Source organism: Sphingobium jiangsuense, assembly GCF_014196495.1.
Classification (GTDB): Bacteria; Pseudomonadota; Alphaproteobacteria; order Sphingomonadales; family Sphingomonadaceae; genus Sphingobium; species Sphingobium jiangsuense.
Genome location: NZ_JACIDT010000010.1, coordinates 115,344 through 169,321 on the forward strand (window position 1 = coordinate 115,344; position 53,978 = coordinate 169,321).

General features: G+C 64.0%; 61 protein-coding genes (1 of these 61 only partly in view). 29 read left to right on the forward strand and 32 right to left on the reverse strand.

Annotation, left to right across the window (positions count from 1 at the left end; all coding sequences use genetic code 11):
* Both dnaG and GGR43_RS14475 read right to left on the reverse strand, forming a co-directional pair.
* Positions 1 to 1,566, reverse strand: partial view of a DNA primase gene (gene dnaG, locus GGR43_RS14470; protein WP_188072697.1) — the 5' portion only. It extends 306 nt beyond the left edge of the window; the window shows 1,566 of its 1,872 coding nt (coding positions 1–1,566); the start codon lies at positions 1,564 to 1,566; its stop codon lies beyond the left edge, outside the window.
* 196 nt (positions 1,567 to 1,762) lie between these two features.
* Entirely contained in the window at positions 1,763 to 2,215 is a 453-nt protein-coding gene (locus tag GGR43_RS14475) for a GatB/YqeY domain-containing protein (RefSeq protein WP_188072698.1), read from the reverse strand.
* A gap of 176 nt (positions 2,216 to 2,391) precedes the next feature.
* Between GGR43_RS14475 and carA the strand changes: the two genes are divergently transcribed.
* The 4 genes from carA to GGR43_RS14495 all read left to right on the forward strand — a co-directional run bounded on the left by carA (position 2,392) and on the right by GGR43_RS14495 (position 8,177).
* Positions 2,392 to 3,555: a glutamine-hydrolyzing carbamoyl-phosphate synthase small subunit gene (carA, locus tag GGR43_RS14480; RefSeq protein ID WP_188072699.1), complete on the forward strand. Its 1,164-nt coding sequence runs from the start codon at positions 2,392 to 2,394 to the stop codon at positions 3,553 to 3,555.
* Position 3,556: 1 nt separating this feature from the next.
* Positions 3,557 to 6,883, forward strand: a complete 3,327-nt coding sequence (gene carB / locus GGR43_RS14485; protein WP_188072700.1) for a carbamoyl-phosphate synthase large subunit — start codon at positions 3,557 to 3,559, stop codon at positions 6,881 to 6,883.
* A gap of 88 nt (positions 6,884 to 6,971) precedes the next feature.
* Positions 6,972 to 7,448: a transcription elongation factor GreA gene (gene greA, locus GGR43_RS14490; RefSeq protein WP_188072701.1), complete on the forward strand. Its 477-nt coding sequence runs from the start codon at positions 6,972 to 6,974 to the stop codon at positions 7,446 to 7,448.
* A 33-nt stretch (positions 7,449 to 7,481) separates the two neighbouring features.
* Complete coding sequence (locus tag GGR43_RS14495) at positions 7,482 to 8,177, forward strand: rhomboid family intramembrane serine protease (protein WP_188072702.1); 696 nt, start codon at positions 7,482 to 7,484, stop codon at positions 8,175 to 8,177.
* 153 nt (positions 8,178 to 8,330) lie between these two features.
* On the opposite strand, the gene GGR43_RS14500 is transcribed toward GGR43_RS14495, so the two are convergent.
* The 5 genes from GGR43_RS14500 to GGR43_RS14520 all read right to left on the reverse strand — a co-directional run bounded on the left by GGR43_RS14500 (position 8,331) and on the right by GGR43_RS14520 (position 10,891).
* A complete protein-coding gene (locus tag GGR43_RS14500; protein ID WP_188072703.1) occupies positions 8,331 to 8,564 on the reverse strand; it encodes a DUF4170 domain-containing protein in 234 nt (77 codons plus the stop codon).
* A 113-nt stretch (positions 8,565 to 8,677) separates the two neighbouring features.
* Positions 8,678 to 9,328 (reverse strand): hypothetical protein, encoded by a 651-nt coding sequence (locus GGR43_RS14505; RefSeq protein WP_188072704.1) that lies wholly within the window; start codon positions 9,326 to 9,328, stop codon positions 8,678 to 8,680.
* A 1-nt stretch (position 9,329) separates the two neighbouring features.
* Positions 9,330 to 9,689, reverse strand: coding sequence for a hypothetical protein (locus GGR43_RS14510; protein ID WP_188072705.1), 360 nt, complete (start codon positions 9,687 to 9,689; stop codon positions 9,330 to 9,332).
* Positions 9,686 to 10,153 (reverse strand): hypothetical protein, encoded by a 468-nt coding sequence (locus tag GGR43_RS14515; protein WP_188072706.1) that lies wholly within the window; start codon positions 10,151 to 10,153, stop codon positions 9,686 to 9,688. The genes GGR43_RS14510 and GGR43_RS14515 overlap by 4 nt, the downstream gene beginning before the upstream one ends.
* A 78-nt stretch (positions 10,154 to 10,231) precedes the next feature.
* Positions 10,232 to 10,891 carry a hypothetical protein gene (locus tag GGR43_RS14520; RefSeq protein WP_188072707.1) on the reverse strand — a complete coding sequence of 220 codons (660 nt, stop codon included), beginning with the start codon at positions 10,889 to 10,891 and terminating at the stop codon, positions 10,232 to 10,234.
* A gap of 259 nt (positions 10,892 to 11,150) precedes the next feature.
* Between GGR43_RS14520 and eno the strand changes: the two genes are divergently transcribed.
* From eno to GGR43_RS14540, 4 genes are all read left to right on the forward strand, one after another.
* Positions 11,151 to 12,425 (forward strand): phosphopyruvate hydratase, encoded by a 1,275-nt coding sequence (eno, locus tag GGR43_RS14525; RefSeq protein WP_188072770.1) that lies wholly within the window; start codon positions 11,151 to 11,153, stop codon positions 12,423 to 12,425.
* A gap of 116 nt (positions 12,426 to 12,541) precedes the next feature.
* Positions 12,542 to 12,853: an FtsB family cell division protein gene (locus GGR43_RS14530; RefSeq protein WP_188072708.1), complete on the forward strand. Its 312-nt coding sequence runs from the start codon at positions 12,542 to 12,544 to the stop codon at positions 12,851 to 12,853.
* Between the two features lie 136 nt (positions 12,854 to 12,989).
* Entirely contained in the window at positions 12,990 to 14,072 is a 1,083-nt protein-coding gene (gene pdhA / locus GGR43_RS14535; protein WP_188072709.1) for a pyruvate dehydrogenase (acetyl-transferring) E1 component subunit alpha, read from the forward strand.
* Positions 14,072 to 15,484 carry a pyruvate dehydrogenase complex E1 component subunit beta gene (locus GGR43_RS14540; protein WP_188072710.1) on the forward strand — a complete coding sequence of 471 codons (1,413 nt, stop codon included), beginning with the start codon at positions 14,072 to 14,074 and terminating at the stop codon, positions 15,482 to 15,484. The genes pdhA and GGR43_RS14540 overlap by 1 nt, the downstream gene beginning before the upstream one ends.
* Positions 15,485 to 15,689: 205 nt before the next feature.
* On the opposite strand, the gene GGR43_RS14545 is transcribed toward GGR43_RS14540, so the two are convergent.
* The 3 genes from GGR43_RS14545 to GGR43_RS14555 are packed head-to-tail and all read right to left on the reverse strand — an operon-like array spanning position 15,690 to position 18,489.
* Entirely contained in the window at positions 15,690 to 16,331 is a 642-nt protein-coding gene (locus tag GGR43_RS14545; RefSeq protein ID WP_188072711.1) for a TadE/TadG family type IV pilus assembly protein, read from the reverse strand.
* Positions 16,328 to 16,915, reverse strand: coding sequence for a TadE/TadG family type IV pilus assembly protein (locus tag GGR43_RS14550; RefSeq protein WP_188072712.1), 588 nt, complete (start codon positions 16,913 to 16,915; stop codon positions 16,328 to 16,330). The genes GGR43_RS14545 and GGR43_RS14550 overlap by 4 nt, the downstream gene beginning before the upstream one ends.
* Positions 16,912 to 18,489: a Tad domain-containing protein gene (locus tag GGR43_RS14555; RefSeq protein ID WP_188072713.1), complete on the reverse strand. Its 1,578-nt coding sequence runs from the start codon at positions 18,487 to 18,489 to the stop codon at positions 16,912 to 16,914. Before GGR43_RS14555 ends, GGR43_RS14550 begins: the two co-directional genes overlap by 4 nt.
* Before the next feature lie 213 nt (positions 18,490 to 18,702).
* On the opposite strand from GGR43_RS14555, the gene GGR43_RS14560 reads away from it, so the two are divergent.
* The gene (locus tag GGR43_RS14560) at positions 18,703 to 19,356 is read left to right on the forward strand and encodes a hypothetical protein (RefSeq protein ID WP_188072714.1); all 654 of its coding nucleotides are present in this window, start codon (positions 18,703 to 18,705) and stop codon (positions 19,354 to 19,356) included.
* Positions 19,357 to 19,385: 29 nt separating this feature from the next.
* Positions 19,386 to 19,850 (forward strand): EF-hand domain-containing protein, encoded by a 465-nt coding sequence (locus tag GGR43_RS14565; protein WP_188072715.1) that lies wholly within the window; start codon positions 19,386 to 19,388, stop codon positions 19,848 to 19,850.
* A 9-nt stretch (positions 19,851 to 19,859) separates the two neighbouring features.
* Here the strand turns inward: GGR43_RS14565 and trmFO are convergent, their stop codons facing one another.
* The 4 genes from trmFO to gyrA all read right to left on the reverse strand — a co-directional run bounded on the left by trmFO (position 19,860) and on the right by gyrA (position 24,699).
* Positions 19,860 to 21,221, reverse strand: a complete 1,362-nt coding sequence (gene trmFO / locus GGR43_RS14570; protein WP_188072716.1) for a methylenetetrahydrofolate--tRNA-(uracil(54)-C(5))-methyltransferase (FADH(2)-oxidizing) TrmFO — start codon at positions 21,219 to 21,221, stop codon at positions 19,860 to 19,862.
* A gap of 133 nt (positions 21,222 to 21,354) precedes the next feature.
* Positions 21,355 to 21,546 (reverse strand): hypothetical protein, encoded by a 192-nt coding sequence (locus GGR43_RS14575; protein ID WP_246343768.1) that lies wholly within the window; start codon positions 21,544 to 21,546, stop codon positions 21,355 to 21,357.
* A 64-nt stretch (positions 21,547 to 21,610) separates the two neighbouring features.
* Complete coding sequence (locus GGR43_RS14580) at positions 21,611 to 21,967, reverse strand: DUF952 domain-containing protein (RefSeq protein WP_188072718.1); 357 nt, start codon at positions 21,965 to 21,967, stop codon at positions 21,611 to 21,613.
* A 17-nt stretch (positions 21,968 to 21,984) separates the two neighbouring features.
* Complete coding sequence (gene gyrA / locus GGR43_RS14585; RefSeq protein ID WP_188072719.1) at positions 21,985 to 24,699, reverse strand: DNA gyrase subunit A; 2,715 nt, start codon at positions 24,697 to 24,699, stop codon at positions 21,985 to 21,987.
* A gap of 303 nt (positions 24,700 to 25,002) precedes the next feature.
* Here gyrA and GGR43_RS14590 point away from each other — a divergent pair, with 303 nt between their 5' ends.
* Together GGR43_RS14590 and GGR43_RS14595 are read left to right on the forward strand one after the other, a co-directional pair.
* Positions 25,003 to 26,292, forward strand: a complete 1,290-nt coding sequence (locus tag GGR43_RS14590; protein WP_246343770.1) for a hypothetical protein — start codon at positions 25,003 to 25,005, stop codon at positions 26,290 to 26,292.
* Positions 26,293 to 26,405: 113 nt separating this feature from the next.
* Entirely contained in the window at positions 26,406 to 27,689 is a 1,284-nt protein-coding gene (locus tag GGR43_RS14595; protein ID WP_188072720.1) for a tetratricopeptide repeat protein, read from the forward strand.
* A gap of 373 nt (positions 27,690 to 28,062) precedes the next feature.
* Here the strand turns inward: GGR43_RS14595 and GGR43_RS14600 are convergent, their stop codons facing one another.
* Entirely contained in the window at positions 28,063 to 28,533 is a 471-nt protein-coding gene (locus GGR43_RS14600; protein WP_188072721.1) for an Lrp/AsnC family transcriptional regulator, read from the reverse strand.
* Between the two features lie 188 nt (positions 28,534 to 28,721).
* On the opposite strand from GGR43_RS14600, the gene GGR43_RS14605 reads away from it, so the two are divergent.
* Positions 28,722 to 30,539 (forward strand): sensor histidine kinase, encoded by a 1,818-nt coding sequence (locus GGR43_RS14605; protein ID WP_188072722.1) that lies wholly within the window; start codon positions 28,722 to 28,724, stop codon positions 30,537 to 30,539.
* Between the two features lie 83 nt (positions 30,540 to 30,622).
* Positions 30,623 to 31,645 carry a polysaccharide deacetylase family protein gene (locus GGR43_RS14610; RefSeq protein ID WP_188072723.1) on the forward strand — a complete coding sequence of 341 codons (1,023 nt, stop codon included), beginning with the start codon at positions 30,623 to 30,625 and terminating at the stop codon, positions 31,643 to 31,645.
* 95 nt (positions 31,646 to 31,740) lie between these two features.
* Here the strand turns inward: GGR43_RS14610 and GGR43_RS14615 are convergent, their stop codons facing one another.
* A complete protein-coding gene (locus GGR43_RS14615; RefSeq protein ID WP_188072724.1) occupies positions 31,741 to 32,889 on the reverse strand; it encodes a tyrosine-type recombinase/integrase in 1,149 nt (382 codons plus the stop codon).
* Positions 32,890 to 33,097: 208 nt separating this feature from the next.
* Positions 33,098 to 33,256 carry an Arc family DNA-binding protein gene (locus tag GGR43_RS14620; protein ID WP_188072725.1) on the reverse strand — a complete coding sequence of 53 codons (159 nt, stop codon included), beginning with the start codon at positions 33,254 to 33,256 and terminating at the stop codon, positions 33,098 to 33,100.
* A gap of 114 nt (positions 33,257 to 33,370) precedes the next feature.
* Here GGR43_RS14620 and GGR43_RS14625 point away from each other — a divergent pair, with 114 nt between their 5' ends.
* Positions 33,371 to 33,664, forward strand: a complete 294-nt coding sequence (locus tag GGR43_RS14625) for an Arc family DNA-binding protein (RefSeq protein WP_188072771.1) — start codon at positions 33,371 to 33,373, stop codon at positions 33,662 to 33,664.
* 48 nt (positions 33,665 to 33,712) lie between these two features.
* On the opposite strand, the gene GGR43_RS14630 is transcribed toward GGR43_RS14625, so the two are convergent.
* Together GGR43_RS14630 and GGR43_RS14635 are read right to left on the reverse strand one after the other, a co-directional pair.
* Complete coding sequence (locus GGR43_RS14630) at positions 33,713 to 34,195, reverse strand: hypothetical protein (protein ID WP_223177465.1); 483 nt, start codon at positions 34,193 to 34,195, stop codon at positions 33,713 to 33,715.
* A 119-nt stretch (positions 34,196 to 34,314) separates the two neighbouring features.
* Complete coding sequence (locus tag GGR43_RS14635) at positions 34,315 to 34,749, reverse strand: hypothetical protein (protein ID WP_188072727.1); 435 nt, start codon at positions 34,747 to 34,749, stop codon at positions 34,315 to 34,317.
* Positions 34,750 to 34,893: 144 nt separating this feature from the next.
* Here GGR43_RS14635 and GGR43_RS14640 point away from each other — a divergent pair, with 144 nt between their 5' ends.
* Positions 34,894 to 35,229 carry a helix-turn-helix domain-containing protein gene (locus GGR43_RS14640; RefSeq protein ID WP_188072728.1) on the forward strand — a complete coding sequence of 112 codons (336 nt, stop codon included), beginning with the start codon at positions 34,894 to 34,896 and terminating at the stop codon, positions 35,227 to 35,229.
* A gap of 12 nt (positions 35,230 to 35,241) precedes the next feature.
* On the opposite strand, the gene arsH is transcribed toward GGR43_RS14640, so the two are convergent.
* The 9 genes from arsH to GGR43_RS14685 all read right to left on the reverse strand — a co-directional run bounded on the left by arsH (position 35,242) and on the right by GGR43_RS14685 (position 41,640).
* A complete protein-coding gene (gene arsH / locus GGR43_RS14645; RefSeq protein ID WP_188072729.1) occupies positions 35,242 to 35,988 on the reverse strand; it encodes an arsenical resistance protein ArsH in 747 nt (248 codons plus the stop codon).
* Positions 35,985 to 37,061, reverse strand: coding sequence for an ACR3 family arsenite efflux transporter (gene arsB, locus GGR43_RS14650; protein WP_188072730.1), 1,077 nt, complete (start codon positions 37,059 to 37,061; stop codon positions 35,985 to 35,987). Before arsB ends, arsH begins: the two co-directional genes overlap by 4 nt.
* A gap of 7 nt (positions 37,062 to 37,068) precedes the next feature.
* Positions 37,069 to 37,488 (reverse strand): arsenate reductase (glutaredoxin), encoded by a 420-nt coding sequence (arsC, locus tag GGR43_RS14655; RefSeq protein WP_188072772.1) that lies wholly within the window; start codon positions 37,486 to 37,488, stop codon positions 37,069 to 37,071.
* A complete protein-coding gene (locus GGR43_RS14660; protein WP_188072731.1) occupies positions 37,488 to 38,018 on the reverse strand; it encodes an arsenate reductase ArsC in 531 nt (176 codons plus the stop codon). The genes arsC and GGR43_RS14660 overlap by 1 nt, the downstream gene beginning before the upstream one ends.
* Positions 38,019 to 38,029: 11 nt before the next feature.
* The gene (locus tag GGR43_RS14665) at positions 38,030 to 38,359 is read right to left on the reverse strand and encodes an ArsR/SmtB family transcription factor (protein WP_188072732.1); all 330 of its coding nucleotides are present in this window, start codon (positions 38,357 to 38,359) and stop codon (positions 38,030 to 38,032) included.
* A 70-nt stretch (positions 38,360 to 38,429) separates the two neighbouring features.
* A complete protein-coding gene (locus GGR43_RS14670; RefSeq protein ID WP_246343772.1) occupies positions 38,430 to 39,422 on the reverse strand; it encodes a site-specific integrase in 993 nt (330 codons plus the stop codon).
* An 80-nt stretch (positions 39,423 to 39,502) separates the two neighbouring features.
* Positions 39,503 to 40,048: a DUF488 domain-containing protein gene (locus GGR43_RS14675; RefSeq protein WP_188072733.1), complete on the reverse strand. Its 546-nt coding sequence runs from the start codon at positions 40,046 to 40,048 to the stop codon at positions 39,503 to 39,505.
* A 135-nt stretch (positions 40,049 to 40,183) separates the two neighbouring features.
* Positions 40,184 to 40,747: a hypothetical protein gene (locus GGR43_RS14680; RefSeq protein WP_188072734.1), complete on the reverse strand. Its 564-nt coding sequence runs from the start codon at positions 40,745 to 40,747 to the stop codon at positions 40,184 to 40,186.
* A 359-nt stretch (positions 40,748 to 41,106) separates the two neighbouring features.
* Positions 41,107 to 41,640, reverse strand: coding sequence for a hypothetical protein (locus GGR43_RS14685; protein WP_188072735.1), 534 nt, complete (start codon positions 41,638 to 41,640; stop codon positions 41,107 to 41,109).
* A gap of 515 nt (positions 41,641 to 42,155) precedes the next feature.
* Between GGR43_RS14685 and GGR43_RS14690 the strand changes: the two genes are divergently transcribed.
* The 8 genes from GGR43_RS14690 to GGR43_RS14725 all read left to right on the forward strand — a co-directional run bounded on the left by GGR43_RS14690 (position 42,156) and on the right by GGR43_RS14725 (position 49,139).
* Positions 42,156 to 43,415 (forward strand): site-specific integrase, encoded by a 1,260-nt coding sequence (locus GGR43_RS14690; RefSeq protein ID WP_188072736.1) that lies wholly within the window; start codon positions 42,156 to 42,158, stop codon positions 43,413 to 43,415.
* The gene (locus GGR43_RS14695; protein ID WP_188072737.1) at positions 43,412 to 43,861 is read left to right on the forward strand and encodes a hypothetical protein; all 450 of its coding nucleotides are present in this window, start codon (positions 43,412 to 43,414) and stop codon (positions 43,859 to 43,861) included. The genes GGR43_RS14690 and GGR43_RS14695 overlap by 4 nt, the downstream gene beginning before the upstream one ends.
* A gap of 82 nt (positions 43,862 to 43,943) precedes the next feature.
* A complete protein-coding gene (locus tag GGR43_RS14700; RefSeq protein ID WP_188072738.1) occupies positions 43,944 to 44,177 on the forward strand; it encodes a hypothetical protein in 234 nt (77 codons plus the stop codon).
* Positions 44,178 to 44,239: 62 nt separating this feature from the next.
* Positions 44,240 to 44,773, forward strand: coding sequence for a Rossmann-fold NAD(P)-binding domain-containing protein (locus GGR43_RS14705; RefSeq protein WP_223177466.1), 534 nt, complete (start codon positions 44,240 to 44,242; stop codon positions 44,771 to 44,773).
* Positions 44,774 to 45,106: 333 nt separating this feature from the next.
* Entirely contained in the window at positions 45,107 to 47,212 is a 2,106-nt protein-coding gene (locus tag GGR43_RS14710; protein WP_188072740.1) for an AAA family ATPase, read from the forward strand.
* 282 nt (positions 47,213 to 47,494) lie between these two features.
* Positions 47,495 to 48,232 (forward strand): hypothetical protein, encoded by a 738-nt coding sequence (locus GGR43_RS14715; RefSeq protein WP_188072741.1) that lies wholly within the window; start codon positions 47,495 to 47,497, stop codon positions 48,230 to 48,232.
* 12 nt (positions 48,233 to 48,244) lie between these two features.
* A complete protein-coding gene (locus GGR43_RS14720) occupies positions 48,245 to 48,463 on the forward strand; it encodes a hypothetical protein (RefSeq protein WP_188072742.1) in 219 nt (72 codons plus the stop codon).
* Positions 48,464 to 48,596: 133 nt separating this feature from the next.
* Positions 48,597 to 49,139, forward strand: coding sequence for a recombinase family protein (locus GGR43_RS14725; protein WP_188072743.1), 543 nt, complete (start codon positions 48,597 to 48,599; stop codon positions 49,137 to 49,139).
* A 22-nt stretch (positions 49,140 to 49,161) separates the two neighbouring features.
* Here the strand turns inward: GGR43_RS14725 and GGR43_RS14730 are convergent, their stop codons facing one another.
* From GGR43_RS14730 to GGR43_RS14740, 3 genes are read right to left on the reverse strand one after another with little or no spacing between them, the layout of a single operon-like run.
* Complete coding sequence (locus GGR43_RS14730; protein ID WP_188072744.1) at positions 49,162 to 49,389, reverse strand: hypothetical protein; 228 nt, start codon at positions 49,387 to 49,389, stop codon at positions 49,162 to 49,164.
* A 59-nt stretch (positions 49,390 to 49,448) separates the two neighbouring features.
* The gene (locus GGR43_RS14735; RefSeq protein WP_188072745.1) at positions 49,449 to 49,715 is read right to left on the reverse strand and encodes a BrnA antitoxin family protein; all 267 of its coding nucleotides are present in this window, start codon (positions 49,713 to 49,715) and stop codon (positions 49,449 to 49,451) included.
* On the reverse strand, positions 49,705 to 49,968 hold the full coding sequence (locus GGR43_RS14740) for a BrnT family toxin (RefSeq protein WP_188072746.1): 264 nt from the start codon (positions 49,966 to 49,968) through the stop codon (positions 49,705 to 49,707). The genes GGR43_RS14735 and GGR43_RS14740 overlap by 11 nt, the downstream gene beginning before the upstream one ends.
* A gap of 566 nt (positions 49,969 to 50,534) precedes the next feature.
* On the opposite strand from GGR43_RS14740, the gene GGR43_RS14745 reads away from it, so the two are divergent.
* From GGR43_RS14745 to GGR43_RS14760, 4 genes are read left to right on the forward strand one after another with little or no spacing between them, the layout of a single operon-like run.
* The gene (locus GGR43_RS14745) at positions 50,535 to 51,155 is read left to right on the forward strand and encodes a hypothetical protein (RefSeq protein ID WP_188072747.1); all 621 of its coding nucleotides are present in this window, start codon (positions 50,535 to 50,537) and stop codon (positions 51,153 to 51,155) included.
* Positions 51,155 to 51,772: a hypothetical protein gene (locus GGR43_RS14750; RefSeq protein ID WP_188072748.1), complete on the forward strand. Its 618-nt coding sequence runs from the start codon at positions 51,155 to 51,157 to the stop codon at positions 51,770 to 51,772. The genes GGR43_RS14745 and GGR43_RS14750 overlap by 1 nt, the downstream gene beginning before the upstream one ends.
* A gap of 17 nt (positions 51,773 to 51,789) precedes the next feature.
* The gene (locus GGR43_RS14755; protein ID WP_188072749.1) at positions 51,790 to 51,984 is read left to right on the forward strand and encodes a hypothetical protein; all 195 of its coding nucleotides are present in this window, start codon (positions 51,790 to 51,792) and stop codon (positions 51,982 to 51,984) included.
* Positions 51,981 to 52,277, forward strand: a complete 297-nt coding sequence (locus GGR43_RS14760; protein ID WP_188072750.1) for a hypothetical protein — start codon at positions 51,981 to 51,983, stop codon at positions 52,275 to 52,277. Before GGR43_RS14755 ends, GGR43_RS14760 begins: the two co-directional genes overlap by 4 nt.
* A 47-nt stretch (positions 52,278 to 52,324) precedes the next feature.
* Here the strand turns inward: GGR43_RS14760 and GGR43_RS14765 are convergent, their stop codons facing one another.
* Positions 52,325 to 52,840: a hypothetical protein gene (locus GGR43_RS14765; RefSeq protein WP_188072751.1), complete on the reverse strand. Its 516-nt coding sequence runs from the start codon at positions 52,838 to 52,840 to the stop codon at positions 52,325 to 52,327.
* Between GGR43_RS14765 and GGR43_RS14770 the strand changes: the two genes are divergently transcribed.
* On the forward strand, positions 52,841 to 53,977 hold the full coding sequence (locus tag GGR43_RS14770) for a helix-turn-helix domain-containing protein (protein WP_188072752.1): 1,137 nt from the start codon (positions 52,841 to 52,843) through the stop codon (positions 53,975 to 53,977). It abuts the gene before it with no gap.
* The last annotated feature ends 1 nt before the right edge of the window (position 53,978 follow it).

The following is a 53,978-nucleotide window of genomic DNA, read 5'->3' on the forward strand; positions in this document are numbered from 1 at the left end:
ATCCTGCAATATGGCGTCGATCAGGCTTTCTTCAAGGGCCGGACGCTGGAAAGACGCCGCGATCAGCAGCCGCGTCCACTGCCTCAGCGCGTCGGTCGGCATGGTCAGCGCGGCGAGCTGTTCGCGGTGGGTGTAGAGGATCGACGGATAGCGGCACAGGCCCAGCAGCACCGCCCGCTTCACCATGCGCTCGATCCGCTCCGCCATGTTGGTGAGCGCGGCGGTATCGGACCGGGTTTCCTCTCGCGTGCGGGCGATGAAGCCCCGGACGGCGGTGCGTTCCTGCTTCTTCCACCCGAATTCGTCCCAGAACAGCGAGCGGAACGCGCGTTCATATTCCTTGCGGACCAGCGGGTCGGCGATGGTCGCGGCTTGTTCCGCGACGCGGCTCTGCAATCCGGCGCGCCCTTCGGGGGAGGAGGTGTCGCCCTGTGCGCGCTCCTGCCGCCAGACCTGCTCGACCAGCGGGCGGGGGGAGGCGATGGCGGCCTCAAACCCGGCGGCGCCCTTGGCCTTGATGAGGTCGTCCGGATCCTGCCCGTTCGGCAGCGTCACGAAATGGAGCGACTGGCCGGGCTTCAGCAAGGGGAGCGCGCGCAGGGCGGCGCGGTCGGCGGCCTTCTGGCCCGCGCCGTCGCCGTCGAAGCAGAGGACCGGCACATCGACCATCTTCCACAGCCGTTCGAGCTGATGCTCGGTCAGCGCGGTGCCGAGCGGCGCGACGGCTTCCTCTATTCCCGCCTGCGCCAGCGCGACGACGTCCATATAGCCTTCGACGACGATCACGCGGTCCGTCTTGCGCGCGGCGGCGAGCGCCTTGTCGAGATTGTAGAGGGTGCGCCCCTTGTCGAACAGCGGCGTGTCGGGGGAGTTGAGATATTTGGGCTCGCCCTCGCCGATGATGCGGCCGCCGAACGCGATCACCCGCCCGCGCGCATCCCGGATCGGCAGCATCAGGCGGCCGCGGAAACGGTCATAGGGCTCGCGGTCGGTGCGGCCCGGCTCGTCGGGGGGCTGGATCAGCAGCCCGGCCTCGACCAGCATTTCCTGCGGGAAATCCTTGAGCGCCGTCTTGAGCTTGCCGCGCGAATCCGGCGCGAAGCCGAAGCCGAAGGCACGGCGGGTGGCGTCGGTGATGCCGCGCTTCGCCAGATAGGCGCGGGCCTGCGCGCCCTCGACCCCGGCAAGCTGCTGCTCGAACCAGTCCTGCGCGGCCTGGCAGGCGTCGTGAAGCCCCTTGGCCTGCTCCGCCTTGCGCGCGGCGCGCGGATCGGGCGCGGGCATGTCGAGCCCGGCGGCGTCGGCCAGTTCCTTCACCGCGTCGATGAAGGGAAGGCCGCGCTGCTCCGTCATCCAGCGGATCGCATCGCCATGCGCGCCGCATCCGAAGCAATGGTAGAAGCCCTTCTCGTCGTTGATCGTGAAGCTGGGCGTTTTTTCGTTATGGAAGGGGCAGCAGGCCTTATATTCCCGGCCTGCCTTCTGCACCTTGATGCTCTTGCCGATCAGTGTCGACAAGGTGGTACGGGCACGCAACTCGTCAAGGAACTGGGGCGAAAGCGACATGGCTCTATTATACCGACCCTAGCGCGAGTCGGGGCGAATTCAAATAGCGATGTTACGTAATTTTTCAGGTGCCGGGATCTGTGAGCGACCCTTCACCTCATATCGTCGCCCCAGCGTAGGCTGGGGCCGCAAGCCATGTCGCGCGCCGCCTCCTAGATGCCAGCCTGCGCTGGCATGACGGGAAATCCCCTTCGCCTCAGCCCAGCGCCGCCTTCACCAGCCCGCTGGCCTTGCTCATGTCGATGACGGTGCCGTGGCGTTCCTTCAGCACGGCCATCACCTTGCCCATGTCCTTGACGCTTTCCGCGCCCGTTTCCGCCTTGATCGCCTCGATCGCGGCCTTCGTCTCCTCCTCGCTCAGCTGGCGGGGGAGGAAGGTCTCGATCACGTCCAGCTCCGCCTGCTCCCTGGCGGCGAGTTCGGTGCGGCCGCCCTGTTCGTACATGCTGATCGATTCGCGGCGCTGCTTCACCATTTTCTGGAGCACGTCGACCACCACCGCGTCGTCGTCGGGGGTGGAGGAGGCGGTGCGCAGCTCGATGTCGCGATCCTTGATCTTGGCGAGGATCAGGCGCACGGCGGCCAGCCGATCCTTGTCTCCGGCCTTCATCGCCTCGATTTGCGCGGATTTGATGGCGTCACGGATCATGACGGTGCGAATCCTTCTTCACGGGTTTGGGAAAGGAACAGATATAGCGGCAAAACTAATTTTTAACAGTCATTGACCGCACGGTCGCAAAGGCATAGGTGGCGGGCCGTTTAGCCTGCGCTCTGTCGGACGGATGGAGCGTGGCCGGCCCAAAGCAAAACAGAAGGAACAAAGCCATGGCGACCGCCACATACCCCACCGTGCCCAAAGGAGCGACAGGGGTATTGGTTCTGGCGGACGGCACATGCGTGTTCGGCCATGGCTTCGGCGCGGTGGGCGAGGCGGTGGGCGAGGTGTGCTTCAACACCGCGATCACCGGTTATCAGGAGATCATGACCGACCCCAGCTATGCCGGGCAGATCGTCACCTTCACCTTCCCCCATATCGGCAATGTCGGCACCAATGCCGAGGATGTCGAGGCGGCTGCGCCGCATGCGCTGGGCTGCATCGTGCGCCAGAGCGTGACCGAGCCGAGCAATTTCCGCAACGCCCAGCCCTTTGACGAATGGATGAAGGTAAACGGCCGCATCGGCCTGTCGGGCGTCGACACCCGCGCGTTGACCCGCCGCATCCGCCTGCAGGGCGCGCCCAATGCGGTGATCGCCCATCATCCCGACGGCAGGTTCGACCTTCCCGCGCTGCACAGGCAGGCGCAGGCGTGGCCGGGGCTGGAGGGTATGGACCTCGCCAAGGTCGTGACCGGGGAGCGGCGCGAATGGAAGGACGGCGCCTGGGCGCTGGGCGTCGGCTATCATCTGGAAGCGACGCGGGCCGACGCGCCGCATGTCGTCGCGCTGGATTTCGGCGCGAAGAACAACATCTTCCGCAACCTCGTCAAGGCGGGTGCGAAGGTCACGGTGCTGCCCGCGACGGCGAGCTACGACGAGATAGCGGCGCTCTCGCCCGATGGCGTGTTCCTGTCCAACGGCCCCGGCGATCCTGCCGCGACCGGCGAATATGCGGTGCCGGTGGTCCGCCGCCTGCTGGACGAGGGCGTGCCGATCTTCGGCATCTGCCTCGGCCATCAGATATTGGCGCTGGCCGCGGGCGCGCGCACGATCAAGATGCATCAGGGCCATCGCGGCGCCAATCACCCGGTCAAGCGGCTGGAGGACGGGTTGGTCGAGATCACCAGCATGAACCACGGCTTCGCGGTCGACGCCGCCACGCTGCCCGCCCATGTGAAGGCGACCCATGTGTCGCTCTTCGACGGTAGCAACTGTGGCATAGAGATCATTGATAAAAATGCCTTTTCTGTGCAGTACCACCCGGAAGCCTCGCCGGGCCCGCAGGACAGCTTCTACCTTTTCCAGAAATTCGTTGACGGGTTGAAAAAATAAGATGCCGAAACGCACTGACATCTCCTCCATCCTCATCATCGGTGCGGGTCCGATCATCATCGGGCAGGCGTGCGAGTTCGACTATTCGGGAACTCAGGCCTGCAAGGCATTGAAAGAGGAGGGGTATCGCATCATCCTCGTCAATTCCAACCCGGCCACGATCATGACCGACCCGGACATGGCCGACGCGACCTATATCGAGCCGATCACGCCCGAAGTGGTGGCGAAGATCATCGAGAAGGAGCGCCCGGATGCGGTACTGCCGACCATGGGCGGCCAGACCGCGCTCAACACCGCGCTGGCGCTGTTCGAGGACGGCACGCTGGAAAAATATGGCGTGCAGATGATCGGCGCCGATGCCGAGGCGATCGACAAGGCCGAGGACCGCCAGAAGTTCCGTGACGCGATGGACAAGATCGGCCTTGAATCCGCGCGGTCCCGCGTCGCGCACAGCATGGACGAGGCGATGGCGGCGCTGGAGTTCATCGGCCTGCCCGCGATCATCCGCCCCAGCTTCACCATGGGCGGCACCGGCGGCGGCGTCGCCTATAATCGCGACGAGTTCGTCACCATCGTCACCTCCGGCCTCGACGCTTCGCCGACGACCGAGGTGCTGATCGAGGAGTCGCTGCTCGGCTGGAAGGAATATGAGATGGAAGTCGTGCGCGACCGCGCCGACAACGCCATCATCATCTGCTCGATCGAGAATGTCGATCCGATGGGCGTCCATACCGGCGATTCCATTACCGTCGCACCCGCGCTGACGCTGACCGACAAGGAATATCAGATCATGCGCAGCGCCTCGATCGCGGTGCTGCGGGAAATCGGCGTGGAAACAGGCGGTTCGAACGTGCAGTTCGCAGTCAATCCCAAGGACGGTCGCCTGATCGTTATCGAGATGAACCCGCGCGTGTCGCGCTCCTCGGCGCTGGCGTCGAAGGCGACCGGCTTCCCGATCGCCAAGGTCGCGGCGAAGCTGGCGGTCGGCTACACGCTCGACGAGATCACCAACGACATCACCGGCGCGACGCCCGCGAGCTTCGAGCCGACCATCGACTATGTGGTGACGAAGATCCCGCGCTTCGCCTTCGAGAAGTTCAAGGGCGCGGAGCCGATCCTCGGCACGGCGATGAAGTCGGTGGGCGAGGTGATGGCGATCGGCCGCTCGATTCATGAATCGATGCAGAAGGCGCTGCGCGGCCTGGAAACCGGGCTTTCCGGCTTCAACCAGGTCGATGCGCTGGTAGGCGCCACGCGCGACGAGATCGTCTCTGCGCTCGGCCGCCCGACGCCCGACCGGCTGCTGATCGCCGCGCAGGCGCTGCGCGAAGGACTCAGCGTCGCGGAAATCAACGCGGTCGCGAAGTTCGACCCGTGGTTCCTCGAACGGCTCAAGGAAATCATCGACGCCGAGGGCGAGGTGCTGGAAAACGGCCTGCCGCAGGACGCCGAGGGCATGCGCCGCCTCAAGGCGATGGGCTTTTCCGACAAGCGGCTCGCGTGGCTGGCGTTGCAATCCGCGCATTTGAAGCCCGGCATGGAAAATGCGATCCGCCACGGCTCCGGCCTGATCCGCGAGGCGGTGGTGGCGATGACCGGCGGCGTGACCGAGGACGAGGTGCGCGCGCTGCGCCACAAGCTCGGCGTGCGTCCGGTGTTCAAGCGCATCGACACCTGCGCGGCGGAGTTCGAGGCGAAGACGCCCTATATGTACTCCACCTATGAGGCGCCGAGCTTCGGCGAGCCGGAATGCGAAAGCCAGCCGACCGACCGCAAGAAGGTCGTTATTCTCGGCGGCGGTCCGAACCGGATCGGGCAGGGGATCGAGTTCGACTATTGCTGCTGCCATGCCTGCTTCGCGCTGGAGGATGCGGGCTATGAGACGATCATGGTCAACTGCAACCCGGAAACGGTGTCGACCGACTATGACACGTCCGACCGCCTCTATTTCGAGCCGCTGACCGCCGAGGACGTGCTGGAGATCCTGCATACCGAAAAGCAGAACGGCACGCTGGCGGGCGTGATCGTGCAGTTCGGCGGGCAGACGCCGCTCAAGCTGGCGCAGGCGCTGGAGGATGCGGGCATCCCGATCCTCGGCACCTCGCCCGATGCGATCGACCTTGCGGAGGACCGCGAGCGCTTCGCCGCGTTGGTCGAGCGGCTTGGCCTGAAGCAGCCCGCCAACGGCATCGCCCGCAGCCGGGAAGAGGCGATCGCGGTCGCCAACCGCATCGGCTATCCGGTGCTGATGCGCCCCAGCTATGTGCTGGGCGGCCGGGCGATGGAGATCGTCGACGGGCAGGCGCAGCTGGAGGAATATATCGCGACGGCCGTGCAGGTGTCGGGCGATTCCCCGGTGCTGATCGACCAGTATCTGCGCGACGCGACCGAGGTGGACGTGGACGCGCTGTGCGACGGCGACGATGTGGTGGTCGCGGGCGTGCTCCAGCATATCGAGGAGGCGGGCGTCCATTCGGGCGACAGCGCCTGCTCGCTGCCGCCCTACAGCCTGCCCGACGCGGTGATCGCGGAGATCGAGCGTCAGGCGGACCTGCTCGCCCGCGCATTGAAGGTGCGCGGCCTGATGAACGTGCAGTTCGCGGTCAAGGATGGCGTCGTCTACCTGATCGAGGTCAACCCGCGCGCCAGCCGCACCGTGCCCTTCGTCGCCAAGGCGATCGGCGCGCCCATCGCCAAGATCGCCGCGCGGGTGATGGCGGGGGAGAAGCTGGCCGACCTGCCGAAGATCGACCGCAACGCGATCGCCCATATCGCGGTGAAGGAGGCGGTGTTCCCGTTCAACCGCTTCCCCGGCGTCGATCCGGTGCTTTCGCCGGAAATGAAGTCCACCGGCGAAGTCATGGGAATCGACAGCAATTTTGCCACCGCCTTCGCCAAGGCGCAGATCGGCGCGGGCACCAGCCTGCCGCGCTCCGGCGCGATCTTCGTGTCGGTGAAGGACAGCGACAAGCCGGTCGTGCTGCCCGCCGTGAAGAAGGCGCGCGAGCTGGGCTTCACCATCGTCGCGACCGGCGGCACCGCCCGCTATCTGGAAGAGCATGGCCTCGCGGTCGAGACGGTCAACAAGGTGGCGCAGGGGCGGCCGCATATCGTCGACCGCATCACCGACGGCGATATCGCGATGATCTTCAACACGACCGAAGGCTGGCAGTCGCTGAAGGACAGCCATTCCATCCGCGCCAGCGCGCTGCGGTTCAAGGTTCCGAGCTTCACCACGGCGGCGGCCAGCGTCGCGGCGGTGGATGCGATCGAGGCTTTGCAATCGCATCCTCTTGAAGTGAAGGCGCTGCAATCCTATTATACCTGATCCAGTCTCTTGAGTTCCGGTCAGGGATGAAAGGTTCGATCCGGGTCGCGATGGCGAGCCGGTAGAGGAAAATATTGGGGATTTACGGATGGCAACTGTTGAAAAAATGCCGATGCTCGCCATTGGGTATGAAAAGCTGAACGATCAGCTTCGCGCCCTGAAGGCGGAGCGCCCCCAGATCGTCGACGCGATCGAGGAAGCGCGCGCGCATGGCGACCTTTCCGAAAATGCCGAATATCACGCCGCCAAGGAACGCCAGGGCCAGGTCGAGGCGAGCATCGCCGATCTGGAGGACAAGCTGTCCCGCGCGCAGGTGATCGACCCCACGACCCTTTCCGGCGACAAGATCGTCTTCGGCGCGACCGTGACGCTGCTGGACGAGGACGACAAGCCCGTCCGCTACCAGATCGTGGGACAGGCCGAGGCGGATGCCAAGGCCGGGATGATCTCCTACAACAGCCCGCTGGGCCGTGCGCTGATCGGCAAGCAGGTGGGCGACGATGTGGAAGTGGTCGTCCCCTCCGGCGAAAAATATTACAGCGTCGACAAGATCGAGTTCATCTGAGATCGCCGTGACCATAACGGATGGGCGGGCCTGATGCCGGCGATACAGGGTTCCGGCGGGCGCTATACCCATTTTCTGGCCGGCATCACCGCGCTCGTCTTCCTCTTCCTGTCGTTCAGCGGCTGGGGTGATCTGCTGGTCTATGCCGGCGGATTCATTCCGGCGCGGTTCGATCATCCGGGCCTGCTTGACGATGCCGGGCTGGGCATTCCGGTCGTTCCCTTCCTGCTGACCCCGCTCAGTTCCGCGCTGCTGCACGGCGGCTGGCTGCATCTCGGCTTCAACCTGTTGATCCTGTTGTTCTGCGGACGGCAGGTGGAAATGGTGCTCGGTGGCAGGCTGCTTCTGCTGCTCTATGCGGCGGGCGCCTATGCCGCCGCGCTGGGGCAGTGGCTGATCGAGCCGGATGCCGTGGTGCCGATGATCGGCGCGAGCGGCGCCATATCCGCGGTCCTCGGCGCCTATGCCCTGCTGTTCAGCAATCGCGAGGTGAAGCCGCTGGGGCCGATCCCCGCCAACATCGTGCGCATGGCGTGGCTGGGCGCGGGCTGGATCATGCTCCAGTTTCTGGTCGGCCTCGCTTCGGGGCTGGATAGTCAGGCGCTGGGGGCGGGGAACGGCGCGATCGCGATCGGCGCGCATATCGGCGGCTTTCTCGCCGGCATGGTGCTGACCCGGCCTTTGCTCAAGCTGAGGTTCGGACGTGCGGGCGCCCGCGCGCTGCATTAAGGGCGCGCGCAAGCGGGCGAAGCGTTCCCGGAGCGCCATGCGCAATAACTTCCGCAAAGACGACGCAGCGCAGGAATAACGCGCGTATATCGCTGCGGAAGCGCCCCGCATGGTGCGAAGCCCGCAAAGGTAAATGCCGTGGCGCGTCGGCGCTTATGCGTCGGCGGGAGGCGCGTCCTGTTCCGGATCGAGCAACCGGTGCAGGTGCACGATCACATATTTCATCTCGGCATCGTCGACGGTGCGCTGGGCCGCGCCGCGCCATGCCTTTTCCGCCGAGGCATAGTCAGGAAAGACGCCGACGAATTCGATCGCGTTGAGGTCGTCGAAGTCGGTGGTTCGGGGGTCGGAAACGCGTCCGCCCATGACGAGGTGCAGCTTGCTCATGGAGGTTTCCTCTACGGCAAGGCGGGCTTTGAAATCAACCGCCGACAGTCGATACTTTGGTCTGAGGCCGAAAAAAGGCGCGTGCCGCCCGGCCTCAGGCGTGGAAAGGCCGCTCAGTCCCCGTTCGTGTCGCGGCGCGCATGGTCGCGCACCCTGGAGGCCATTTTCGAAGCCGCCTCGCTGGCCGCGTCGAGCAGCTTGCCCGCGCGCTCTTCCAGTTCCGCCTTGCGGGCCGCCTCCATCGCGAAGGCGCGGGCGGTTTCAAGGCCGCTCCTCGCCGCGTCGACCGCATTGCCGGGGGCCTTACGGGCGGCGTCGCCGAATTTTTCGAGCAGATGATGTCCGGTTTCCTCGACCGGCAACTGCGCCTTGCTCTTCGCCTGCTCGGCCAGCGTCCGGGTGACCTTCTGCCCGGCGGCCGCAGCGGCGCTCAGCAATTTGGGAGCGGCCGCGCGCAGCTTGCGGCTGCTCTTCGGGAACATATAGGCGGCCATCGCGCCCACGGCGACAGCCGCCGCTGCCGCCGCCAGGGGATGCTCGGTGATGATGCGGTTGGCGTGTCCCGCCGCCCGGCCGGCCTGCTCCCGTGCCTTGCCGAGGGTTTCCCCGGCGCCGCTGCCGGCGGCACGGGCGCGTTCGCCCACACGTTCGGCGCCTTCGCGCACGCGCTCTGCGCCTTCGCGAATGCCTTCCGTTGCCCGCTTCACATTTTCGGTCGCGATGGCCCGTGCACGGTCAAGCTTGTCGTGAATGTCCTGTTCCATCTCAATCCTCACTTGTTGCGGCCGAAGGAGCGCTGTTCCGGTCATCCGGCCTGAATCTCTCGCGCAGGCGGCGATAGCCGGACACGGACAGCCGCCACAGCGGCTTGCGCGCGATCACTGCGCCGACCGCCGCGACCAGGCCCACCGTCCTTACCGGGTGGGCGCGGGCCATCGTCCGGGCCTTGTCTATCGCATCCAACCCCAGATCGAGCGCGCGGTTCCGTGCATCCTGCGCAATACGGGCCGGGCGGAGCCGCTCGGCGGTCAGCCCGGCGAGGCGGCGGATGCGCGTCCGCTGGTCCTCGGTGATGGCATCCAGCGCGGCGAGCTGCTCGGCGGGTGTCTCGTGCGGGCCGTTCATTCCGTTGTCTCCCGGCGGAAGGACTGGCGGAGGGCGCGCTTCACCCGCGCCCTGGCGATCAGCAGCAGGATGAGGATCAGCAGCAGCGTGGAACCGACCACGATCCCGGTCGCGGCCAGCGCCCCGCCGACCAGCGGCGCCAGCGCCAGGACGAGGCCGACCAGCCCGGCGATCAGCGCGCCCATCAGCAGGAACAGCGCGACGACGCCCAATATCGCCGCATCGCGCGCCGCCTTGCCCATTATGGCGGCGCGCAGCTTCTGCCGCTGGACCTCATGGGCGGCATAATCGCGCCCCTCGGCGATCAGCAGCCGGACGACCTCTATGGTGGAAAGATCTTCCTCCGATGCGGAAGGGGAGGAGGACGCCGCGCGATCGCCGCCGGGCGAATCCTCCCGATCGAAAGGCCGTTCGGCTTCCTGTTCCAGCCCCTGTTCCGGTTGCCAGCCGGTCTTGTCTGTCACGCTATGCGCTCCCCCGATTGTTTTTGTGGAGTGGCGGGCGGGCGTGGGCCGTGGGCGGACAGGCGCCGCCCCGCCGGCTTATTCGCCGCTGGTGTCGGTCCCGCCGCCCTTGGCGAGGCGCATCAGCACATAACCGGCGACGGCGGCCGCGCCGATGGCGACGGCGGGGCTCTTGCGCACGAAATCGCGCGCTTCGCCGAGCAGCTGGTCCACATCCTTGTCGTCCAGCGTCTTGGCCGCACTGGCGACCGCACTCGCGGCTTGCCGGGCATAGTCGCCATATTGCGGGCCGAGCTTGGTATCCACCGTCTCGGCGGTTTCCTGGATCAGGCGGGCGAGGCTCTGCATCGCGGTGCCGGTGTGGGACTTGGCGCTGTCGGCGGTTTCGTGCGCCACCTTGCCTGCCTTTTCGCGGAGCTGGCCGCTCTGCGCCTTCACCTTCTCGCCCTGGGCCTTCCAGTCCGTCGACGCCTTTTCGGTGAGTTCCTTCACCTTGGCGCGCGCGGCGGCGGTCGCGGTGTTGAGCGCGGCGCGGGCCTGATTGGCGGACTCGGCGAAGGTGGGCGCGGATGCCTGCGCAGCGGCGGCGCGGCTTCTGGCGGGGGTCTTGGCCGCTGTGGCCGCCTTGCTCCTGGTTGCCGCCTTGCCGGCCGATGCCTTGCTCTCCGTAGCCTTGCGCGCCGGGGTTCTGCGCGCCTTCTTCGCGGGCGTGGTGGTGAGATCGGGGGTGTCGGCCATGGCGGTTCCCTTTGCTTTTGACGTTCGAAGACATGCCTCTTGGAGGACAATGCTTCAGGCTAGATAACAGTTCCCGTCGTCGATTTCACCCTGCGGGCGCGAAATTTTACGTAACGAAAGATTGCGCCGCGGATCGAGCCGCGGATTGGAGATCGCGCCGTCTTATCCGTTGCCTTATGCCCGCGCGCTGGCTAAGCGGGCGCCGAACATCAGGCATTCCCCCGGTGCCAATATTCCGTGCAGACAGAAGGAAGTGATGATGACCGCCATTCTCGATATTCATGCCCGCCAGATCCTCGACAGCCGGGGCAACCCCACGGTCGAAGTGGACGTTCTGCTGGAAGACGGCAGCTTCGGCCGCGCCGCCGTGCCTTCGGGCGCCTCGACCGGCGCCTATGAGGCGGTGGAGAAGCGCGATGGCGACAAGAGCGTCTATCTGGGCAAGGGCGTGCTGCAGGCGGTCGAGGCCGTCAACAGCGACATAGCCGAGGCCGTGGTCGGCCTGGATGCCGAGGATCAGGCCGAAATCGACGCGGTGATGATCGACCTCGACGGCACCGAGAACAAGGGCAAGCTTGGCGCCAATGCGATCCTCGGCGTCAGCCTCGCGGTGGCGAAGGCGGCTGCGGACGCGCGCGGCCTGCCGCTCTATCGCTATGTCGGCGGCGTGTCGGCGCATGTGTTGCCGGTGCCGATGATGAACATCATCAACGGCGGCGAGCATGCCGACAACCCGATCGACTTCCAGGAATTCATGATCATGCCGGTCGGCGCGGAGAGCATCGCCGACGCGGTGCGCGTGGGCGCGGAGATCTTCCACACGCTGAAGAAGGGCCTGCACGACAAGGGGCTCGCCACCTCGGTCGGCGACGAAGGCGGCTTTGCTCCGGCGCTCGCCTCGACCACCGACGCGCTGGACTTCATCATGGCCTCGATCGAGAAGGCCGGGTACAAGCCGGGCGACGACGTGGTGCTGGCGCTCGACTGCGCCTCGACCGAATTCTTCAAGAACGGCAAATATGAGATGGTGGGCGAGGGCAAGAGCCTGACCCCCGCCGAGATGGCCGACTATCTCGCCGACCTCGTCGCGCGCTATCCGATCAAGTCGATCGAGGACGGCATGAGCGAGGACGATTTCGAGGGCTGGAAGATCCTCACCGACAAGATCGGCAGCCGCTGCCAGCTGGTCGGCGACGATCTGTTCGTCACCAATCCGAAGCGTCTGGCGATGGGCATCGAGCAGGGCCTCGCCAATTCGCTGCTGGTCAAGGTTAACCAGATAGGTTCGCTGACGGAGACTCTGGCCGCCGTCGATCTGGCCCATCGCGCGCGCTATACGGCGGTGATGTCGCACCGTTCGGGCGAGACGGAGGATGCCACCATCGCCGACCTCGCGGTCGCCACCAATTGCGGGCAGATCAAGACGGGATCGCTGGCGCGCTCCGACCGGCTCGCCAAATATAACCAGCTCATCCGCATCGAGGAGGAACTGGGTGACGTGGCGGTCTACGCCGGGCGCGGCATCTTCCGCTGATCGCCTGACGGCATTGCAGGGCCCCGGAAGCTGCGGCGAGTGAAAATTCGTCGCAAATTCCGGGGTTTTTCCATTTTTCTGTTGCGTCCCCGAATCGAACGTGATTCAAAGGCTTCATGGCTCATATCGCTAAGCTTCGGATGTTGTTCGCATCGGCCTTCGGCCCGGCGATCGCGGTGCTGCTGTTCGCGCTGCTGATCGGCTATGCGATTCTGGGGCCGAACGGCATATTGGCGTGGGGCGACTACACGCATCAGCTGCGCGACAGCAAGGCGGAGCTGAAGGTCGTGCAGGCGGAGCGGGCGAGAATCGCCAACCGTGTGAACCTGCTCAATCCGCGTCATGCGGACCCGGACATGGCCGACGAAATGATCCGCAAGGAACTGAATGTGGGGCACCCGGATGAGGTCGTCGTCCCGCTGAAGTGATCCGGCCCGCCATCGGCCGACCGAAAAACCGGAAATCATCATATAGGTTCGTTTGCGCGTCCCTTTTCATTGGCTTTTGGCAGGCGTCTGTCTATATTCGGCGCTCCTCCCTGTGAAACCAAAGAAGGATGCGCTCTTGGTAAAACCAGCAACGCCGCGGACGAGAGGGAAGTCGTCCGCCCGTAGCGCGGCCGCCCCGGCCCGGCCCGATCATAACGAGGCCAAGCCCGTACTGCCGACGAAGGATTATGACGCGAGCAAGGACGAATTGCTCGAATTCTACCGGCAGATGACCTTGATCCGCCGTTTCGAGGAAAAGGCGGGCCAGCTTTACGGCCTCGGCCTGATCGGCGGTTTCTGCCACCTCTATATCGGTCAGGAAGCCGTCGCCGTCGGCATCCAGTCGGCGCTCACCCCCGGCAAGGACAGCGTGATCACCGGCTATCGCGACCATGGCCACATGCTCGCCTACGGCATCGACCCCAAGCTCATCATGGCGGAACTGACCGGCCGCGCCGCCGGCATCTCCAAGGGCAAGGGCGGTTCGATGCACATGTTCAGCGTCGAGCATAAATTCTACGGCGGCCACGGCATCGTCGGCGCGCAGGTCTCGCTCGGCACCGGCCTCGGCTTCGCGCACAAGTACAATAACGACGGCGGCGTGTGCGTCGCCTATTTCGGCGACGGCGCCAGCAACCAGGGCCAGGTTTACGAGAGCTTCAACATGGCCGAGCTGTGGAAGCTGCCGATCATCTACGTGATCGAGAACAACCAATATGCGATGGGCACCTCGGTCAACCGCTCGTCCGCCGAGGACCAGCTGTTCCGCCGCGGCGAATCCTTCCGCATCCCCGGCCTGCAGGTGAACGGCATGGACGTGCTCGCCGTGCGCGCCGCGACCGAGGAAGCGCTGAAATGGGTGAAATCCGGCAAGGGACCGATCCTGCTGGAGATGAAGACCTACCGCTATCGCGGCCACTCCATGTCCGACCCGGCCAAATACCGCTCGCGCGAGGAAGTGCAGGAGATGCGCGAGAAATCCGATCCCATCGAGGGCATCAGGAAGCATCTGGAAGCCGCCGGCATCAGCGCCGACGAGATCAAGGCCATCGATCAGGACATCCGCAAGATCGTCAACGAAAGCGCCGATTTCGCGGAAACCTCCCCCGAACCGGAGGGGGCTGAACTCTATACCGACGTGCTGGTGGAGCAATATTGATGGCAGTTGAAATCAAGATGCCCGCGCTGTCTCCGACGATGGAGGAAGGCACGCTGGCCAAGTGGCTCGTCAAGGAAGGCGACGAAGTGAAATCCGGCGATCTCCTCGCCGAGATCGAAACCGACAAGGCGACGATGGAATTCGAGGCGGTGGACGAAGGCGTCATCGGCAAGATCCTCGTGCCCGAAGGCAGCGAGAATGTGAAGGTCGGCGCCGTCATCGCGACGATGGCGGGTGAGGGGGCCGGAGACGGAGCCGGCGCTGCCGCCGGTAACGGAGCAGGCGAGGGCGGCGAGGCCGAGGCGGCCGCGCCCGCACCGGCGGCCGAGGCGCCTGCCGCCGTGGCGGCGAAGGCGGAGGCTCCGCTCGCAAAGCCTGCCCCGGCCGAAGTGAAGATCGCGGCCGATCCGGCTATCCCGGAGGGCACGGAGTTCACGAAGCTCACTGTCCGCGAGGCGCTGCGCGACGCGATGGCCGAGGAGATGCGCAAGGACGAGCGCGTGTTCGTGATGGGCGAGGAAGTCGCCGAATATCAGGGCGCCTACAAGGTCACGCAAGGGTTGTTGCAGGAATTCGGCGACAAGCGCGTCATCGACACGCCGATCACCGAGCATGGCTTTGCGGGCGTCGGCGCGGGCGCGGCGATGGGCGGGCTGCGCCCGGTCATCGAATTCATGACCTTCAACTTCGCGATGCAGGCGATCGACCAGATCATCAACTCGGCGGCCAAGACCAATTACATGTCCGGCGGCCAGATGCGCTGCCCGATCGTGTTCCGTGGCCCCAATGGCGCGGCGAGCCGCGTCGCGGCCCAGCACAGCCAGAATTACGGCCCCTGGTATGCGGCGGTGCCGGGCCTGATCGTCATCTCGCCCTATGACGCGGCGGATGCGAAGGGCCTGCTGAAGGCGGCGATCCGCTCGACCGATCCGGTCGTGTTCCTGGAGAACGAACTGCTCTACGGCCGCAGCTTCGACGTGCCGGTGCTCGACGATTATGTGCTGCCGATCGGCAAAGCGCGGATCATGCGCGAGGGCAAGGACGTGACGCTGGTCAGCTATTCGATCGGCGTCGGCGTGGCGCTCGACGCGGCGGAGCAGCTTGCGGCCGACGGCGTGGAGGCGGAGGTCATCGACCTGCGCACGCTGCGCCCGCTCGACACCGCCACGGTGCTGGAGAGCCTCAGGAAGACCAACCGCCTCGTGGTGGTCGAGGAAGGCTGGCCGGTCTGCTCGATCGCGAGCGAGATCGCGGCGGTGGTGATGGAGCAGGGCTTCGACGATCTCGACGCCCCGGTGCTGCGCGTGACCAACGAGGACGTGCCGCTGCCCTATGCCGCCAATCTCGAAAAGGCGGCGCTGGTCGACGCGGCGAAGGTCGTCGCGGCGGTCCGCAAGGTCTGCTATCGTTAAGGCTGCCCGATCCGCCCCCCAAGGCGGGGGAAAAGAAAAGAGGGGCGCGCCAGTCCGTCATGGCGCGCCCTTTTTTGCGGTATATCTTTTTGCGGATCACCGCCGCTGGATGGTGGGTGGCGGCCCATGGCGGATATCCGCCTTTATCGTCCCCCTGCATTCGCTCAGCATGACGGTCGGGCTATGCCGCGTTCCGCCCGTGCGCTCAGGCTGAATAAGTGGAGCAAGCCGAAGCGGTGCCGGTCGTGCCGAGCGAATTGCTCTCCCGCTCTCGCACCATCATTGCCGAAAGGGCGGTCAGCGTGCGCGGGCCGAACAGGTTGCTGCTGATGATCGGCTGATAATCGTACCGCACCTCGACCACGATCGCATAGCTGTTGGCGGCCAACCTGATCCTTTTGCCGTCAGGCCCCATGCCCGTCGCGCCTACTTCCTGACCGGCGGTGCCGTAGCTGCTGTTCTGATGCAGCGCGCCGGAGCAGCGTTGCCAGTTGATCTTGTGGTTGATGACGGCGTTGCTGCTGTCCAGCACCGGTTCCAGCCCGGAGATGATGATCCGGCCGTTCTGGGCGAATTGCAGCCGCGTGCCCATCGATTTCACGCCGTAGAGGATGTCCGTCACGTCCTTTTCGCTGATGCTGGTGCGCACCCGCGCGACGGAATCCGCCGTCTGGACCGCGATGTCGGAGACGATCTGGGCGGCATAGGCCATGTTTGCGGCCTCTATGCCGTAGACCGTGACCCCGGCCAGCAACGGCAGGGCCATCGCGAACTCTATCATCGCCACGCCCGAACGGTCCCGGACGAGCCGGGCGGCGTTGCGGCGGAAGCGGGCGGAAAGGATCATGTCTTGCATCTTTCGGGCGGATTGGACTGGCCGGCATAGGGCTGGCGCTTGACCAGCGTGACGGCCGAAACGGTCGCGACGTCATCGACGCCGATGAAATGATAGATGGGCAGCAGCCGGGTATAGCTGGCCGACACATTATAGCGGACGACATCATCCGCGCCGCCGATGCCGGATTTCCCGGTGGTGACGACATTGCGCGTGCCGTCATCGTCTATGTCTTCCCAGCAATCGCCATTATCGAGCTGGTTGTTGCCATTGCTGTCCTTGGTCAGCCGTTCCAGCGTGTTGATCTGGGCATAGCTGTAGAAGCTGCCCTTCTGGATATGGACGGTGGCGTGCGGCATCACCTTCAGCACGGCGTCTTCCAGTACGGCTTCGATAGTCGTGCTGTCGGCGCTTTCGACGGTGGTGGAGCGGGCGGCGGCTTCCAGCGCCCCGGCCACGACGGTGCGGACATAGACCTGATAGCCCACGTCCATGCCTCCCATCAGCAGGATGCAGAAGGGTATGAACAAAAGGCCGAATTCCATCACGGTCGCCCCGCTTTGGTCGCGGCGCAAGGTCAGGAGGCGTGCCGTCATTGCGACAGCCTCAGCGAACCGATGGTGTTGCCGATATCCCGGAACGCGCGTTGCAGCGCGGCTTCGTCGGCGGCGCGGAAATTATACCCGTCGCCGGAGGAGCAGTTGATCATGTCCGAAGTCAGGGTCGATCCGCCGCTGAAGGATATGGCGAAGATCTTCGCGTCCATATTCTTGATCGCGGTACAGATCATCAGCCAGCGTGCCGTGTGGTTTTCATTGCTGGTGGTCGCGTTGCCGTTGGTGGTGATGCGCCTGTAGGTGTTTTCCGGGCGGTAGGCGCCATAGCCGGTGCTGCCGGTGTCCATTTCGCCGTCGGTCATGAAGATCACATAGCGGCTTACCGGCCATCCGTTGTGAATCGTCGGGTTGTCGGCCGACCACAGGCCGTTGCGGGACAGCAGGCGCGCCGCCCAGAGCATGCCGATGTCGAGATAGGTGCCGCCATTGGCGACGAAGCCGTTGCTGAACGCGAAATAATTGTTGAAGTCCGTATTGGACATCGGCTGCAATTCGAGCATCGCGCGCGGGCAGGCATATTGAGCGGAACCGAAATAGCTCTTGTCCGCCATCGTCCAGCGCGTTGCTGTGCTGGTGGGTGTCTCATCGATCTGCAAGTCATGCGCGCCCGCCGGCAGATTCTTCGATGGTCCGACCATCGAATAGGTGTTGGTCGGCGTGATGGTGTTGATGGTGGCGCGCTCTTCCACGCAGCCGTCCCATGTGTTGTTGATCCAGTTGCTGTTGTGGCTTGCCGTCACGGTGCAGCTATAGGTGTTCCTTCCGGAACCGCAGGTGGAATTATAGCTCAGGTCCGAATTGAACCATCCCGGCTGGCGCGAATAGAGGGTCGTGCCGTTGCTGCCGATGGAAAGACCCGCATTCACCATCTGCGAGAAAGGCACCACGGCGTAGCGGATGCGCTTGCGCGTGTTCTCGCTGGCATTGGCGAACTGCGTTTCGATGATCGACATCTGCGTCTTGAACGAAGCCAGAGCATTCCGCAGCACCTGCATGCGCGAAATATTGACGGAATTCTCGACTTCTTCCCCGACATAGGTGACGGTCTTGCCCCCCACCGTCATCGTCTTGTTGCTGTTGCTGTTCGCATAGCTGCTGCACTGGCTGGAGGTGCGCGCCGCCTTGCACGCCATCGACCCGGTAGTGTCGAGCACCAACACGATGTCGATATTGGAATAGTCGTTGCGCGCCGAGCAATCGACCGAAAGCGCGAAATCCTGCTTGCCGAACAACTGCATCACCGTGGTGTCGAGATGGGTCGACAGGGTGAGGCTGAGTTCGTCATTGGTCCCCAAAGTGGGGTTGATCGTGCTGTCGTCGGTGAAGGCGGGCGCCACGTCCGTCGGCAGGTTGAAGCGCACATAGTCGCGGACGGCAGTGCTGACGGCGGTGTTGATCTGCCCCGTCGATCCCATCACCTTGCGACCGGCCAGCACGCCCGCGTCGCACGCCTGTTGCAGGCGGGTGCGGGTGAGATAGGCGCGGCTCATGTCCACGCCCGAACCGATAACGGCGGTCAGAGGGATCAGGGCCGCCGCGCTGATGGCGAGCATGTTGCCGGTCCTGTCCCGTAACAAGCTGCTCAACAGGCCGTTTCGCGCCGCTCGTTCCAATGACATTCCCGTTCCCACTTCCCTAAATATCGTGTCCGGTGTACCCGCGCTCCCACAAGCGCTTGCGATTGGACAGAGGCCGTCCGGCCCTGCATGTTTAGGTGGAAGACATTAACAAAATGGAAAAACGGCCTCTCTCGCCGGGGCGGAGACATGATGGAAACGCCTGAAAATACGCCGGTCCAGCGCCTTGTGCTGTCCGCCGCGGGCAGGCGCGCGAGGCGGGCGGAATTGCTGTTCGCGCTCGACAATGAATGCGCGCGGATCGCGCGGGCGGCGCGGGAGCCGATGATGGCGCAGATTCGCCTCGCCTGGTGGCGCGACGGGCTGGCCTCGGCCGATGCGCTGCCCGCCCATCGCTCGCCGATGATGGACGCGCTGCGGGCGATGGAGGGCTTTCCGGCGGCGCGGGACGGGCTGATCGCGCTGATCGACGGCTGGGAGGAACTGATCCTCTGGGACGGGGAAGAGCCGGATGCGATGCTGCGGGCCTATGCCTCCGGCCGGGGCGGCGGCCTGTTCGAGGCCTTTGCGCCGGAACGGGGGGAGGAAGCGCGGCGCTGGGGCAGGCTCTGGGCGCTGTGGGATCTGGCCGGTCATCTGGATGAAGCCGAGCTTGCGCGCGCGGCGATACGGCAGGGCGGCGAACTGGCGCGCGGCCTTCCGGCGCGTCCGCTTTTGCCGCGCGCGCTTGCCATGCTGGGCGGCGCGGCGCGGCGCGATCTGGCGCGGGGCGGGGCGATGCCCGCCGCGCTGACGCCGGGGCTTTACATGCGGCTGCTGCGGCTCCAGATTTTCGGACGCTAACGGGGGCCAATGGGGGGAGACGTGCTGCTATGAATCGGTTTGTGGCGGGAGCGGCAGCGTGTCTGCTGCTGGTGACGGCGGGGCTGTTCTGGTGGCAGATCCGCGCGGAAAAGGCGGGCCCGGCGGCCACGCCGCAGCCGCCGGTCGCGGCGCAGGCGGATGAGAAACTGCCCGAAGGCGACGGGAATGCGATGGGCGCCGCGCCGCCGATGCCGCCCGAAGCCTCCGAGAAGGACCGGGAGGCGAAGCGGTTCGACCGCTACGACCGCAACCGCGACGGCATCATCACCCGCACGGAAATGATGGCGAGCCGCACCAAGGCGTTCAAGAAGCTCGATACCGACGGCAACAACCTGTTGTCCTTCGAGGAATGGGCGGTGGCGACGTCGGACAGGTTCGCGGGCGCGGACGGCAATGGCGACGGCAAGCTGACCCGCGCCGAGTTCGCGGCGACCGCGCCCAAGCCCGCCGCCAAGCCGAAGTGCAAATGCTGAGCGGTGCGCTCAGGCGGGGAGGGCTGTCTGCTCCGCCAGCCCTTCCTCCCGCATCCAGGCGGTGAGATCGGCGCGGGCGCGGGCGGTGTAGGCTTCCTTGCGGTCTTTCTTCTTCACCCGCTCGTCGGGCGGCGGGAACAGGCCGAAATTGACGTTCATCGGCTGGAAGCTTTCCGCATCCGCGCCGCCCGTCACATGCGAGAGCAGGGCGCCCAGCGCGGTCGTCACCGGCGGCGGGCGCAGCGGCCGCCCGCTCAGATCGCCGAGCAGGAAGCGCGCGGCGAGCAGGCCGATCGCGCCGCTTTCGACATAGCCCTCGCAGCCGGTCATCTGCCCCGCGAAGCGGATATGCGGCGCGGATTGGAGGCGCAGGGTCGGGTCGAGCAGCTTAGGGCTCTGGATGAAGGTGTTGCGGTGCAGGCCGCCGAGGCGGGCGAATTCCGCCTTCTCCAGCCCCGGTATGGTGCGGAACAGCTCGACCTGCGCGGCGTGGCGCAGCTTGGTCTGGAAACCGACCATGTTCCAGAGCGTGCCGAGCGCATTGTCCTGCCGCAGCTGCACCACCGCATAGGGCCAGCGCCCGGTGCGCGGATCGTCGAGCCCCATCGGCTTCATCGGCCCATGGCGCAGCGTCTCGCGCCCGCGCGCGGCCATGACCTCGATCGGCATGCAGCCCTCGAAATAGGGGGTGTCCTTCTCCCACTCCTTGAACTCGGTCTTGGGGCCGTCGAGCAGCCCCTGGACGAAGGCTTCATATTGCTCGCGGTTCATCGGGCAGTTGATATAATCCTTGCCGTCGCCTTCCGGACCGACCTTGTTCCAGCGCGACTGCATCCAGCAAATGTCCATGTCGATGCTGTCGCGATAGAGGATGGGCGCGATCGCGTCGAAAAAGGCGAGGCGTTCCATGCCGGTGGCCGCGCCGATGCTTTCGGCCAGCGGCCCGGCGGTGAGCGGGCCGGTCGCGACGATGGTCATGCCCTCGGCGGGCAGCGTGTCGATGCGCTCGCGCACGAGGGTGATGTTGGGATGCTCCGCGATCGCGCGGGTGACGCCTGCCGAGAACAGGTCGCGGTCCACCGCCAGCGCGGACCCGGCGGGAACCTTCGCGATCGCCGCCTGCGCCATCAGCAGCGAGCCGAGGTCGCGCATTTCCTGATGCAGCAGGCCGACCGCATTCTTCGCCGCGTCGTCGGAGCGGAAGCTGTTGGAGCAGACCAGTTCGGCGAGGCCGTCGGTCTGATGGGCAGGGGTGGTGTCGCCACCGCCGCGCATTTCCGAAAGGCGGACTTTCACGCCCGCCTGCGCCAGCTGCCAGGCGGCTTCCGAACCGGCCATGCCGCCGCCGATGATGTGAACCTGATATGTCATGGGCGCGGCATAAAGCGGCTTGCCCCAAAAGGCGAGGGGCTGGACTGGAAAAGAGGCGGGGCAGGCGGCGCCGAAAGCGGGCCGCCTGCCCCTCGATCATCGGCGGTAAGCCGAACGCCGGCGGCAGGTCGCGTCAGTCCGCGATCGTGCCGACCACCGCGCCCGCCGCGCCGCCGATGAGCGCGCCGTCCTTCACATCCTCGCCGGTCGCCGCGGCCACGCCCGCGCCGCCCGCCGCGCCGACACCGGCGCCGGTCAGCGTGGAACATCCGGCGATCATCGCCGCACTGGCGAGGATCAGCAGCGAAGCCATTGTCTTGCGCATTGCCATTCTCCTCAGGGTAATGTCCTCAACAGAACCAATGCGGCAGCAGGTAAAGGGTTCCGATTCAGCCGGCGTCAAATCCCGCGGGCAGCACATGTCGTCCCGTTTCGTCGAGGCGCAGCTTCGCCTTGGTGGTCACCGCCTCCATCGGCAGCGGGCCGTAGACATGGGGGAACAGCGCGCCGCCGCGCGATTCCTCCCATTTCACCGTGTCGCCCAGCGCGGCGAGATCGACCATGGCGAGGATCAGGTCGTCCTGCCCGGCGAAATGCTTCTCCAGCGTTCCGGCGACCTGATCCCGCGCCGACAGGTGGATATAGCCATCGGCGATATCCACCGGCGCGCCTTCGAACAGGCCGTCGGCGCGAAACCGGTCCCATTGATCGCGGGTCAGGATCTTGAAGGCGAAGAGATCGGCCATGCGGCGTTCCGCGCGGGTTATTCCCGCGCGTCCGCTCCATTGCCCTCGGGCGCGGTGGCGCCGCTCTCCTCGCCATCCTCCTCATTGTCCTCGATCTTCGCGGCGGAGACGACATGCTCCTCGTCCGCCACGTTGAACAGGCGCACGCCCGCGCTGCCCCGGCCGATCACGCGCATGCTGTCGAGGCTCATGCGGATCAGCTTCGCCTGATCGGTGACGAGCATCAGATGATCGTCCTTCTTCGCCGGGAAGCTGGCGACCACCGCGCCGTTGCGGGCGATGTTGTCGATATTGGTGATGCCCTGGCCGCCCCGGCCGGTGCGGCGATATTCATAGGCCGAGGACAGCTTGCCATAGCCGTTGGCGCAGACGGTGAGGATGAACTGCTCCCGCCCGGCCAGCTCGGCGAAGCGTTCCGCGCTCATCTGCGGCTCGCCTTCCTTCTCGGCCTTCCACGGGGCGTAGCGCAGATAATCCTCGCGCTCGTCCTGATCGCGCATGCCGCCGCGATGGAGGATGGAGAGCGAGATCACCTCGTCCCCGTCCTTCAGGCTCATGCCGCGCACGCCGGTCGACGAGCGGCTCTGGAACACGCGGACGTCCTCGCCCTGGAAACGGATCGCCTTGCCCTGGCGGGAGGCGAGCAGCACGTCGTCGCCCTCGGTCAGCAGCGCGACGCCGACCAGCCGGTCGTCGGCATCCTCGCCCTCGAACTTGATCGCGATCTTGCCGTTGGACGGGATGTTGGCGAACGCATCCATGCTGTTGCGGCGGACATTGCCCTTCGCCGTCGCGAACATGACGTGCAGGTTCGCCCATTCATTCTCATCCTCCGGCAGCGGCAGCACGGTCTGGATGACCTCGCCCTCGGCCAGCGGCAGCAGGTTGACCATCGGCCGGCCGCGCGTCGCCGGGCTGCCTTCGGGCAGGCGCCACACCTTCATGCGATAGACCTTGCCAAGCGTCGAGAAGAACAGCACCGGCGTGTGGGTGGAGGTGACGAACAGCTCCGTCACCGCATCCTCATCCTTGGTCGCCATGCCTGCGCGGCCCTTGCCGCCGCGCCCCTGCGCGCGGAAGCTGTCGAGCGGGGTGCGCTTGATATAGCCTTGCATGGTCACGGTGACGACCATGTCCTCGCGCTCGATCAGGTCCTCGTCCTCGATGCCGTCGGCGGCGGGCGCGATGGTCGAGCGGCGGGGGGTGGAGAATTCCTTCTCGATCGCCTCGAACTCCTCGCGCATCACAGCGTAGAGCTTCGCGCGGTCGGCGAGGATCGCCAGATATTCGGCGATGCTGGCGGCCAGTTGCGCCAGCTCGTTGCCGATCTCGTCGCGGCCCAGCGCGGTCAGGCGGTGCAGGCGCAGGTCGAGGATCGCGCGCACCTGCGTTTCCGACATCCTGTAGGTGTCGCCGCTGATCTCGCTCTCGATCGCCTCGACCAGGCGGATATAGGGCGCGATCTCGGCGATCGGCCATTCGCGGGCGAGCAGTTTTTCGCGGGCCTCGGCCGGGCTGGACGACCCGCGGATGATCCGCACCACCTCATCGAGATTGGTGACGGCGAGGACGAGGCCGAGCAAGATATGCGCCCGCTCGCGCGCCTTGTTGAGCTCGAACTTGGTGCGGCGGGTGATCACCTCCTCGCGGAAGCGGATGAAGGCGTCGATGATGTCCTTGAGGTTGAGCAGCTCCGGCCGCCCGCCGCGAATGGCGAGCATGTTGGCGGGGAAGCTCGACTGCGCCGGGGTGTGCCGCCACAGCTGGTTGAGCACCACGTCCGGCGTCGCGTCGCGCTTCAGGTCGATGACGATGCGCACGCCCTCGCGATTCGATTCGTCGCGAATGTCGCTGACGCCCTCGATCCGCTTGTCCTTGGCGGCTTCGGCGATCTTCTCGACCAGCCCCGCCTTGCCGACCTGGAACGGGATCTCGGTCAGCACGATGGAGCGGCGGTCGCCGCGCCCTTCCTCTATCTCATGGCGCGAGCGCATGATGATGGAGCCGCGTCCGGTCGCATAGGCGCTGCGCGCGCCCGACTGGCCGAGGATCAGCGCGCCGGTCGGGAAATCCGGCCCCGGCACGATCTCCATCAGTTCCTCAAGGCTCATCACCGGATTGTCGAGCGTCGCGATGCAGGCGCGCAGCACCTCGCCCAGATTGTGCGGCGGCACGTTGGTCGCCATGCCGACCGCGATGCCGCCCGCGCCGTTGACCAGCAGGTTGGGGAAGCGCGCGGGCAGAACCTGCGGCTCTCGCTCCGACCCGTCATAGTTCGGCGTGAAGTCGACCGTGTCCTTGTCCAGATCGTCCAGCAGCGCGTTGGCGACCTTGGCGAGGCGCGCCTCGGTATAGCGCATCGCCGCCGGGCTGTCCGGGTCCATCGAACCGAAATTGCCCTGACCGTCGATCAGCGGCACGCGCATCGACCAGTCCTGCGTCATGCGCGCCAGGGCGTCGTAGATGGAGGAGTCGCCGTGCGGGTGATATTTACCCATCACGTCGCCGACGATGCGGGCCGACTTGCGATAGGGCTTGCCCGCGACGAAGCCCTGTTCGTGCGCGCCGAACAGGATGCGGCGGTGGACGGGCTTCAGGCCGTCCCGCACGTCGGGCAGCGCTCGGCTGACGATAACCGACATCGCATAGTCGAGATAGCTCGACTTCATCTCATCGACGATGTCGATAGGGCTGATATCGGAAGGTTCGGCGAGCGCTGTCGCGTCGGTCAAGGCGATTCTCTTTTCGGCTTGTGGTTGGTACTGGTCGGTCGCACGTCCTAGCCCCTTGGCGCGCGCCTGTCACCCCTTGGAGTCACCCGTCGGGAACCATGGGCGCGACAGATAATTATGGCGGTGCGGGCGATCGCGGGTCGAAAAGAACGGATCGGCGCTTTCGGCCCGTCATGACATTTGACGAGCGAAGGGGTAATGCCCTACGCCGTTCAACGCTCATTCACGCCTTTCCTGATAGCCGTGTCCCCCGCGGTCAGGAAAGACCCCCGCCGGCCAGACCGGTTCGATAGGAGATAGGATATGCGTTTTGTTTCGCCGGTTGCTCTTGGACTCATGCTCGCCGTCGGCGGCGCATCGGTCGGAGTGTCCGCTCCGGCTCTCGCGAAGGAAGCGAAGAAGGAAGCTTCCGACGCCCCCAAGCTGAAGCTGTCCAAGGATTTCGTCCCCGCGATCACCAAAGCGAACGAGGCCGTCGCCAAGAAGGACGTCGAAGGCGCCAAGGCGGCGATGGCGGCCGCCCTTCCGCTCGCCACGACCAATGACGACAAATATCAATATTACGCCATCCTCCTCAACCTCAGCATCACCGCCAACGACGCGGCGATGCAGGGCGAGGCGCTGAAGGGCATGCTCGACACCGGGCTTGTGCCGCAGTTGCAGCAGGGCCAGTTCAACACCGTCGTCGCCAACAACGCGCTCGGCGCGAAGGATTACGACACCGCGATCGCCTATGCCACCAAGGCGCAGCAACTCGGCTACAAGCCGGATCAGGTGAGCCCGGTGCTCGCGCAGGCGATCTGGGGCAAGGGCGGCAACAACCCGCAGGAAATCTCGCGCGGGCTCGCCGTGTTCAAGCAGGGCATCGACGCGATGAAGGCTTCCGGGCAGGAGGTCCCCGCCCAATGGTATCAGGTCGGCGTGTCGAAGGCCGCCGCGGTCAACGCGCCGGAGCTGAAGGACTGGGCCAACATGGCCTATGAATCGGCGCCCACCGGTGAAAATCTGCGTACCGTGCTGCGCGTGTTCCAGCGCGAGAATCCGACGATGAGCAATCGCGAGAATCTCGACCTGCTGCGCCTGATGAACGTTTCCGGCGGTCTGGCCGTGAAGCCCGACTATCTCGAATATGCCGAAATGGCGTTCAAGGGCGGCCTTTACGGCGAGGTGAAGTCGTCGATCGACGCGGGCCGCGCCAAGGGCGTGCTGTCGGCGGCCGACGGCACCGAATATTATTCGGTCGCCACCCAGCGCATGGCATCGGACAAGGCCTCGCTCGCCTCCGCCGCCGCCGATGCGGCCAAGGCCGCCAACGGCAAGGTCGCCAGCGCCACCGCCGACGCCTATATGGGCTATGGCGATTATGCCAAGGCGATCCCGCTGTTCGAAACCGCGCTTCAGAAGGGCGGCATCGACGTGGCCGAGGTCAACACCCGCCTGGGCATCGCGAAGGCGCTGAGCGGCGACAATGCCGGGGCGCTGGCCGCGTTCGGCAAGGTGACGACCGGCAGCCGCGCGGGCATCGCTCAGGCGTGGTCGAAGTGGGTGCAGAACAAGTCCCGCGCCACGACTGCGGCCGCGCCCGCGAGCTGAGCGACCGGCTGCGACGGATGGAACGGAGGACTCTCTTGGAGAGTCCTCCGTTTTCCCCTAGAATGAAGCTGGAAATTCCGGGATGTGAATCCCGTCGGTGGTGAGGGAATGAAATGAAGAAGATGTGGCGATCGTCCATCGGCGCGGTTGTTCTGCTGGCCGGGATGATGGCGGCCGGTCAGGCTGCCGCGAAGAAGGAACCGGAAACCGGCCTGCGCGCCGCCGCCGCCTTTCGAGAGACCGTCCAGCGGACCGAGGCCAGCCTGAAGAGCGGGGACCTGACCGGCGCGGGCGGGCTGATCGCTTCCCTCAATGCGACGACCCCGTTCGAGAAATATCTGAAGGCCGGCCTGTCGATGGAACTGGCCGTGAAGCGCAACGACGTGGTCGCGCAGCGCAAGGCGATCGCCGAGCTGCTGGAAAGCGGGGCGGTGCCGCAGGCGCAGCTGGGCCATCTCAACCATGTCGCGGGTTTTCTTTCCTACCAGACCGGCGCGATCGACAACGCGGTCGTCTACCTCACCCGTGCGCGTGAGCTGGGCGTGACCGATCCGAAGGCGGCGCTGCTGCTGGTCGAATCCTATGTCCGCCAGCGCAAGATGGATGCCGCCGCGCAACTGCTCGACCAGACCATCGCCGCGCAGAAGCAGGCGGGGCAGGCGGTTCCGGCGAGCTGGTACGACCGTGCCGGAACGATCGCCGTCGCGCGCAAGGACTGGGCGGCGCTGGCGCGCTACAGCGGCGAGCGGCTGGCCGCCGGGCCGATTGCCGCGCCGACGTGGCGCACCGCGCTCGCCATCTACATGGAAGGCGCGCGGCCGGACAAGGAGGCGCAGCTCGACCTCTACCGGCTTCAGGCCGCGACCGGCTCGCTCGCCAGCGAGCGCGACTATCAGGGCTATGCGACGCTTGCCGCCGCGCAGGGCTATGCGGCCGAGGCCAAGAGCGTGCTCGACGCGGGCCTCAGCGGCGGGAAATTGCAGAGCAACGATCCGGTCGCCACGCCGCTGCTCAAGACGCTCAAGCCCCGCGCCGTCACCTATCTCGCGGCCATCAAGGGCCTGCCCGGAAAGGCGGGCAGCGCGGCGAGCGGCGCCAAGGCCGAGCAGGACGGGGACAAGCTGCTGGCGAACAGCCAGTTCGCGGAAGCCGTGCCCTATTATCGCACCGCGCTGGAAAAGGGCGTGCAGGATCGGGATCGCGCCGCGACCCGCCTCGGCATCGCGCTTGCGCGGTCGGGCGACTTCAACGGCGCGCGCGCGGCGCTGGCCGAGGTGAAGGGCAATGGCGCCTGGGCGCAGGTCGCGACCTTCTGGGCGGCCTGGGTGGACGCGCGCGCGGGCGCCAACGCCGCCTCCGCCACGCCGCCCGCCGTGACGCGGACGGCCGCCAACTGATATGAGCGATTGATCGCCGGAAGGATAAGGCGGTCGGCCATTGCGCGGCCGCCTTTTTTCCCGGCGATATGCCTTGCTATCCCTTCCTGGTCACCTCAGCGAAGGCTGGGGGCGCAGGCCAAGTCGCGCTCCGCATCCACAGATGCCAGCCTGCGCTGGCATGACGAAGAGATGAATGGCTGATTTAGGTTGGTTAGCTGCCGCTAGCCCCATTGTCATGCTGAGCTTGGTTAGCTGCGCTGGCCTTCGGCTCAGCATCCATGAAGCCCCACGAATCTGCGCTCGATCCGGTGAAATGGACCCTGAACCAGGTTCAGGGGTGACGATGCAGGCGAAGGCCCGCAATTAGCCAAAAACAGTCGATCCCCCGCAATCACCGCACCGGAACCCCCGGCTCGTTTTTCGAGGTGCGGATGGTGAGTGAGGTCTTGACGCTCTCCACATTCGGGGCCGAGGTCAGGTGCGTCGTCAGGAAGGTCTGGAAGCTTTGCAGGTCGCGCGCCACCACCTTCAGGATGAAATCGATCTCGCCGTTAAGCATATGGCATTCGCGCACTTCGGGCAGGGTGGCGACATGATCCTCGAAGGTCTTGAGGTCGTGCTCGGCCTGGCTCTTCAGGCTGACCATCGCGAAGACGGTGATCGTATAGCCCAGCGCCGGGCCGTTGAGCGCCGCGTGATAGGCCGAGATCAGCCCCTGATCCTCCAGCGCGCGCACCCGCCGCAGGCAGGGCGGCGCGGTCAGGCCGACCCTGCGGGCAAGCTCGACATTGCTCATGCGGCCATCTTCCTGCAACAGTGCCAATATGGCACGGTCGATGTCGTCAAGCGCTGACAGGCTCATACGGAAACAATATCCTTTCGCGAAATATGCTAAGCTTATAATAATATTTCAAAACTTTGCAAGCGTCCCACATTGCTACGTTTACCATCATTTCCGCCCTTTCGGCCCTTTTCCTGAGGTGCGGGAAGACCTAAGCTCTCGCCGGTCCCGATGATGATTCATCCCGATATCTTGCTGGAGTTGGCTGGTTGCGCTTTAACGATCTGACGCAGACCATATTGGCCGTCGAGGAACGGACAGGTCTTGCCGCCACGACGCTGTGGCGGCAGTGCGTCGATATGCTCGCCCAATATGACCAGCCGGGCCGGGCGCTGCTGCCGCAGGAGGACCGCGTCGCGCTGGTCGCAAGGCTCAACGACCTGCGCGGGGAATTGAGCGAGGCGCAGCGGATCGCCAGCGTCGTCGAGCTCGGTACCCGGCTGCGCTCCCCCGCGCTCGTCGAATTCTTCGCCAGCGACCGCCCCGCCGTCTGCGCCGCCGCCATGGCGCGCGCCTGCCTGCCCGACGCGGTGTGGCCGGTGCTGCTGTCCCGCCTCGGCCCGACCGCGCGCGGCGTCCTGCGCGGGCGCCGCGACATAGGCGAACGCACCCGCCTCGCGCTGGAAAGCTTCGGGTCGACCGATCTGGTTCTGGGCACCCGCCCGTCGCTGGTTTCCAACGATCTGGGCGAGGCGGTCGTCACCGATGTCGCCGCGCAGGCGGCGGAACAGGATGGCGCCGACGAAGCGATATTGGTGCTGGAAGAGGGCGTCGGCCCCGTCGAGCTGCCCGCCGGATCCGATGGCGGCCCCGACGCTGCCATGGCGGGCGCGGACGAGCGCAACCAGATCCGCCTGCTGGTCGAGAGGATCGAGCGCTTCACCAGCGCCGCGCGCGAACGCAACCGCATGGCCGCGAGCGAGGAGGCGGTAGAGGCGCTGGCCGCCTCCGCATTCCAGCCGCTGGATCATTTCCCGTTCGAAACCGATGCGGAAGGCACGCTGATTTGGGTCGGCGAGGCCAGCCGGACCGCGCTGGTCGGCCTGTCCATCGCGCAGCCCGCCACGCCGGGGGATACCGGGCCGGACGGGCATGTCGCGGGCGCCTTCGCCCGGCGCAGCAGCTTCCAGCACGGCCGCCTGTTCATCGGCGAGGGGCTGTACAGCGGCGAATGGCGGCTGTCGGCGGTTCCCTTTTTCGATCCGGCGACAGGGCGCTTCCAGGGCTATCGCGGGCAGGCGCGCCGCCCGCTGGTGCATGAGGTGCCGCATCAGGTGCGCTCTTCGGTCAGGGAGGCTACCCGCCAGCCCTCGCTCGATTCCATGCGGCAGGTCATTCACGAGTTGCGCACCCCGCTCAACGCGATCCTCGGCTTCGCGGAGATCATCGAGCAGCAGCTTTTCGGCCCCGCCGGCGTCCATTATCGCGAAATGGCGGGCAATATCCTGTCCGATGCGCGGCGCCTGATGGCGGCGTTCGACGATATCGACCTCGCCGCCCGCTCCGCCGCCTCGCTGGAGGAGGAGCCGGCCTCGCGCGCCCATGCCGATGCGGTCGATATGGAAGCGCTGATGGAGAAGGTCGCGTCGCTCTACGAAGAGCAGGGCGATCCCCCGGCCGCGCCGGTGCGCGTCACCGCGTCCGCCAACATCCCGCCCGCGCTGATCGAGCCGGTGCAGGGGGAGAGGATGATCCAGCATCTCGTCCGCACGCTCGTCTCGATCGCGGGCGAGGGCGAGCAGGTGAAGGGTGCCGTCTGGTTCCAGCCCGAAGGCCATAACGGCAAGCTGGTGATCGGCTTCGATCGCCCCGCGCGCCTCGCCGGGCTGGAGGAGCAGGATATTCTCGATCCCGGCTATGGCGCCGATGGGGACTGGCCCGACGGCCCGCTGCTGGGGCTGGGCTTTTCGATCCGCCTGGTGCGCAGCCTCGCGCAGGGGCAGGGCGGGGCGCTACGCATCGAGAATGAACGCATCCTGCTGGAGCTGCCGGTGGCCGACCGGGGCGTCGATCACGAAGCAGGGTGATTGGGCGGATGATCGCGCCGGGTGATTGGGCCGGGGCGCGGGAATAAAAGCATATCGCAACCTTTCTGCTATAAGGCCGCGATATGACCGCACCGCCATCCAGCCGGGAAACCCTTCTCGCGCCGCCATCTCCCGGCGATTTCATCGACCTGCCGGAAAGCTTCGGCACCCGCTTCATGCTGGTGGTCGACACCGAGGAAGAGTTCGACTGGGACGCCCCCTTCGACCGGGAAAGCCGCGCGGTCACGATCACCGATGCGATGGAGCGCGGGCAGGCGTATTTCGCCGCCGCCGGGGTGCGCCCGCTCTATGTGACCGATTATCCGGTGATCGACGATCCCGTCGCCGGGCCGATGCTGGCGCGCTGGGTCGCGCAGGGGCAGGCCGACGTCGGCGCCCATTGCCACCCGTGGGTCAACCCGCCCCATGTCGAGGAAGTGAATGCATTCAACAGCTTCGCGGGCAATCTTCCCGAAGCGTTGGAGCGGGCCAAGATCGCCGCGCTGCGCGACCGGCTGACCGAGGTGATCGGCAAGCCGCCGCTGGCGTTCCGCGCGGGGCGCTATGGCGTGGGGCCGAACAGCGGCGCGATCCTGCGCGACCTGGGCTTTCGCGTCGACAGCTCGATCCGCGGCCGCTTCGATTATGCCGCCCAGCATGGCCCGGATTTCGGCGGCCTGCCGCTGCTCCCCTATCGTGCCGGACCGGACGGAGGCTTGATCGAACTGCCGCTTTCCACCGCCTTTGTCGGGGGATTGCATGCTCTGGGCGATCGCCTGCCGGGCGTCGCGAGGGGCAGGGGGCTGGCGGCGGGCCTGCTGGCGCGAGCGGGCCTGCTGCAGCGCGTCCCGCTGACGCCGGAGGGCATCGACGCGCGCGACGCCGGGCGGGCGATCGACCGGCTGCTGGCCGACGGGTTGCGCCTGCTGATGTTCAGCTTCCACTCCCCCACGCTCGCGCCCGGCCACACCCCCTATGTGCGCACGCAGGCCGATCTCGACGCCTTTTACGGCTGGTGGGACAGAATATTCTCCCACCTCGCCCATCGCGGTGTCATGCCTGCGGGGCTGGAGGATGTGCTGGCTGCTGCGGATGGGGCGGGCTGACTGGCGGATATGGTCGGGGAGACAGGATTCGAACCTGCGACCCTCTGCTCCCAAAGGAGTTGGCCATCTACCATATTTTCGTTGTATTGCATAGGTTAAGCTGCCTCCTGAGAGCTGGTCCGGGATTTTTTCCGGGAGTTTTCCCTAGATTTCGCGGTCCGGCTCATTGCCTCGGCCAGATCGTCATCCGTGACATGAGCGTAACGCGCCGTAGTGGTGATGCTGGTATGGTTCAGTAAGCGTGAGACCAACTTCAGGCTGCCGGTGACGCGCAACACCCGTGTCGCTGTGTCGTGCCGGAAATCATGGAACCTGAAATCGGACAGCTTGGCCTTCGACCGCATGCGTTTCCACTGGCTGAGGGCGCCGGACTTGGTGATCGGATACCGCTTCCCCTTGACCCTGCCATCCCGTGTCCGGGTGGCGATATAGGTAAAGACCCATTCGCGATGATCGTCCTTTACGGATTTCAGGAGCACCTCCAGTTCCTCGCTGATCGGTGTGGTGACTTTGCGCCCACCCTTGCCGATCGTCACGATGGTCTTGGAAAACCAGTTGACGTTTTCCCAGCGGATCAGCGTTTCATTCAGGCGACGGCCTGACAGCCTGACGAACTCGACCCAAGGACGATAATCATCACGGATAGCGGCATCCAGGGCATCTTCCTCGTGATCGTGCAACTCGCGCACCCGTTCGGTCGGCTCCTTCAGCCAATGGTCTTTCCAGATGGGTTCCTGCGGAAAGCTATAACGCCACGTGCGACGGGCGCGGCTGAACAGGGCCTTCAGGACTTGCGTGGCTGTGCGGTTCACGGTGGCAGGGGTGACGGGCCGCACCGGCTTCTTTACAAGATCGCCAGCCTCGTTCCGAACCATGACGGTGGCCTGATGACCGCTCCGCCATGCCACCATCGCCGCAACATCGGCATCGGTGATTTCGTCAAGTCGCTTGTCTGCGCCGAAGAACTCCACGAGCCGGGCTAGGTTGCGGTAGGTGTCGCCGCTGTTGGCGTGGCGCTCTCCGACCTCAGACCAATACCGACCACAGGCAACATCAAGGGTGAGTGGGCCGTTGCCGGTGCGCTTCTCGGCTTCAATGTCCGCCTTCGCCTTCGCCTTTATCTGGCGTTCGACAAGTTCGGCATCTTTTTTGTTCCGGGCTTTTGTAGAGCCGTAAAAGCGACGACCTTGGATGCGGAAATCATAGCTGTAGAACGGGCTTTTGGGTGGCTTATAGACGGACATTTCGGGGTCTCCCTGACCTTCTGATTTTGCTTGAAGGTTTCGAGGTTCTTGTCGGTGAAGCGGTGGACTTTCCGCGTCGCGGTGCCGATGTTGATGAAGCGGAGCCGTCCGGCCTCGACGTGTTTCATCAGTGTCTTGACCGACATGGCCAGCTTCGCGGCGGCCTCCTTCGGGAGCATCATTCGCTCCCCGGTGGGGAGTTCGTGCCTCATGCATCGACCTCCCGATCACTGGCCATCGCGCGTTCCAGAATAGCGACAAGTTCGCTGTTGGCACTGCGATGATTGGTCTTTGCTCTGTCCGTCAGCCACGCCTTCAACTCAGGCGGCACACGAAAAATGACCTTCGGCAGTTCTCTGCTCGGCATGCTGATGCTCCTTGCCTCATTTTAATATGGCCATGGGCCATACATGGTCTATAAGGTCGGATGAAGCGCCGCAAGAAAAATATGGCCACTGGCCATAGGGAAGGGATCGACGTTATGACCAAGGCTCCCAGCCGTCAGTTGGACAAGTTCATCGTACGTCTGCCGGACGGGATGCGGGCTAGGATCGACGAGGCATCGAAGGTGTCGAAAAGAACGATGAACGCGGAAATCGTGGCGCGGTTAGAAGCAAGCTTCAAAGCCGAGGAAGATACGAGAGGACTGGCGTTCGTGAGGAGCGTCAAGGATCACGCGACCCAGACCGAACCGGACACCACTATCGACGCTCGTCTGACGGCCATCGAAAAACAGCTTGTCGTGCTCAACGAAAAGCTGTTGGGCAAAGCATAGCGAAACACCGCCGTCGTCGGCCCGCATCATCCAAGCCTGCAACTTCGATCAGGGTTCCCAGACGAAGTGGGCGACGTATCCCCAATAGGAATGGCTGCCATCTCGCGTGTCGAACATGATCTCTTGCACATTGCCAACCTGCTGCATGCGGACGCCTTGCTCTCCGGGTCGCAGATAGCGGCAGCCGAGGGCAAGCGCCTGATCGGGCCGCTTCGCGTTGTGCAGGTTCAGGCCACGCTCCAGATCGAAGACGCTGGGGCAGACGATCGCAAGATGCTTCGATGTTACCCGGTTCCGGGCCACACCGATGGGGAGTGGGTTAACCCCCTTCGGATCAGGCGAGACGGCGCTCGTGGTTGCCTCGACCTCACGATGTATTTTCCCCTGAGCACGGATCAGCGCGGCGGTCCCTTCCATCACCTGCTCATTCGTGGGCTGGGGTAGCTTCTCTTCATTGGACGCTCCCACCATGAACTTGAAGGCCAAGCCGACCGCTATCGCACCTAGCGCAACTTTCGTTGACAAGTTCATGTTCACTTCTCGTCCGTTTTCCAGATTGCAATTAATTGCACACGATCAAAGTGGCCCTTCAGGTCCATTTTTAGGCTCTGATAAGTAAGGATTATCGGAGGTTAGAAGGTGCTCGCCCTTCATCCCGTCACGTCCACAAGATGACCGCTCCGCAGGGTCAAACGGTGCTTGCAGGTCGGGCAATTCATCGAAGCGTCCTCGACGTTTCGGATCAGCACCGGGCCTTCGCAGTGAGGGCACCGGCCCGACCGGGCTGCATCCTTCTCGCCGACCAGCGCCTGCCATGATGCCTTCAGACACAGATAGGCGAAGGCGAGCACTCCAATGGTCAAGCCCACCGGACCTGCGATGACGCTGCCAATCGGTATGCCGATTAACAGTACGAGCAACGCTTTGCCGAACGTGCCCATGCCGCTGCCGAGTGTTACAGCCTGCTGAGACAGGGTGGGACTGCTCTGGAACTTCTGCCCGGTCCGTTGGCCGGTCGTTGCTTCCGCCGCTTCCCCCTGTGCTCTGATCCTCTGACGGATGCCTGATCCCTGATCGGCCATCATTGCCCCTCAATGTAACGCGATTGATGCTTCAGGCCGTAAGCTAATTACGAAAAGTTGCCGGTTACTTACTGATACATATCAAAATCGAAATAGCGTCCCTCATGGCGAGATCGGCACCCGGTTACGCATTGACCGGGAGGCACCATGGTCGATTTGCGGACGAGATTTGGCAGGCTGGTAAAGGCGCATCGCACGCGCATGGGGCTGACACAGGAGGCGCTGGCCGAGCGCGCCAACATCAGCACCGACATGGTTTCCAAGATCGAGGGCGGAAGCAGCGGCGCGCGCTTCGGCGTGATCGCGCAACTTGCCGACGCGCTGCAAGTCGATCCTGCTGAACTGTTTACGCCTAATCTCCCTTCAGGCCAACTTCAGCGGATGACATTGACGGACATTGTCAGTCGGCTTGGAAGCCTCAGCGATGGTGAGTTGCGTTGGCTGAACGGGATTATTGACGCGGCGCTACGGCCCAAGGGTTAGAGCGAACCGCGTTTAGGCTTTGCGAATAGCGATCGCGGACAGATCGGTTACAGGATCGACCGTCACGTCCGCCGCCTTGCGCTCGGAATAACGATCCACAAGCTGCGCGGCATGGGGGCGCAGCAGCACCGTGAACCGCACCAGTTCCTCCATCACGTCAACGATGCGGTCATAATAGCTGGACGGCTTCATGCGCCCGGCTTCATCGAACTCTTTGTAGGCTGTCGCCACGCTCGACTGGTTGGGAATGGTGAACATCCGCATCCAGCGACCGAGCAGGCGCAGCGTGTTGACCGCGTTGAACGATTGCGAGCCGCCCGATACCTGCATGACCGCGAGCGTGCGGCCTTGCGTCGGTCGCATCCCCTTCATTTCCAACGGAAGGTGGTCGATCTGTGCCTTCATGATGCCGGTGATCTGGCCATGCCGTTCCGGGCTGCACCAGACCATACCTTCGGACCAGAAAGCATGTTCGCGCAATTCGTGGACTGCGGGATGATCGTCCCCCTTCACCTGATCGGGCAAGGGCAGATCGGACGGATCGAAGATGCGGGTTTCCGCGCCGAATAGTTGCAGCAGGCGCGCAGCTTCTTCGACCGCGAAGCGCGAGAAAGAGCGTTCGCGCAACGACCCGTAGAGCAGAAGGATGCGCGGCGGCGGATCGCTCGCACCAAGCCCCGATGCGGGCCGCTCATGCACATAGCGGGGATCGAGCGCGGGCAGATAATCTAGGTCGGGAAGATGTCGGATACGGGTCAAGCAGTCGTTCCCCTTTCATACCAGCCGCGCGTGCGCTTCACGATGGCCACCACCGACAGCATTACCGGCACCTCGACGAGCACGCCGACCACGGTGGCGAGCGCAGCGCCGGATGTGATGCCGAACAGGCTGATCGCGGCCGCCACGGCCAGCTCGAAGAAATTGGACGCGCCGATCAGCGCCGAGGGCGCCGCCACGCACCATGCGACACCGAATTTACGGCTCAGCCAGTAGGCCAGCCCGGCGTTGAAATAGACCTGTATCAATATCGGCACCGCGATGAGCGCGATCACCAGAGGCTGTGCAAGGATCGCCTCGCCCTGAAAGCCGAACAGCAATACCAGCGTGGCCAGCAATGCGGTGAGGGACACCGGACCAAGCCCGGCGAGCAACCTGTCAAGCGCGGCCTGCCCACCAGAGGCCAGCACAGTTCGCCGGAGGAATTGCGCGACGACGACCGGCACGACGATATACAGGCCGACCGACAGCGCCAGCGTATCCCAAGGCACGGTGATCGAGGCGACGCCGAGCAGCAGGCCGACCAGCGGTGCGAAGGCGAACACCATGATGAGATCATTGAGCGCCACCTGGCTCAGTGTGAAATTGGGTTCGCCGTCGCACAGGTTCGACCAGACGAACACCATCGCCGTACAAGGTGCGGCGGCGAGCAGGATCAGCCCGGCGATATAGGAGGGTGCCTGTCCCTCGGGCAGCAGCGGCGCGAACAGATAGCCTAGGAAAAAAGTGCCAAGCAGCGCCATCGAGAAGGGTTTGACCGCCCAGTTGATGAACAGGGTGACGCCGACACCCTTCCAGTGCTGGCGGACGGACCCTAATGCGCCGAAGTCGATCTTGAGCAGCATCGGCACGATCATCAGCCAGATCAGCACCGCGACGACGAGATTGACGTTGGCGACCTCTGCCGATGCGATCACACCGAACAGGTTGGGCAGCGCATGGCCGAGCGCGATACCCACTACGATGCAGAGCGCCACCCAGAGGCTCAGATACCGCTCGAAGAAGGAAATGCCCGGACGAGGCGGCACCGAGGCCGCAAGGGGAGCCGTTGACATAGCTACCTCAAGCGACCCGCTGACCGTGTTCGTCCACGACCCGCTCGCCATCTTCCTTAGCGAATGCACCTTGCTGCGAAGGCAGCAGGTCCAGCACGGTTTCCGAAGGGCGACACAGCCTAACACCGAGCGGCGAGACGACCAGCGGTCGGTTGATAAGGATCGGATGCGCCATCATCGCGTCAAGCAAGGCCGCATCGCTCAGGCTTTCATCGCTCAAGCCGAGTTCGCCATAGGGCGTGCCTTTCTCGCGCAGCAGATCGCGCGGCGTGATCCCGGCGCGTTCGATGAGTTGGACGAGCAGTTCGCGGGTTGGCGGTGTCTTGAGATATTCGATGATATGCGGCTCAGTCCCCGCATTGCGGATCAGGCCCAGCACATTGCGCGAAGTGCCGCACTCCGGGTTGTGGTATATGACGATGTCGATCACGCAGCATCTCCGCGCCGCGTGGTCGATCCTTCAACATGACCAATCTCTCGTAGCTTCGCAGCGAGCGCCTTGGCTTCGAGGGCTTCAAGGGGCAGCGCAAGGAACAGTTTAAGCCGGTTTTCCAGATAGCGGAGCGCCGTCACGAAGGCGCGCTCACGCTCTATATCCGTCCCTTCAACATGGCTGGGGTCTTCGATGCCCCAATGCGCGGTTATCGGATGGCCCGGCCAAACCGGGCAGGTTTCACCGGCTGCATCGTCGCAAACGGTGAACACGAAATCCATGTGCGGCGCATCCGGCCGGGAAAACTCCTCCCAGCTTTTCGAGCGCAGTCCTTTGGTCGGATAGCCGATCCGCTCAAGCAATCTTAGCGCGTCCAGGTTGATCGTCCCTTTGGGAAAGCTCCCTGCCGAGAAACCACGGAAACGGCCTTCGCCCAGCTTGTTAAGCGCGCTTTCGGCAAGGATCGAGCGGGCTGAATTACCAGTGCATAGGAACAGGACATTGAACACGCGACTGGTGGGCATGGCGGTATCCTTCAACAGCAGGTCAGTTCAGCCAACAGCGGCTCGCAAAGCTCGGCGCGGCCTTGGCAGCAGTCTTTGGCCAGAAAGAGCATCAGATCGCGCAGGGCGCTGATGTTCGCGCGTTGGATCATCTGCCGCCCACGCTTCTCCGACATGATGAGACCCGCTTTCACCAACACTGCCAAATGCGTGGAAAAGGTGCTTTGGGTCAGGCCGAAATCTTCAGCCAGTTGTCCGGTTGATAGGCCGCCCGGCTCATGTTGAACGAGGAGGCGAAATGCCGCGAGGCGTGTGGGGTGCGCCAGAGCCGCCAAGGCGACGAGAGCATCATCGGTTCTCATGCATCGGGATTATCCGATGCAATGGCGGAGGTCAATAAGCATCGTGAATAACCGATGGAAGCGCCAACAATCAAAGGACCGCGCCAGCGGCGTTGTCGGTGAACAAGCTCCCATCGCGGACGTAGCGGCCCAACATGGCGTCGCTCTTGTGGCCCGTTTGCGCCCTGACCTTGAACGTGGATGCCCCCGCTATTACGGCGCTAGTCGCGAAACCAGCGCGCAGGGAGTGACCGGAGAAAGTGGCGGGGTCAAAGCCCGCCGCCGCCACGCGCTTCTTCGTGATCGTCGATACTGCTTCCCCGGATAGGCGATCGGGGGCGATATGCCCGTGCCGGTCGATGCTGCGGAAGATCGGTCCCTGTTCGATCCCGGCATGGGCGAGCCAGTCGGTCAGGTGACGCACCGGACACCAACGTGTGCGCCCATGCGGGATGGCGATCTTACGGCCTTGTCCGTCCTGATCGGTTTTCGACCTGCGGAGATGCAACACGATCCCTTGCCGGACATGCTCGACATCACCGCAGTCCAACCCAACCAGTTCTGAGCGACGGAAGGCGGCGGCAAAGCCGAGCAACAAGAGGGCACGGTCGCGCACGTCGATGGTGCGATCCCCCATCTTCTCCAACACCATGAACAGATCATCGCGTTGCAGGGCTTGGGCCTCGCGCTGAGCTACGCCCCTGATCCGCCTGATCCCTCGCATCGTCGCCTTCACGATTTCGGCCCGGCAAGGATCGCCATGACCAGAGGCCCGATGTGCTTTGGCGATGGCCGCGAGCCTTCGTTGGATCGTCGCGACGCCGAAGGCGTCGGCGATCTCGGCAAGGTAGGCTGCGACAACTTCCGGTGAGCAAGGAATATCCCTGCCAGATGCCCGGAAATGGGCCAGATCGGCCGCGTAGGCACGTTTGCTGTTGGCGGATAGGGAATGGGTTAGAAGGCGACGGATCGGCTCTGAGAGCGGCCCTGCGGGCTGATGCTGCCAATCCGAGGAAGTGCCAGAATTGCAATTAATTGCACAACTCGCACCGCTTTCATTTTGTACAATTATTTGTTTTTGCATATCGCAATTTATCCTGTGATTTCAAAATCATATTCCAAAGTCGCTATGCCCAAAAAAGGGGGTCTAAGGATCGCGAAATTTCAGCCCAATTTCCGCTCCTGACGGGCGTAGGCTTCAGCCAGTCGCTGATCGCGATCCGACAGCAGATCGTCGGACAGCTTGTGCAGGGCGAGCAAGCGTTCCTCGGCGGCGGCGTGGCTTTCCAGCGTGCCATCGTGGCGAATGTGCGCGATCCTGACATCCGGCAGCCTGTAGAGGTGACGGGCGATCAGCGAGAAGCGATGACATTGCAGCGGGTCGCGTTCGGCACACAGGAGAGCGGGCGTGCATCTAGCAGCTATGGCCAGAACGCTCTCGATCCCTGTGGAGAAGGCAGCAGTCGTGCGTCGGGTTGCGTAGTCGGTGGGACCGCTCATCGGCATCCCGCCCAGATCATCGCCCAGGTGGACGTAGGCGATGCCAACCCGGTTCAGCCGGACCCGCAGTTGCGGCTTGTTGAAGTGTTGCCAGCGCGACCGGGGCGATGATCGCACGTCGATGACGCAGCCGATGTTGAATTGGTCGAGAGCGTAGCTGAACTCGTCCCAGCCAGCATTAGAGTGTCCGAGAGATAGGATGTCCTTCACGATGAACCTTTCAAAACAAGGATCATCCTATTGAAATGCCTACATAAATACAGTTATTTCAACATCTTATGTGCATTTTGACTGTACGTCGCTGGCCCATTGCCCCCGCTGCATCATCCCAGCGCGTTCGATGCCTTATCGCGTCGTTGCTCGGTGGCTGACTGCCAAGCGCACAAGGGCATCCTCCTTGCCGATCAGCCCTCTGCCTTTCCGTTCTGCGCCACATGCGATCAGCGCGGCCTCGACATCGGCATATTGCTCGGCAGGCAGACGCAAGAGGACTGAACGGAATGATCCTTCTGATGGCGTGTCTTGCCTCTCTAGGGCGGCTGGGAGCGCGTGTGCGGGCGTTCGGGTCGCGATCCCTAGCTTCGTCTGCATGGCGCGCTGACTGATCCTCGCCGGTTGGTTCGCGGCATGGCGTGCGACGATCTGGAGCTTCGTCCAGCCGATCCTCTCGGCCTGCTCCTCGGTGATGCTGTATTCGGCAAGAAACCCGCCGACGTTCAACAGGTAGAACAGCGCCCGGCGTTTGATCCCCGCCACCCGCTCGACCTCATGCAGGAAGGTGGGGTCATTGCTATGCGCCGCCCACAGGGCACGTGCGAAGGCGTGGAAGCTCTTCGTGGGTTTGATCGCGAGTGCCAGCGCCTCCTGCTTGAGGTGATCGACATCGGGCGTGGCCTGAACCGAGGTCATGGGTGCTCCTGCATCTTGAATGCACCCGGACATATCGTCTCGATCCTAACGGACGGCTGATTGCAATTAATTCCAATAACGATCGGATGCTGAACCTGAGTGCCACCGCCTCCGACGCTCCCTGACGAGAGCATTCAACAATCACGGAAGCATGACGATTGGGTATTGTTTGCTTTGTTCCTGTTTCGGGAGAGATGCCAGCATCGTAACATGGCGTCCCGTAGGAGCGGAGCGAGTGCGGGATCGCCCTACTATTCCTACCGTAAGGTAGGAGTAGTAGGTAGCCTCTCCTATTTACACCTCTTACCATATATATACGTCATGCTTCCGTGACACTTAACCGTAATTTCGGGGCTGTTTCAGGCGAACAGCGACATGCCCTCATTCGCCATGACCTTGATCTCGTAGCCCTCGGTTTGCATCGCCTCAGCGAAGGCGTCGCTGTCGAAATAGACGCAAAGCTTTTTGCCTGCGCCGATACCTTCCGGTTTGATCGTCACGATGTGCGCCGCATATTCGCGCAGGCGCTTCAGGGCGGTGTTGATCTCGCCCGGCCCCAAGCCCGCCGATGTCGCCCAATGCGCCTTCAACATGGCGAGGCACGGCCCGTCATTACCCTTCCACTTCGGATTGATGGTCCGCCAGAGGTAGGCGATCCGGTAGAGCAACACCGCTGCTGGCCAGTGGCACCCCACGACAGCTTGGCAACGCGCCAGATGGCCGGGGCTGGACATCTTTAATTCGCGCTTGGCCGCTTCCTTGATCTTCTTGGCCTGCTTCAGCTTGCTCGGCGGGGCCTTGGCATCTTTCGCCTTGGTCTTGCCCTTTGCGAGCAACTTGCCCAACTCGGCCTTGGCTTTCTCCTTAGGGAGGAACGGGACAATTTCGGACATCGGTATTCTCCTTCTCGGTTGCACCGAAGGAGCGCCGGGCTTAGGAATGCTGTTGCACATCAGCGTCGTCCCGGCGCTCCTGAAGGCCCTCGCCCTGCAAGGCGAGGGTTTTCTCGTTTCAGGGTTGCTGCGGGAGACAGTGCTTGTCCCTCACCTCACTAGATCGGAACGCGGGACACGACTTCCGGCACTGATCCATTCCGGGATTATTCCGGGAGTTGCGGTGCCCATTCCGGGATTTCCGGGGGTTTTTGTTCCCTTCAAGGTGTGAGAGGTGGACCTGATCGTTCGCCTCAATCACCTGAAAAATATAGGGAAAATTGGTCGGGGAGACAGGATTTGAACCTGCGACCCTCTGCTCCCAAATTAGAAAAATGGGCATTTCGCGACATTCCGGCATATAGCAAAAATGCCAGTTCTCCCTAGATTTACGAGACTCTTGCGCTCGCTGAAATTCCGCGTGATAAGGCGAAATTCCGGTTCGGTGGCGACCCGGTGGCGACCCGAGAGACATTATGGCAAAGCTCACGAAGTCCGAAATCGACAAGGCGGAAGCCAGGACGACCCGCTACACACTATGGGATGACGAGGTGCGCGGCTTCGGCGTGCGCGTGTTTCCGAGCGGTCAAAAGAGCTTCGTGCTGGAGTATCGGCCAGGGGCGGGCGGCCGGGGCGTTGCAAAGAAGCGGGTGACGATCGGCGTCTATGGGCGCGACCTGACACCTGACGCGGCCCGCAAGCTCGCGCGCGAGATGCTGGCCGATATTCGTCGCGGCGATGATCCTGCCGCCAGCCGTCGCCGTTCGCGGGCCATGCCGACCTTCCGCGACTTCGCCGAAGAGTATCTGGCGGAAGGCAAGGCGTTGGGCTTGAGCCCCAACACCATCGTGAATTACGGCGTGTGGCTTCGGCGTCATGCGATGCCGGCGCTCGGTGGCACGCGCCTTGATAGCGTCCAGCCGGCCGACGTGCGCCGATTGCACCGGGCGATCGGGAAGACTAAGCCGGTCACGGCCAACCGCGTCGTCGTGGCGGTGCGCGCCGTGTTCAACTATGCGGCCGCCGAAGAGTTGCTGGCCAAAGAGCAGAACCCGGTGCGGGAAGTCCGCCTGTTCGACGAACAGGCCGTGGAGCGTTTTCTGACGATCGAAGAGTTGGAACGGCTCGGGACAACGCTTCGGCTGGCCGAAACGGAGGGGCTTCCGTGGACGGCACCGCCTCGCGCCGATCGGAAGGCAAAGCACCGGCGGAAGCCGGAGAATCAACGGACAATTCTCGGGCATGACGAGACGGCGGCCATTCGGCTCTTGCTCTTCACGGGGCTACGGCTCCGCGAAATCCTTCATGCCCGGTGGGCCGACGTCGACATGGAACGGGGAATCCTCACGCTCCCCGACAGCAAGACGGGGAGACGTCCCGTCATTTTGAGCGAAGCCGCGCTGGAAATCCTGCGAACGCACCCGCGCTCCAGCGACTACATCATTGCCGGGCTCGATCCCGAAAAACCCCGCGCCGATCTGAACCGGCCGTGGAAAGCCGTTCGAACGCACGCCGAGCTTGAAGGTCTTCGCCTCCACGATCTGCGGCACAGCTTCGCCTCTGTCGGTGCTGCTGGCGGCATGGGACTCCAGATTGTCGGTCGCCTTCTCGGCCACCGGCACGCCTCCACAACGCAGCGCTACGCCCACTTGGCCGACGACCCGCAGCGGCGGGCGGCCGATATGATCGCCGGAAGCATCGCCGCTGCGCTGGCGGGGAAGGCGAAAGCAGCATGACTGGCGAGCGGAAGCCGGGTCGCCCCAAGGGCTCGGGGAATCCCGCCTACGCTGCTGTTGAGGTTCTCGCGCGGGAACTCGCGCCATATTGTGCTTCGAACACTGAGGCCGTTCGACTTGCAGTCGAAATGCATCTCAACTTTGGCGACATTTCTTACGAGGGCGAGGATACTCAGGGGTTGCAGATACTTGGCAAGAAGGAGCGCCCGACCGAAGGTTTGTTGCCGATCGACCCCCACGACGACAAACGGCGGCTTAGCGCGGATGAATCCCGCCACAAAGCCGCAATGGCTCGGTGGCAAGCAAGGCTTAAAGCCCATGTTATCGGCCCGGATGAACCACCTCCCTGGCCTCGGTTTACTCTCGCTTCGACTGATACGGTAGTCGACCAAATCGCGCGCAAACTTCCTCCACACCCTGCGCAGCGGAAAAATTCGATCGGCTGACTTTCTCACGGAATATTCGGCATCAGTTCCATGCGACCTCTGGCGACGCGGTGACATTCCGCGACGATCCACGGAGGAAAGAATGACCGATTCCGATCGACTTATCCGCCGCGCTGAAGCGGCGGCATATCTCCAAGAGCGCTACGGACTACGCACCTCGACGCAAACTCTCGCGCGCCGCGCTGTTGAAGGCACCGGCCCGACGTACCGGCTCGCAGGCCGCACACCGCTATACAGCGTTAGCGACCTTAACGACTGGGCCGCTCAGCAGATTTCCGCGCCCCGTCGCAGCACCAGCGACCGCGCCGCCGCCTAACCCCCAAAGAAATGACCGGCATAGCGGTTGCAGCCGCCAGCCGGTCGAGAAAGGTTGTCAAAATGTCCTCTACCAAAAAATCAAACCTGAGTGAATCCTGCATCGTAAACATACAGACGGGAAAGCCGCTGTCGCCTGAGGCGAACCCTGGCCCGATCTACACCGATCAGAACCCTGCTTTTCGGATCGACGACGGTCTTGACCATATCTTCGGGCCGATCGACCTCGACGCTGCCGGCGAAGCTGAGCGCGGCCAAGTTGCCAAGGCTCGTCACGAACTGGACGAGCGCATCGCCGCATCGCAGGATCGGAAGAACTCAATCTCCGAATATTCCGATGCGGACTGGGCCGCAAGCGGAAGTCGCGTGCGGCCGCCACATGCGGCGGACCTGATCGGCGTTGACCTCAAACCCGGCGAGGCGCTGCTGGTAGTCGTCAAGCGACTGCCAGGCGGAAGATCGAAGCGCTTTCGCGTTGCGGGGCCTGCGCACCTTGTCGAGCGCGCGCTGAACGAAGCGAAGCATCCGCTTTTCGATCCCGCCGAGCACTATTCCCATATGGCGACGATCTCGGGCAGTGGATGGAGGCGGCTTTGACCGGGCGGGGCTCTCTCGCGCTTTGCCATGTGGTGCGGGTGTCGTTTCGGCGACCCCGCCCACATGAGCGCTTCGCCGTTCCCTCAGGTTGCCGCGCGGTGATCGCCATCGCCGCCACGCCGGACGGCCCGGAAGAACAACCTTGGGCCGCCCCCGCACGCCAGGCGAAGGGTGCGCTAAATCCCCGCCGTCGTGATTTTGCGCGAGCGCTAGAGGCGGGCGAGACGCCCGAGGGCTGGCATCGCATTTAACGACCGAAATTTCATGCGCCGCGAGGCGCACTCGCTGCCCGGCTAGGCCCGGATAACGGCGTGGTCGAACCGAGAAACGATCATGACCGCTACTGTTATTGATATTCGCGATCCTGCGCCGCACGACGTCGCCGAGGCCAAAGAGGCCGCCGCGCTCATATTCGGCGGCCGACCCCGCCACCTGTTCCGGATCAACCCGCACGACGGCAAGGACGTCGAAGGCGCATCATTCGCCGCCGACGATGATGCGGGTTTGGCGGCTTGGCTCTCGGGGCCGGCGCATGGGCACAACATCTACTTCGCGCATGGGGAACGAAAGGCGGGAGCGACGCGCCGGACTAAGGCTGATCTGGTCGCGGTTCATTGGTTGCACGCCGACGTCGACCCTCGAAAGGGGGAAGACGTCGACGCCGAGCGTCGCCGCATCCATGCCTTGCTGACAACCAATCTCCCCGATGACGTCTCCCCGCCGTCCATCATCATTGACAGCGGTCGCGGCTATGTCGGCCTCTGGCGGCTTGAAGCCCCCATGTCGAATTTCATGGAAGCCGAGCAGCGCAACGCCTGGCTGCGCGACCGGCTCGGCGGTGATAATGCGCAGGACGCCACGCGGTTGCTGCGAATGCCGGGCTCCGTCAATCATAAGCCCGAGGCGCGCGGGCGTCGTGCCCGGATGCTCGCCCATGAAGTCGACGCGATCTATTCCCCTGATCGGTTCGGCACCGTGCCTGTTGGCGATCGTGGCGGCTCCGATCGAGACGACGCGATCGAGGACAAGGCGATCGGCGGCCCGCTCGATGGGCCCGAGGATGTCGGTCGCGCCGTCGAGCTATGCCTGAAGCACCGACCCGCTGATGGTGGTGGCGAGGGCCGCACGGCCGCGTTCACCCTCGGGAAGTTGCTGAAGGAAGCCGGCCTATCGCACGAGAAGGCACAGGAGACGGCCCTGCTCTACTACGACCCGCGCGGCATCTCCGATCCGCCTTGGCTACGCGAGCGCATCGACAAGGGCTATTTCGAGACGGCGAGCTTGCCGGGCAGCGGCCGGCCAGGCGTGAAAGCTGCTCAGGATTTCGCGGGTGTCGTCGTCGTCGACCCTGTCACTGCATCGACCGCGCCCGCGCCGCCGATCAGTTGGGCCGATGATCCCGAGGCCGACAAGCCGATCGAGTGGCTGCTCAAAGAGCTTTTGCCCCGCACCGGCGTCGCCATCATGTTCGGTGCGGCGAAGAGCGGTAAGAGTTTCCTCGCTTTCGATCTCGCCGCCCGGCTCGGCTGCGGAATGCCGTGGTTCAATGTCCGAACCCCCAAGGAGCCCGTGGGCGTCTTGATGCTGCTCGGCGAAGGCCGGGGCACGGTGCGGACACGCCTCAGCGCCTTTCGCCGCGCAACCGGCTCCGGACATCCGGCGCTGGCGTGGGCGGGCATTTCAGACCTTAAGACGGAAGCAGGTCGAGAGGCGGCACGGCGGATCATCACGGAAACGAAAGCCGGAATGGCGGCTCGGGGCGTTCGCCTCGCGCTCGTCATGCTCGACACGCTCAGCACGACGCTTGGGCTGGAAAGCGAGAACGATTCGAGCGAGGCGGCCCCGGTGCTTAAGGCGCTCGCTGCCATGTCCGAGCAATTCGACGTCGCGCTGCTCGGGCTGCACCACGCAGGCAAGAACGGCCAGGATCGCGGCACGACGGCCTTTCGCGACCAGTGCGATATCATGCTGGAGGTGCAGAAACCCGACGAAGGGCCGCGCAAACTATCCGTGAAGCTGAACCGGAATGGCCGCGAGGATTGGGAGGCGAATTTCGACCTCGACATCGTCACGCTCGGCATCGACGCTGACGGCGACCCGATCACATCATGCACAGTGCGGGCGATCGGCGAGAGCCCCGTCATCCGCGATCAGCGCGAACTGCTGATGATGCAGTTCGAGCCGGCGAACCTCTATGTCTACGGGCACCGTCTCCCGCCCGGTGACCGCATGGGCATGACGCGCGACATGCTCAGGGACAGGTGCAAGCTGGTGTGGGGAGAAATGTCGAAAGACACTCTGCGCAACGCCTTCAACCGCCACGTTCGGGAGCTTCTGAAGTCGAAGCGCCTCGCCGAACTAAGAGACGCGGACGGAATATATCTGGTCGCCGTCCAGCAAGAGAGGGAGGCTGACATTGCGCCCGCTGATCTTTTCTAGCTGGGCACGGGCGGGGCATGGCGGGGCATTGTCGCCGCGACCACCGCGAAATGTCCGGAAATCCGCCGATTTTTTGCGGGGCATGGACTGGTGCGCGCCGGGGCAACAGCTCGAACGGCCCGCCAAGCCTACCCCTATTGCGCCGCCCTTGGGCGCAAGGGGTGGGGCATGGAATGTTTCTCTAGGGGGGGCTTTGCCCCACCCGCCTAACTATACTGAAATTAAAGGATATTCTCGGCCGCCCAAAATGGCGTGCCCCGGTCCATGCCCCGCTTTGGAGAAATGATGATGAGTGCCATTCCCGATCCGGCTTCGGCCTTCGCGCCGGAATATAGCAAAGGTGCTAGTAGCAATAATGCCAGCGACGGCCGCGATCCCGTAAGTGGCAGAAATGCCATAGACGGCCGCGATCCGAAGACGGGCCAATTCCTGAAGGGCGTCAAAGGCGTTGGTGGACGCAAGAAAGGCTCGCGCGCAAAGTTGAGCGAGGAGTTCTTCGCGGCGCTGCATGCCGACTTCCTCGAACACGGGCCGCAGACGATCGCTCAAGTCCGGTTCCGGCATCCCGGCATTTACCTTCAGGTGGTCGCCAAGCTCATGCCGCAGAAGATCGAAATCACTAATCCGCTCGACGAGATTTCGGACGAACTGCTCTCGATCATGCTGGAGCAGGCAGAGCAAATCGCCGCGTCGAAAATGGGCCTGCTGGGTGACGACGCAAAACCTGTCACCGTGATTGACGCCCATCCCGCGCCGCTCCCGGCTCCAGCCGTCACGATCGAGGCTCTGACCGTTCCCCCGTCTCGGAGCCCCAGCCGCGATGCAGCAGCGGCGGCGAGGCGTGCCGATCTAGAGGATCAGGCGGCCGCAGTGCAGCGCCATGAGCCGGTGCTGCCGTCGCAATCTCTCCCGTATCCCGTGGGCCGCGCCGTGCCGCCTTCCGAGCGGGAGGCAGAGCGCCGCAACGTCGCCAAGCTTCATGACGATGGCGACGAGATTGATCCTGCAAGCCTGTTCTGAAGGGGAAGTGCAATGGACGAAGACTACATCGCGATGCGTCTGCTCGACATCGTAGGCGAGGCCGCCAAAGATCATGGCTGGATCGGAGCGTGGAAGCTCCTGCTCACCTGCAACGTGGATGGCTGTCTTGAACTGGCCGCGTGGATCGAGCGCCAGTCGCCTGAATGGCGTGCGGAAACCTGCCTGGCGATGACCGGGCATGAGCTTTATCCCACCGACCTTACGTCTTAATTAAGTATACCTAGGCGAGACGTCTCATGTTGAGCGCTGGGCGACGTATTTTCTAGTCTTAAAAGGTCGATTGACATTTACGAGACAATCAGACAGAAGGGTCTAGAACTAAATGAGACAGGATAGGCACCCCATGCTGATCGGATATGCCCGCGTCTCGTCGACCGGCCAGAGCCTCGACGTGCAACGCACCGCCCTGGCCGATGCCGGCTGCGAAGAGATATTCGAGGAAAAGCGATCGGGACGCACAGCCTCTGATCGTGCCGAGCTTCAGCGCGCCCTCCAGATGCTCCGCAAGGGCGACGCGCTTGTCATCACTCGCCTAGACCGCCTCGCCCGGTCGGTGGGCGATCTGCACCAGCTTGTCGAGCAGGTGACGGCCAAGGGCTCGGGCCTGCGCGTATTGCAGCAGGTGGGCATCGACACGACCACCAGCACGGGCAAGCTCATGCTGGCGATGCTTGCGGCCGTGGCTGAGTTCGAGAACGATATTCGCCGCGAACGCCAGCGCGACGGGATCGAGGCGGCGCGGGAGCGCGGCGTCTACAAGGGCAGGCCGAAGGAGATCGACGTCGATCAGGTGCGCGCATTGAAGGCTGAAGGGCTCGGTGCTGCCGAGATCGCCAGGCGCGTCGGCATCGGCCGCGCCAGCGTCTATCGCGTGCTGGCGCAGTGAAGTTACGGAGCAACTTGCAGACTCAGCAATCCCATTCGGCTCCGTGCGCGTAGCAGGGCTCGCTCGTCTGTCCGGAAACTGCCTTCGGCCACAGGACCGGCCGCATTATCCAGAATGCGGCCATCATCGCCGCACCCGTCAAGCCGATGGCCCATCGTTTCCAGCGTGGAAACATGAACTCCGCACCGAAAAGCGCATAGCCGAGGAGATAGGTGCCAATGATTCCGCCCAATCCGACAGCATAGTCCATTGCAGCCCCCCCATGCGGGGCTACCCGAACGGGGCTAGTGGGGCAATTACTTCCGGGCGCTACCCTGCCGCCTTGCGCAGCGCCTCATTGATCCGCGACTGCCAGCCTGCCCCCGTCGCCTTGAACTTGTCGAGCACGTCGTTGTCGAGCCGGAGCGATACCAGCGTCTTGTTAGACGTAGTGGAGCCCTTCGGCCGGCCGGGTGTGCGCTTGAACGCCTTCAGAAACTCCGGCGGCAACACTTCGCTTCCCTGCCTGGCACGGGCGAAATCCTCCTTCGTCCATTCGGGGTTGTCGTCATCGAAGACGACAGGCTTATTTGCCATAGCGCTTCATCTCCTTCTCGTGGGCGCGGCGAAAGCTGATCGGCCGCAGCACCGTTCCGCGCAGCGTGAAGGCCAGGCAATAGCCTTCGCCCTCGATCCTGCCGAACGCACGATACCGCACCTCACCATAGTCGCTGCGCTCGTCGACGATCACCGCCGCCTCAGGAAGATCGAGCATCCCCGCGTCGGCCAGCGACACGCCATGCTTGGCGATATTCGCTGCGTCCTTCTCGGGATCGAACTCAATCTTCATGTGAATATCATGTAGCTACAAACAATGAGGTGCGCAAGGGTTTGCTGTAGATACAGATAACCCTCGACTCCGTTCAGGATGATAGCTCATCCCGCTCTTGGCTTTTGTTGCCGCCCTGCCTGTCTGCCGTTGCGATACCAGCGCACAAGTTGACCGACGAAAACGCGATTTCCCCTGTTTCGCCCAAGGGGGCGGGGCGGGGGCCGAATGCGCGCTCGATAGGATAGGAAAGAGAGTTCCGACACACAATTGAAGCGCGCAGCCGGAGCGGCCGAGCAGCCCGAAGAGGCATAACTTGTTAGTAGTTTTAACGCGTTAAATCAGTATTTTAGGTGATGTTTTTCCCTTGACGACTGATTTCCATTGATTCACGTTCGCCTCCCAAAAGTAGCGGAGGTCGACATGGGCGGAGTTGTTGCCGTCAGGATTTCAGAGCCGATCCGATCTGCACTCGAACAGGCCGCTAAAGCCGATTTCACCACACCAGCAGCTTTGGCACGCTAGGCGATCGTCACCGAATTGCGCCGGCGTGGCCGCCTTCCCGATCCGAATGCAGGAGAAAAGGCATGAACAAATCGAATGAGCCCGCCGATCTTGAAGCGATCATCGCCGACGAGACGGCGGCGATCGAGGCGTGCCGTGCGCGGCGCGGCGAAGCCCTGGCCGCCGGCCGGATCGACGAGGCCGACGATTGGTCTCGGGAGATCGCGCAGCGGCGCGCGCGGATCGAAGGGCTCGAAGACGCGCTCCGCTCTGCACGAAAGGCGCAGGCCGACGCCGCCACGGCCGAAGAGGCGAAGCAGGCGCAGAAGGACCGCTCCCGGCTCCAGAACCTCGCCCGCAAGGTCCGCAAGCTGGCCGCTGCGGAAGACGAGGCCCTGTCGGCTGTCGTGGCAGCGCGCCGCGCTCTGCTCGAAGCGATCGCGGAGCTTTGGCTTGCGGCGGACGGCCCGACGCAGAGCCGCGAGCTTGGCGACCTTCCAACCACGAAGAACAATCTGCCCCTGATCGCGCTCGAACGTCTCGCGCACGGCGACGTCATGGCCAGCCGTTCGCCGATGCTCGATCGCTCGGCACCCGCCCCAAGCGTGCGGGAGCATCTCGACAAGGTGCTCGATCTGATCGCGCCCGGTCCCGGCCGACCGCCGAAGTCCGGTGGCGAAGACGCGCAGCGGGAGGCGGCATAATGTCCGATTTCACTCCCGCCCCGGCTCCGGCCGCAGCGCCTGCCGCTCCCGCGACGGATATCGGCGCGCTCGTGCAACAGGCGGCCAATCCCGATCTGACGCCGCAGGCCCGCGCCAAGCTCGTCGACGAGATCGAGCGCTATCACCAGAACGGCGCGGCGGCCGCTCCGGGCGGCCAGGGAGACAGCGCCGAAGTGCCCGAAGGCTTCGAGCCTCCGTCTTCCCCGCTGGCCTACACGCTCGAAAACGCGCTCCCGCCGGGTGCCGATATCGTCGATCAGGCCGGGCTCGGCGCGCTGAAGAGCGGCCTGCACGCCATGGGCGTGCCGGCGGAGATCGCGGCCGCCGGCTTCGCGGAGATCGCGCACCTCCACGCGCAAGGCACCTTCGCGAGCGAAGCGGCCTACGATCAGCAGGTGCACCTTTGCCGCAACGCCATGCACAAGGTGCACGGGGAGAACGCGCCCGCCATGATCCGCGATGGCCTGGCCGCCGTCGACGCTGCGGTGCGCGCCGGCCACCTTACCGAATCTGCCGCCGAAGCAATCATCGCCAGCCCAATGGCGCTGTCCAAGGCCGCAGAGTTCCGCCGCTTCGGCGGGAAAGCCCGCAAGTAGCAGAAAGGGAAAAGCCCATGGCCAAGCAATACGATTACGTGCGCGGCAACGATAAAGTTGCCCTCGCGAAGTCCACTGTCGGCGCGATCGGCGGCGGCATTGGCGCTCGCGTCATCATCGACGACACGGTGGTTTCGTCGAAGGAGCAAGCGGCGATCGGGCTCGAAATCGCCATGCAGAAGATCATGGAAGACACGTGGCCGCCGGCATGACGATCGGCGTCACGCTCTATAGCTGGAACGGCCGTCCCGCGCTTGAAAGCCAGGACGGCCAGGTCCGCTACATCGCGTCGCCCGGCACCGATTGGACCGGCGACACGCCCCTAACTGCGGTCACGGTGGCCACCCTGCGGGCTCAAGCCATCACGATCGGCCGCGACGAGTTCGACGCCCGTTTCGCCGGAGCCCCGTGGAACGTGCCCGATCTGGACGGCTGGTTTCAGCGCCGCGATCCGGCCCGCCCCTTTGACAGCTACGCCAAAGCCCGCGCGTGGGCGAATAGATAGGACCGGGAAATACCGGACCGCCCCCGCCCACAACAGCGTTCTCGGCTTCACGGGCCGAGCAACAAGGTTCTAATGCGCCTCTCGGCGTCGACGATTTTTCGAGCCACCGAGCGGCACCGATGTGCAATTAGCAGCGCTGAGCCAATGAAAATGATGATCGGGATCGCCAGATAGAAAAGGAAAATAAACCACACCCCGTCAACGCCCGCATCGGCGTTCTGCCACACCGTGCAGTAAGCAAAATAGGCCACGCTGATCGAAAACAGTAGAAAGACGATGCACAGCAGGCGACGATTCAGATTGTGAAAGCCTATCTCCAGCCCGCTTACCTCTCCGCTTAACCGCCTTACATTTGCGCTTTCGACTGAGCCGAGGCGCGCACTGGATACACCATTTCGTAATGTCGCTACTCGTCGAGAGAGGCCAGCAACACCCGTAGTTGATACCGCTTGAATAACAGCAAGCGCGAGATACAGTCCAATGCCGACGGTTTGGACATTCGCCAACTGGCCGAACGTCAGACCCGCCGCAGGGCTATTCCAAGGTAAGAGATTGAAGCACACGTGAAGATTCCTGCCGCCGCCATCAACAACGTTCTTAGCGCAAGAGGGCTTGGTGCCGCCACCCTCGCGAGCCGGACGGGCGTGTCTCGGGCAGCGCTACAACGCGTTCTGCGCGATGAAGGCGAACTCGACGACGAGGATATCCAAGCCATCGCGGAAGAGTTGGCTGTCCCCGTTCAGGCGCTTTTCGCCCGCGAGACCCTACCGCTTTTCCCTGCCGTAGATTTCCGGTCTGCCAACCCCGGTGTGGGTGAATTCGCCAAAGGAACTTTGCAGGCGATCGGCTTTGTTGAGCGCCTATCAACCACGTTTGGGGCGCTCGGCTTGGACGTCGGGCTTGATCCAAGCGTGAAGGAGTTCAAGACCTCAACCTATTCTCTGAAGGAGGCCGTCGACCTCGCGGCCGAATGGCGCAAGAATTGGGGGATTTCAGACGACGAGCAGCTAGATTGGCAGGACGCCAACAAGCTCTACGTGAGCCTGCGCAGCTATGTTGAAGGGCTAGGGGTTCTCGTCCTTCACCGGCAATTCAAGACAGACGAAGCGGCGGGGATCTACATCCACGTGGATGACGGGCCGCACACGATCGTCATCAACACCACTGGCAGCAGCAAGGCCCGGAAGCTGTTCACCTTAGCGCATGAGTTCGGGCATGTCCTGTTGCGCGCGGAGGGCGCGTCCAATCCATCGGTGCTCAAGAACCGGATCGAGAAATTCTGTAATCGCTTCGCTGCCTGCCTGCTCGCTCCTAAGCGCCTCATCAAAAAAGCGCTCACGCGCTTCGGCTACACGCCGATTGCCGATGACGACTGGATAAGGCTCTTCGCCAAGAAAATCGGGCTCAGCCAGGAAGCGACCTACCTCCGTCTGGTGGAAACCGATTATCTCGACCGATCATCGTACGAGCGGTGGAAAGCCAAATTCAATAACACGAACCACGTTCCCACTGGCGACCAAGGGGATGGCGGAGGCGGCGGAAGCGCAAATCCGATCAGGGACAAGCAGACGCAGTATGGATCGGCGCTGCTCGGCCTGCTTGCCCGCGCCCGTTCGTCAGGCGCGCTGGACGAAATCGACATCTACCGGCTTTGCGGGCTCAAGCCCAAATACCAAGATCAACTGTTCGGGGCCGCTTAGC

Excerpts from the sequence above, each read along its gene's own strand:
- GGR43_RS14475 (WP_188072698.1), bottom strand. The coding sequence starts at position 2,215 with ATGATCCGTGACGCCATCAAATCCGCGCAAATCGAGGCGATGAAGGCC.
- carA (WP_188072699.1), top strand. The coding sequence starts at position 2,392 with ATGGCGACCGCCACATACCCCACCGTGCCCAAAGGAGCGACAGGGGTA.
- carB (WP_188072700.1), top strand. The coding sequence starts at position 3,557 with ATGCCGAAACGCACTGACATCTCCTCCATCCTCATCATCGGTGCGGGT.
- greA (WP_188072701.1), top strand. The coding sequence starts at position 6,972 with ATGGCAACTGTTGAAAAAATGCCGATGCTCGCCATTGGGTATGAAAAG.
- GGR43_RS14495 (WP_188072702.1), top strand. The coding sequence starts at position 7,482 with ATGCCGGCGATACAGGGTTCCGGCGGGCGCTATACCCATTTTCTGGCC.
- GGR43_RS14500 (WP_188072703.1), bottom strand. The coding sequence starts at position 8,564 with ATGAGCAAGCTGCACCTCGTCATGGGCGGACGCGTTTCCGACCCCCGA.
- GGR43_RS14505 (WP_188072704.1), bottom strand. The coding sequence starts at position 9,328 with ATGGAACAGGACATTCACGACAAGCTTGACCGTGCACGGGCCATCGCG.
- GGR43_RS14510 (WP_188072705.1), bottom strand. The coding sequence starts at position 9,689 with ATGAACGGCCCGCACGAGACACCCGCCGAGCAGCTCGCCGCGCTGGAT.
- GGR43_RS14520 (WP_188072707.1), bottom strand. The coding sequence starts at position 10,891 with ATGGCCGACACCCCCGATCTCACCACCACGCCCGCGAAGAAGGCGCGC.
- eno (WP_188072770.1), top strand. The coding sequence starts at position 11,151 with ATGACCGCCATTCTCGATATTCATGCCCGCCAGATCCTCGACAGCCGG.
- GGR43_RS14530 (WP_188072708.1), top strand. The coding sequence starts at position 12,542 with ATGGCTCATATCGCTAAGCTTCGGATGTTGTTCGCATCGGCCTTCGGC.
- GGR43_RS14540 (WP_188072710.1), top strand. The coding sequence starts at position 14,072 with ATGGCAGTTGAAATCAAGATGCCCGCGCTGTCTCCGACGATGGAGGAA.
- GGR43_RS14545 (WP_188072711.1), bottom strand. The coding sequence starts at position 16,331 with ATGATCCTTTCCGCCCGCTTCCGCCGCAACGCCGCCCGGCTCGTCCGG.
- GGR43_RS14550 (WP_188072712.1), bottom strand. The coding sequence starts at position 16,915 with ATGACGGCACGCCTCCTGACCTTGCGCCGCGACCAAAGCGGGGCGACC.
- GGR43_RS14555 (WP_188072713.1), bottom strand. The coding sequence starts at position 18,489 with ATGCTCGCCATCAGCGCGGCGGCCCTGATCCCTCTGACCGCCGTTATC.
- GGR43_RS14560 (WP_188072714.1), top strand. The coding sequence starts at position 18,703 with ATGATGGAAACGCCTGAAAATACGCCGGTCCAGCGCCTTGTGCTGTCC.
- GGR43_RS14565 (WP_188072715.1), top strand. The coding sequence starts at position 19,386 with ATGAATCGGTTTGTGGCGGGAGCGGCAGCGTGTCTGCTGCTGGTGACG.
- trmFO (WP_188072716.1), bottom strand. The coding sequence starts at position 21,221 with ATGACATATCAGGTTCACATCATCGGCGGCGGCATGGCCGGTTCGGAA.
- GGR43_RS14575 (WP_246343768.1), bottom strand. The coding sequence starts at position 21,546 with ATGCGCAAGACAATGGCTTCGCTGCTGATCCTCGCCAGTGCGGCGATG.
- GGR43_RS14580 (WP_188072718.1), bottom strand. The coding sequence starts at position 21,967 with ATGGCCGATCTCTTCGCCTTCAAGATCCTGACCCGCGATCAATGGGAC.
- GGR43_RS14590 (WP_246343770.1), top strand. The coding sequence starts at position 25,003 with ATGCGTTTTGTTTCGCCGGTTGCTCTTGGACTCATGCTCGCCGTCGGC.
- GGR43_RS14595 (WP_188072720.1), top strand. The coding sequence starts at position 26,406 with ATGAAGAAGATGTGGCGATCGTCCATCGGCGCGGTTGTTCTGCTGGCC.
- GGR43_RS14600 (WP_188072721.1), bottom strand. The coding sequence starts at position 28,533 with ATGAGCCTGTCAGCGCTTGACGACATCGACCGTGCCATATTGGCACTG.
- GGR43_RS14610 (WP_188072723.1), top strand. The coding sequence starts at position 30,623 with ATGACCGCACCGCCATCCAGCCGGGAAACCCTTCTCGCGCCGCCATCT.
- GGR43_RS14615 (WP_188072724.1), bottom strand. The coding sequence starts at position 32,889 with ATGTCCGTCTATAAGCCACCCAAAAGCCCGTTCTACAGCTATGATTTC.
- GGR43_RS14620 (WP_188072725.1), bottom strand. The coding sequence starts at position 33,256 with ATGCCGAGCAGAGAACTGCCGAAGGTCATTTTTCGTGTGCCGCCTGAG.
- GGR43_RS14625 (WP_188072771.1), top strand. The coding sequence starts at position 33,371 with ATGACCAAGGCTCCCAGCCGTCAGTTGGACAAGTTCATCGTACGTCTG.
- GGR43_RS14630 (WP_223177465.1), bottom strand. The coding sequence starts at position 34,195 with ATGAACTTGTCAACGAAAGTTGCGCTAGGTGCGATAGCGGTCGGCTTG.
- GGR43_RS14635 (WP_188072727.1), bottom strand. The coding sequence starts at position 34,749 with ATGATGGCCGATCAGGGATCAGGCATCCGTCAGAGGATCAGAGCACAG.
- GGR43_RS14640 (WP_188072728.1), top strand. The coding sequence starts at position 34,894 with ATGGTCGATTTGCGGACGAGATTTGGCAGGCTGGTAAAGGCGCATCGC.
- arsB (WP_188072730.1), bottom strand. The coding sequence starts at position 37,061 with ATGTCAACGGCTCCCCTTGCGGCCTCGGTGCCGCCTCGTCCGGGCATT.
- GGR43_RS14660 (WP_188072731.1), bottom strand. The coding sequence starts at position 38,018 with ATGCCCACCAGTCGCGTGTTCAATGTCCTGTTCCTATGCACTGGTAAT.
- GGR43_RS14665 (WP_188072732.1), bottom strand. The coding sequence starts at position 38,359 with ATGAGAACCGATGATGCTCTCGTCGCCTTGGCGGCTCTGGCGCACCCC.
- GGR43_RS14670 (WP_246343772.1), bottom strand. The coding sequence starts at position 39,422 with ATGCAAAAACAAATAATTGTACAAAATGAAAGCGGTGCGAGTTGTGCA.
- GGR43_RS14680 (WP_188072734.1), bottom strand. The coding sequence starts at position 40,747 with ATGACCTCGGTTCAGGCCACGCCCGATGTCGATCACCTCAAGCAGGAG.
- GGR43_RS14685 (WP_188072735.1), bottom strand. The coding sequence starts at position 41,640 with ATGTCCGAAATTGTCCCGTTCCTCCCTAAGGAGAAAGCCAAGGCCGAG.
- GGR43_RS14690 (WP_188072736.1), top strand. The coding sequence starts at position 42,156 with ATGGCAAAGCTCACGAAGTCCGAAATCGACAAGGCGGAAGCCAGGACG.
- GGR43_RS14695 (WP_188072737.1), top strand. The coding sequence starts at position 43,412 with ATGACTGGCGAGCGGAAGCCGGGTCGCCCCAAGGGCTCGGGGAATCCC.
- GGR43_RS14700 (WP_188072738.1), top strand. The coding sequence starts at position 43,944 with ATGACCGATTCCGATCGACTTATCCGCCGCGCTGAAGCGGCGGCATAT.
- GGR43_RS14705 (WP_223177466.1), top strand. The coding sequence starts at position 44,240 with ATGTCCTCTACCAAAAAATCAAACCTGAGTGAATCCTGCATCGTAAAC.
- GGR43_RS14710 (WP_188072740.1), top strand. The coding sequence starts at position 45,107 with ATGACCGCTACTGTTATTGATATTCGCGATCCTGCGCCGCACGACGTC.
- GGR43_RS14715 (WP_188072741.1), top strand. The coding sequence starts at position 47,495 with ATGATGATGAGTGCCATTCCCGATCCGGCTTCGGCCTTCGCGCCGGAA.
- GGR43_RS14720 (WP_188072742.1), top strand. The coding sequence starts at position 48,245 with ATGGACGAAGACTACATCGCGATGCGTCTGCTCGACATCGTAGGCGAG.
- GGR43_RS14725 (WP_188072743.1), top strand. The coding sequence starts at position 48,597 with ATGCTGATCGGATATGCCCGCGTCTCGTCGACCGGCCAGAGCCTCGAC.
- GGR43_RS14730 (WP_188072744.1), bottom strand. The coding sequence starts at position 49,389 with ATGGACTATGCTGTCGGATTGGGCGGAATCATTGGCACCTATCTCCTC.
- GGR43_RS14735 (WP_188072745.1), bottom strand. The coding sequence starts at position 49,715 with ATGGCAAATAAGCCTGTCGTCTTCGATGACGACAACCCCGAATGGACG.
- GGR43_RS14740 (WP_188072746.1), bottom strand. The coding sequence starts at position 49,968 with ATGAAGATTGAGTTCGATCCCGAGAAGGACGCAGCGAATATCGCCAAG.
- GGR43_RS14745 (WP_188072747.1), top strand. The coding sequence starts at position 50,535 with ATGAACAAATCGAATGAGCCCGCCGATCTTGAAGCGATCATCGCCGAC.
- GGR43_RS14750 (WP_188072748.1), top strand. The coding sequence starts at position 51,155 with ATGTCCGATTTCACTCCCGCCCCGGCTCCGGCCGCAGCGCCTGCCGCT.
- GGR43_RS14755 (WP_188072749.1), top strand. The coding sequence starts at position 51,790 with ATGGCCAAGCAATACGATTACGTGCGCGGCAACGATAAAGTTGCCCTC.
- GGR43_RS14760 (WP_188072750.1), top strand. The coding sequence starts at position 51,981 with ATGACGATCGGCGTCACGCTCTATAGCTGGAACGGCCGTCCCGCGCTT.